Genomic DNA, 56,719 nt, shown 5'->3' on the forward strand with positions numbered 1-56,719 from the left:
CTGAACGGGGACGCCGAGGGGGCGGTGGAGGCGTTCCGGGAGGCGGTGGCCCTGCGCCGCTCCCTGGCGCTGGAGGGGGCGGGCGGATCCGGCACCCCCGCTCCGGAAGGGGCGGGCGGCTCCGTGACCCCCACCCTGGAGGGGGCGGGCGGATCCGACGCCTCCGCCCTGCTCTCCGCGCTCGGCGATCTGGCCCGCTCCCTGGCCCGTACCGGTGAACACACCGCGGCTGTGGCGGAGTTCGACGCGGCCGTCGCGGCGTTCGACGCGGCCGACCCGGCGACCGCCCGCCGGCTGACCGTGGAGCGGAACGCCTTCCTGCTGCGCTGCCCCGAGCCGGGCCCCGCGACCGGGCTGACCGAGCTGGTGCGGTGGCTGGACGAGGACTCGGAGGCCGCCGGGAGCCCGGACGCCGTGACCGTACGGGCCCGGCAGGCGCTGCGCGCGTACGGCGACATCACGGCGGTGCACCGGGTGTGGGAGGACCAGACGTTCCTGTCGGTGCCGGGCTGGCTGGCGCTGTCGCCGGAGACCCTGGACACCGTCAGCGCCTGGATGTTCGCCCCGAACTGGCCCAGCTCGCGCGACTTCTGGTCGCGTCACGCGGAGGTGCTCGGCGCCGAGGAGGCGGTGGCCGCGCTGGAGGAGCTGGCGATCCTCGACCCGGGCGACGCCCAGCGACACGCCCGGCTCCGGGACACCGTCCTCGTCCACGGGGTGACCGCCGCCTACGACGCGCTGATCCTCCAGGAGCAGGTGACGCACTGGCTGGAGTGCACGGACTGGAAGGAGTCGCGGGCCTGCCTGGAGGAGAACCCGCGGCTGTTGAACGTACGGCTGCCGGAGGGTTCTCCCCTGGCGCACGTCGCGCTGCTCGACATCGGCCGGGCCGACGGCCTGGACGCCGCGTACCGCCTCGTCGAGGACCGGGCGGCTCTCCAGGATTACGTGGACCGGGCGTTGGAGGCCGGGGATGGTGTCGCGCTGATGCACGGCGGGGGCATCGAGGGCCAGGTCTTCGGCGACCGGCTCTCCTCCCTCACCCACGCGCAGCTGGCCCTGGTCCTGGCGGGGGCGTCCGATGGTTTCGACCCGGGCGACCTCGCGGGGATCCGGCACGCGGCCCCGGAGGAGACCCGTGCCCGCCTCGTCCGGGAGACGGCGGCGCTGAGCCTGCGCCGCCCGGAGCGGGGCGAGACGTGGCGCCGGATCATCGAGGCGCTGGGCGGGGACGCCTGAGGACCGCCCGCTCGGCCGGGAAGCGCCGGAGGGGCCCGTCCCGCGCGAGCGCGCGGGACGGGCCCCTCCGGGCGGTGGGTCACGCCTTCGCGGGCTCGGCCTCGCGGGACTCCTCCGGCTCGTTCCGCGCCGTCGGGTCCTCCTCGGCCGCGCGCTTGGCGGCCTTCTTCTTCGCGCGGCGTTCCTTGCGGAGCTCGACCATCGCGTACAGCGTCGGCACGAGCAGCAGGGTCAGCAGCGTGGAACTGATCAGACCGCCGATCACCACGACGCCCAGCGGCTGCGAGATGAAGCCGCCCTCGCCGGTGACGCCGAGCGCCATCGGGAGCAGGGCGAAGATGGTCGCCAGGGCCGTCATCAGGATCGGGCGGAAGCGGTGGCGGCCGCCCTCGACGACGGCTTCGACGATGCCGAGGCCCTGGGCACGGTACTGGTTGATCAGGTCGATCAGCACGATCGCGTTGGTGACCACGATGCCGATGAGCATCAGCATGCCGATCATCGCCGGGACGCCCAGCGGGGTGCCGGTGACGAGCAGCAGGGCCAGGGCTCCGGTCGCCGCGAACGGGACGGAGACCAGCAGGATCAGCGGCTGGACGAGCGACCGGAAGGTGGCCACCAGCAGCATGAAGACGATCGCGATGGCGGCCAGCATGGCGAGGCCGAGCTGGGCGAACGCCTCGTTCTGGTCCTCGGTGACGCCGCCGATGGTGGCGGTGGCGCCCTCGGGCAGGTCCAGCGCGTCGATCTTCGCGGCGAGGTCGGTGCTGACCGCGCCCGTGTTGTCGCCGACCGGCTTGGCGGTGATCGTCGCCGAGCGCTGGCCGTCGATGCGGGTCATGGAGACCGGGCCGGGGACCACCTTCACGTCGGCGATGTCGCCGAGCTTGACCGGGCCGAGCGGCAGGGCCTTCAGCTCGGCCATGGTGGCGGCCGGCTTCGCGGAGCGGATGACGATGTCGCGCTCGGTGTCGTCCAGCGTCGCGGAGCCGGCGGGCGTCCCGCGTACGGCTCCGGCGACGATGCCGCCGAGGGCCGCGGAGTCGAACCCGGCGGCGGCCGCCTTGTCGTTGGCGGTGACCGAGATGCGCGGGACGCTCTGCGCCAGGTCGCTCTGGACGTCGGTGACGTCCTTGACGGTGGCGACCTCGGTGCGGACGGCCTCGGCCGCCTTCTTCAGGACGTCGGCGTCGGCTGCCTTGACCACGACGCTCAGGTCCTGGGAGCCGAAGCCGTCGCCCGCCGCGATGGTGGTGTCGCCGATGCCGTCGAGCTTGCCGAGGGCCTCGTCGATGCGGTCCTGGGCGTCCTCGTAGTCGGCGGCGTCCTTGAGGGTGACCTGGTAGGAAGCCTGATTGGAGCCCGTGCCGCCGCCGAAGGCGGCCATGAAGCCGGAGGAGCCGACGGTGACCTGGTAGTCCTTGACGCCCTTGTCCCGGCCGAGGACCTGCTCGACCTTGCGGGCGGCCTCGTCGGCGGCTTCCAGGCTGGTACCGGGGGCGAGTTCCTGCTTGACGGTCAGGACCTCCTGCTCGCCGGCGTCGAAAAAGTTCGTCTTCAGCAGCGGGACCATGCCGAAGGTGCCGAGCAGCACCGCGACGGCGATGAGGAGGCTGGTGACCCGGCGGCGGGTGGCGAAGCGGAGGATCGGGACGTAGATCCGCTGGAGCCGGCTGGCCGCCTCCTTCTCCTCGGCGATGCGGCGGGCCTCCGCCGCGTCCTCGGGGGTGCCCTTCGGCGGGCGCAGGAACCAGTACGACAGAACCGGCACCACGGTCAGCGAGACCACCAGCGAGGCGAGCAGCGCGGCGGTGACGGTCAGCGAGAACGAGCCGAACAGCTGGCCGACCATGCCGCCGACCAGGCCGATGGGCAGGAAGACGGCGACGGTGGTGAGGGTGGCGGAGGTGACCGCTCCGGCGACCTCCTTGACGGCGGTGACGATCGCCGCGTGGCGCTCCTCGCCGTAGCCGAGGTGGCGCTTGATGTTCTCCAGGACCACGATCGAGTCGTCGACGACCCGGCCGATGGCGATGGTGAGCGCGCCGAGCGTGAGCATGTTCAGCGACAGGTCGCGGGTCCAGAGCACGATCAGCGCGAGGACGACCGAGAGCGGGATGGAGACCGCGGTGACCAGCGTCGAGCGGATCGAGGCGAGGAAGACCAGGATCACGACGACCGCGAAGACCAGGCCGAGCGCGCCCTCCGTGGTCAGGCCGGAGATCGACTTGGAGACGGCGGGGCCCTGGTCGGAGACGACCGTCAGCTCGGCGCCGCTGCCGAGGTCCTTGCGGAGGTCGGGCAGCTTCTCCTTGACGGCGTCCGAGATGGCGACGGCGCTGCCGTCCTTGTCCATCGTGGCCATCACGGCGAGGCTGGGCTTGCCGTTGGTGCGGGTGACGGAGACCGCCGTGGACGGCTCCTGCCTGACCTCGGCGACGTCCCCGAGGCGTACGGGCTTCGCCGGGCCGTCGGCGCCGCCCGCCGGGTCCTTGGCGACGACCTGGAGGTCCTCGATCTGCCGCAGCGAGGTGAAGGCGCCGCCGACCTGGACGGTGCGGTTCTTGCCGGACTCGGAGAAGGAGCCGGCCGGCACGGTGGCGCCGCCGGCCTGCAGTGCCTGGGCGAGCGCGCCCGCGTTCAGGCCGGCCGCGGCGAGCTTCTTGTCGTCGGGGACGACGGAGACCTGGAGGTCCCGGACGCCGTCGACGGTGACCTGGCCGACGCCGTCGATGTCCTGGAGGGCCGGGACGACCGTGCGGTCGAGTTCGTCGGCCAGGACCTGCTGGTCCTTGTCGGAGGTGACGGCGAGGACCACGGTCGGGATGTCGTCCGTGGAGCCCGCGATCACCTGCGGGTCGACGTCGGCGGGCAGCTGGGCGCGGGCCCGGTTCACCGCCTGCTGGATGTCCGCGACGAGCTGCTTGGTGCCCTCGTCGCCGAAGTCGAAGGTGGCCATGATGAGGGCGTTGCCCTCACTGGCGGTGGAGGTGATGCCCTCGACGCCGTCGACGGCCTTGAGGGAGTTCTCCAGCGGCTCGACGACCTGCTTCTCGACCACGTCGGGAGACGCACCCTGATAGGGCGCCAGCACCGAGACCATCGGCAGTTCGATGGTGGGCAGCAACTGCTGCTTGAGCTGCGGGATCGCTATGACGCCGAAGACCAGGGCGACGATCGAGATCAGCCCGATCAGGGCCCTTTGCGCGAGGCTGAATCTGGACAGCCAGGACATGGGTGGGTCTCTCTTCTGTGGTGTACGCGGCAGCGGGCACCGAAGGAGAGGACGCCGGGGGGCCACCCCCTCCGGCCCAGTACTACGATCGCCGCTCCCGGAGGCCCGGACGTCGGCCGCCGGGCTGCTTTCTCGCACCGCGTGTACCGCAGCTGGAGTACACCGTCGTACTCCGCGGCCGGAACGGACCGTCGTGCTCCGCGGCCGGAACGGACCCTCGCACTCCTCGGCCGGGACGGACCGTCGTACTCCGCGGCCGCAGCGGGCCCTCGTACGCCGCGCTCGCCCGGTCAGTCGGCCCGGGGGCGCACCAGGCCCGACTCGTAGGCGACGACCACCAGCTGGGCCCGGTCCCGGGCACCCAGTTTCGCCATCGCGCGGTTCACATGGGTCTTGACGGTGAGCGGGCTGACCGCGAGCCGCTCGCCGATCCGGTCGTTGGAGAGGCCCCCCGCGACCAGGACCAGCACCTCGCGTTCGCGGCCGGTGAGCGCCGCCAGCCGTTCGGCGTACTCCGTGGCGCCCGGCCCCTCCCCCGCGTCGCCGCCGCCCTGGGCCAGGAACGTGGCGATGAGCCCCTTGGTCGCCGCCGGGGAGAGCAGCGCCTCGCCGGCCGCGGCGATCCGGATCGCGTTGAGCAGTTCCTCCGGCTCCGCGCCCTTGCCGAGGAAGCCGGACGCCCCGGCGCGCAACGACTGGACCACGTACTCGTCGACCTCGAACGTGGTGAGCATGACCACCCGCACCGCGGACAGCTCCGGGTCGGCGCTGATCATGCGGGTGGCGGCCAGCCCGTCGGTGCCCGGCATCCGGATGTCCATGAGCACCACGTCGGCGCGCTCGGCCCGGGCCAGTTCGACGGCCCGGGCCCCGTCGGCGGCCTCGCCGACCACCACCATGTCCGGCTCGGAGTCCACCAGCACCCGGAACGCGCTGCGCAGGAGGGCCTGGTCGTCGGCGAGCAGCACCCGGATCGGCGCCCCGCGGTCCTCGGTCACCTGCGCCGCCGCGGGCTTCGGCACCGCTGCCGGCCTCGGCGCCTCGGCCGGTATCGGCATGGGTGTCGGCTGGGTCATCGGCGGATCCCCGTCCCGCCCGCCGTTCCCGGCCGCTCCGGTTCTCCCGTGCGGGCTTCGACGGGAAGGATCGCATGGACGCGGAAACCGCCGCCGTACCGAGGCCCCGCGGTGAGGGCCCCGCCGAGGGCGGTGACGCGTTCGCGCATGCCGACCAGGCCGTGGCCGCCGCTCTCCGGCTCCTCGCCGTACACCCCGGCGCCCGCGCCCGCGTGCGCGTCGCCGCCGGGCGCCGCCCGGGGGCGCGGCGCGATGCCTCCGGTGCCGTCGCCGCCGACCGGCCCGGTCCCGGGGCGGCGCCCGGCGCTCCCCCGGCCGTTGTCGAGGACGGTGACCTCCACGGTGGCTCCCACCCGTACGACGCTCACCTCGGCCCTCACCGCGGCCCCGGCGTGCTTGCGGACATTGGTCAGGGCCTCCTGGATGACCCGGTACGCGGCGAGGTCGACGGCGGCGGGCAGCCGGTCACGGTCGGCGCAGGCCACCTCGACGGGGAGCCCCGCGTTGCGGAAGGTGTCGACCAGCTCGCCGAGGACGGCGAGGCCGGGTGCGGGTTCGGTGGGCGCCTCGGGGTCGCCCTGCTGGCGCAGGAGGCCCACGGTGACCCTCAGCTCGCTGAGCGCGGAGCGGCTGGCGTCGCGTACGTGGGCGAGCGCCTCCTTGGCCTGGTCGGGACGCTTGTCCATGACGTGGGCGGCGACCCCGGCCTGCACGTTGACCAGGGCGATGTGGTGGGCGACGACGTCGTGGAGGTCCCGGGCGATCCGCAGCCGCTCCTCGGCGACCCGGCGGCGGGCCTCCTCCTCCCGGGTGCGCTCGGCCCGCTCGGCGCGTTCCCGGATGGCGTCGACGAACGCGCGCCTGCTGCGTACGGCGTCCCCGGCGGCTCCGGCGAGCCCGGTCCAGGCGAAGACGGCGAAGTTCTCCTGGCTGTACCAGGGGGTCGAGCCGAAGAGCATCGCGGTGGCCGTGACCGCCACCGTGGTCAGCAGGCCGACCCGCCAGGTGGTGGGGCGGTCGGTGCGCGAGGCGACGGTGTAGAGGGCGATGACCGTGCCCATGACGACCGGGGCGGGCGGCTCCATCAGCACGTACTCGACGACCGAGAGCGCTCCGGTGACGGCGAGGACCTGCATCGGCCGCCGTCGCCGCAGGACCAGGGCGGCGGCGGAGAGGGTCATCAGGAGCACGCTGAACAACTCGGGGGTGCGCGCCCCGAAGGCGGGGGGCCCGTGACCGTCGCCCGGGGCGGTGAACGAACCGCAGATCATCGCCGCGAGGGTGCCGAACGCCAGCGCCGCGTCGAACGCGAGGGGGTGGCCCCGGAGCCAGCGGCGGGCGCGCGCGAAGCCGGACGAGAGGGTGGTCACGACGAGCTACGGTACGCGGCCGCCCCTGGGAGCCGTACGCCTTCCCGGGAAGCGGACGTGCACCGGTTCACGGGAGGCGTACGGACCGGAGGGAAGGCCCGGGGCGCCGCTGAGAGCGGGAGGAAGACCCGGGGCGCAGAGGGGAGCGGGAGGAAGACCCGGGGCTGGGCTTAGGCGAGAGCGGGAGGAAGCCGGGAGAGGGCTCCGGCAGAGGCCGGGCGGAAAGGCCGGAGAGGGCGCCTGGGAAGCCGGGAGCGGGGCCGTGAACGCGCCGCTGCCCCGCGTCCGGCGGACCGGGCGCGGGGCAGGGCTGGTGCTGCGGGGAGTGTCGGCGCGGCGGGCCGGGGCCCGTCGGCTCAGTTGGGGATGAGCCCGTCGTCGCTGAGCATGGCGCGCACCTCTTCGAGGGAGGCGTCGGGCGCCGGCAGGATCAGCTCGGACGGCTCCAGGGAGTCGTCCGGGAGCGGGCTGCCGAGCTCGCGCACCTTGTCCAGGAGCGCGTGGAGGGTGGTGCGGAAGCCGGGTCCGTCACCGCTCTCCATCTCCTTGAGCAGGACGTCGTCGAGCTCGTTCAGCTCGACGAAGTGGTCGTCGGCCAGCTCGACCTGGCCCTCCCCCATGATCCGTACGATCATGACGCTGCCCTCACTGCTTGTCGAACTTGTGCGGGGACGACTGCTGCGACTGCTGCGCACCGCCCTGGGCGCCGCCCTCGATGGCCTGCTGCGAGGACGAGGAGCCGCCGGCCAGCTCGGCCTTCATGCGCTGGAGCTCCAGCTCCACGTCGCTGCCGCCGGAGATCCGGTCCAGCTCGGCGGCGATGTCGTCCTTCGCCGTGCCGGTCGGGTCGTCCAGGGCTCCGGAGGCGAGCAGCTCGTCGATGGCGCCGGCCCGCGCCTGGAGCTGCTGCGTCTTGTCCTCGGCCCGCTGGATCGCGAGGCCGACGTCGCCCATCTCCTCGGAGATGCCGGAGAACGCCTCGCCGATCCGGGTCTGGGCCTGGGCCGCCGTGTAGGTGGCCTTGATGGTCTCCTTCTTCGTGCGGAAGGCGTCGACCTTGGCCTGGAGGCGCTGCGCCGCGAGGGTGAGCTTCTCCTCCTCGCCCTGGAGCGTGCTGTGCTGCGTCTCCAGGTCGGTGACCTGCTGCTGGAGCGCCGCGCGCCGCGACAGCGCCTCGCGGGCCAGGCCCTCGCGGCCCAGCGCCAGCGCCTTGCGGCCCTGGTCCTCCAGCTTGGACGACTGGCCCTGCAACTGGTTCAGCTGCAGCTCCAAGCGCTTGCGGGACGTCGCCACGTCGGCGACGCCGCGGCGCACCTTCTGCAGCAGCTCCAGCTGCTTCTGGTACGAGTAGTCGAGGGTCTCGCGCGGGTCCTCGGCCCGGTCAAGGGCCTTGTTCGCCTTCGCGCGGAAGATCATCCCCATACGCTTCATGACACCGCTCATGGGCTTCGCGCGCCCCCTTCTGACGGACTGAGCTCCAGCACTCCCGATAGACCCACAGTACGGGCCCTCCCTCTATTACCGCACTGTTCGGGGACGGATGTGCTCCTCCGCAAGGACGAGTACGCGGCGGTAACGCTCACGCCCAGGGTGTAGGTGAGGCCCCGGAACACCCGGTGGCCGGTTCCGGAACAGGGGGTTGACACCCGTATCTCCCGGTCGGGGCCGCTATCGGGCCCGGCCGGAGCGCTCTCCGTTGCCGGATCGTTTTCGCCCGGGTCCCCGGGCCCGCGCCCCGACCCCGTACCCTTGGGTTTTGTGTTCCGTAGCCGTGCCAATACCGAGAAGGCCCCCACCGACAAGGTGACGGCGGACCTCTCCAAGCAGCCCCGCGACCCGCAGGCTCCCAAGGGTCGCCCCACCCCCAAGCGCAGCGAGGCCCAGTCGCAGCGCCGCCGTGCCGCGCCGGCGGACCGCAAGGCGGCCATGAAGCGCCAGCGTGAAGCGCGCCGGGCCGACCTGGCCCGCCAGCGCGAGGCGCTCGCGTCGGGCGACGAGCGGTTCCTGCCGGTCCGCGACAAGGGCCCGGTGCGGCGCTTCGTCCGCGACTACGTGGACTCGCGCTTCTGCGTCGCGGAGTGGTTCCTGCCGCTCGCCGTGATCATCCTGGTCCTCAGCGTGATCCAGGTGCCGAACATGCAGGCCATCGTGATGATGCTCTGGCTCGGCGTGATCGTCCTGATCATCATCGACTCGATCGGTCTCGGGCTCCGCCTCAAGAAGCAGCTCCGCGAGCGCTTCCCGGACACGCCGAAGCGCGGCGCCGTGGCGTACGGCCTGATGCGCACGCTCCAGATGCGCCGACTGCGGCTGCCGAAGCCGCAGGTCAAGCGCGGAGAGCGGCCCTGAGCACGGACACCTCCGGCTTCACCGGGGCCTCCTCGGCGTGGCTGGCGGGTCTCGGCGGCGTACGCAACACGGTCCGCCAGGAACTGGTGGCCCGGCAGCTCGACGAGCAGATAGCCGGGCGCTTCCCCGTCGGGCAGCGGCTGCGCGTCCTGGACGTCGGCATGGGCCAGGGCACCCAGGCGCTGCGGCTCGCCCGGGCCGGTCACTCGGTGACCGGCCTGGAGTCGGACGCCTCGATGCTGGCGGCCGCCCGGGAGTCCCTGGCGACCGAGCCGGAGGGCATCCGCGAACGGGTCCGGCTCATCGAGGGCGACGGCCGCGAGACCGGGGTGCACTTCCTGCCCGGCAGCTTCGACGTGGTGCTCTGCCACGGTGTCCTGATGTACGTCGAGGAGCCCGACCCGATGCTGGCCGGGCTCGCCCGGATGCTGGCCCCCGGCGGGCTGCTCTCCCTCCTCGTGCGGAACGCGGACGCGCTCGCGATGCGTCCGGGGCTCGCCGGTGACTTCGGCGGGGCGCTGGCCGCCTTCGACACCGCCACGTACACCAACCGCCTGGGCCTGAGCGTGCGGGCGGACCGGCTCGACACCCTGCGGGGCACACTCGCCGGGATCGCCGCCCCCCTGCACGCCTGGTACGGGGTCCGCGTCTTCACGGACAACGTGGACAACGACGTGGAGCTGCCGGCCGACGAGATGGAGCGGGTGCTGGCCCTGGAGGACCGGGCCGGGCGCACCGATCCGTACCGGGGTGTGGCGGCGCTGCTCCACCTGTGCGGCGTGCGCGGCTGACGTACCGGCACCGGCCCGGCAGGCGTACGCGGCTGACGTACCGGGCGGGGCCGGTCCCGGTCCGGTCCGGCCCGTACCGTGCCGCATGCGGGTGGTCGGCGAGCCCGTTCGGCCCATCAGCGCGGGCACCCGGACGGGTCCGGCCACAGACTCCGGATATGGACGCCTCCCCCTCCCGCAGCCGGGCGCACAGGCTGCTGTTCCCCCTGTCCGCGGCCGTCTGCGCCATCGCCCTGGCGGGCGGCTGCTCGGCGACGGGACCGGCCGCGCCGGCGCCCGAGGCGAGCGTGTCGGGCACGGCGCAGGGCGCGGTGAAGCGCGCACCCGACGATCTGCAGACCGCCTACCAGGACGTCATCAACGACGTCCTGCCGTCGGTGGTGCAGATCGACGCCTCGGAGGGGCTCGGCTCCGGGGTCGTCTACGACGACCGGGGGCACATCGTCACCAACGCCCATGTGGTCGGCGACGAGAAGAAGTTCAAGGTCAGCGTCGCCACCGGGGAGGCGGTGCTGAGCGCCTCGCTGGTCTCCTCCTACCCAGAGCAGGACCTGGCGGTGATCAAGCTCGACGACGTGCCGGACGGGCTGAAGCCGGCGAAATTCGGCGACGCGGAGAAGGTCGAGGTCGGGCAGATCGTGCTGGCGATGGGCTCGCCGCTGGGCCTGTCCAGCAGCGTCACCCAGGGCATCGTCTCCGCCCTCGGCCGGACCGTGAGCGAGAGCAGGTCGGGCGGCGGCACCGGGGCGACCATCGCCAACATGGTGCAGACGTCGGCGGCGATCAACCCGGGCAACAGCGGCGGCGCGCTGGTCGACCTGGAGAGCCGGGTGATCGGCATCCCCACCCTCGCGGCGACCGACCCGCAGCTCGGCGACAGCGCGGCGCCGGGCATCGGCTTCGCGATCCCGGTGTCGATGGTGAAGACGGTCGCGGACCAGATCATCAAGAACGGCAAGGTCACCGACTCGGGGCGGGCCGCGCTCAACATCACCGGCCGGACCGTCGTGGACGACGACTACCGTCCCGCCGGGGTGGCGCTGGTCAGCGTCGAGCGGGGCGGGGCCGCGGCGGACGCGGGGCTGCGGCCCGGGGACACCATCACGAAGATCGGGAGCACCGAGGTCACCACGATCACCTCGCTCTCCGAGGCCCTCGCCAACGACAAGCCGGGCCGGAAGGTGACCGTGACGTACACACGCGACGGCGACAGCCGCACGGCGGAGGTCACGCTCGGAGAGATCTGAGCGCCGGGGCCTGACGCCCCTGGGCCGGTGAGAGAAGCGTCGGCCGGTGAGAGACGCGAAGGGCGGTACGGGTGACCCGTACCGCCCTTTCCGCCGGGCGTGCACCGCCCTCGTACCCCCGGCCCCGGCGCGTCCCGCTCCGCCGCGGCCCGGCGTCAGGCGCCGTCGGCCTGCAGGCTCATCGGGCCGTAGATCTTGGTCGTGTCCTCGAAGAGCGTCACCTGTGCGGCGCCGCCCTCCAGGAGCTCCTTCCAGTACTCACCGATCCAGGACTCCGCGTCGCCCTGGGTGGTGAACTCCTCCGGCTGCAGCGCCGGCTCCGTCTCCGTACCGTCGGACTTCTCGAACCGCCACGTCCACGCCATGTCAGCCTCCTGGGTCACGTTGCTGTGCGAAGCGTAGCCGGACGCGCACCTCGCGCGGGGACACGGGAGGATCAAGGTGTGGAACTGACACTGCTCGGCACCGGAGCCCCCGAGGGGCTGCCGCGCCCCTCCTGCCCCTGCGCGGTCTGCGCCTCGGCACGCGGCCCGTGGGCGCGGGCCGCGACCACGCTGCTGGCCGACGACGCGCTGCTGCTCGACCTCACCCCGGGGGCGGTGTTCGCCGCCGCGCGGGCGGGGCGCTCGCTGGGCGCCGTACGCCAGGTGCTGCTGACCCACCCGCACGACGGGCCCGCCGTCGAGCTGCCGGCCGCGCTGCCGCCGGCCGGGCGGGTGCCGGACGGCCAGGTGCTGACGCTGATCAGCGGCCACCGGGTGCGGGCGGTGGCGATGGACGCGCCGGGGACCGGGTACGAGGTGACGTCGCCGGAGGGCGAGCGGCTGCTGTACCTGCCGCCGGGGGCCGCCCCGGCCGGGCTGCCGGAACGGGTCGAGCGGCCGCTCGACATGGTCGTCTGCGATGTGGTCGGGCGGCCCGACGCGGTGGCCCGGCTGCGGGCGGCCGGGGCGGTCGGCCCGACGACCGAGGTGATCGCGGTCCACCTGGACCACGACGCCCCGCCGGGCCCGGCCCTGGAGCGGCGGCTCGCGGCGGCCGGGGCGCGGGCGGTGCCGGACGGGACGACGCTGGTGGTCGGCGAGTACCACGCGGTGCCGGACGTCCCGCGCCGGGTGCTGGTGACGGGCGGCGCGCGGTCGGGGAAGTCGGTGGAGGCGGAGCAGCGACTGGAGACGTTCCCGGAGGTGGTGTACGTGGCGACCGGCGGCCGCCGCGACGGGGACCCGGAGTGGGCGGCCCGGATCGGGCTGCACCGGGAGCGCCGGCCGGGCGCCTGGCGGACCGAGGAGACCTGCGAACTGGCGGAGCTGCTGCGGGCGGACGGGCCGCCCCTGCTGATCGACTGCCTGTCGCTGTGGCTGACCGACGCGATGGACCGGGTGGGGGCCTGGGAGGACGAGCGGTGGCACGACGGGGGCGGTGAGGCGGCGTTGCGGGAGCGGGTCGCGGAGCTGGTCGCGGCGGTGCGCGGGACCCGGCGGCCGGTGGTGCTGGTGACCAACGAGGTGGGCTCGGGGGTGGTCCCGGCGACCTCGGCGGGACGCCGGTTCCGGGACGAGCTGGGGCGGCTGAACGCGGCGGTGGCGGCCGAGTGCGAGCAGGTGCTGCTGGTGGTGGCGGGGCAGGTGCTGGTACTGCGGGGGTGAGACCCCGCGTCGGGGCCGTACGCCGTCGCGGGCGCGGGGGCGGGACCGTACGCGGGTTCGCGGGCTCGGACCGTACGGACGCGGGGCCGGGGCCGTACGCGAGTTCGCGGCTCGGGCCGTACGGACACGGGACCCGGGCCGTACGGACGCGGGGCCCGGGCCGTGTGCACCGGCACGCGGGCCCGGACCGTACGCCGTCGCGGGCGCGGGGCCGGGGGCCGGGGGCCGGGGACGGGCGTTCTCGGGCGGGACCGGGCCGCGGGGTGACCGGTACTGTTCCGGGCAGGGGCCCGCCGCCGGGTTCCCGTGCCCGGACCCGACGTGACGACCCGCGAGGCAGACCTCCGTGAACCTGGACGACTTCTCCGACCTGATCCAACGCCCCGACGGGGGTGTGCGGCGCGATGCCGAGGAGCGGCGCGAGCGGCTGACCGTGCCCCCGGGGGCACTCGGGCGGCTCGACGAGCTGGGCGAGTGGCTCAGCGCCGCGCAGCAGTCCGTGCCGGTCAGGGCCGTCGAGCAGCCGCGTCTGGTGCTCTTCGCCGGTGACCACGGGGTGGCGGAGTTGGGCGTCTCCGGCCGGCCGGCGGGCGGCGCGCACGCGCTGGTGCGGTCCGCCCTCGACGGGGCGAGCCCGGTCGCGGTGCTGGCCCGGCGGTTCTCGGTGCCGATGCGGATCGTGGACGTCTCCCTGGACTGCGATCCGGAGCTGCTGCCCGAGTCCGTGGTGCGCCACCGGGTGCGGCGGGGCTCGGGGCGCATCGACGTCGAGGACGCGATGAGCGCGGAGGAGGCCGAGCGGGCGGTCCGCCTGGGCATGGCGATCGCCGACGAGGAGGCGGACTCCGGCACCGATCTGGTGGTGCTCGGCGACCTCAGCGTCGGCGGGACGACGGCCGCGGCCACCCTGGTCGCCGCGCTCTGCGGGACGGACGCCTCCGTGGTGACCGGGCGGGGCGGCGCCGGGATCGACGACCTGGCGTGGATGCGCAAGTGCGCGGCGATCCGCGACGCGTTGCGCCGGGCCCGGCCGGTCCTCGGCGACCAGCTGGAGCTGCTGGCCACCTCCGGCGGGGCGGACCTGGCGGCGATGACGGGCTTCCTGCTGCAGAGCGCGGTGCGGCGGATGCCGGTGATCCTGGACGGCGTCGTCGCGGCGGCCTGCGCGCTGGTGGCGCAGCGGGCCGCGTTCCGGGCCCCGGACTGGTGGCTGGCCGGCCAGGCCAGCGGGGAGCCCGCGCAGTCGAAGGCGCTGGACCGGATGGCGCTGACCCCGCTGCTGGACCACGGGGTGACGGTGGGCGAGGGCAGCGGTGCGCTGCTGGCCCTGCCGCTGGTGCAGGCCGCGGCGGCGCTGGCGGCCGAACTCCCCGAGCGCGAGCCGGAGCGGACGGCGGACGACGAGGCCGCCGAGGAAATTGAGGCCGGGGACGGCGCGGACGGTACGGAGCCCGAGGCCGCGACCGCCGCCGCAGACGGGAGCTGAGCCCCGCCGGCCCGCGCGGACGAGACCGGCGTCACCCGGACGGCGCTCAACTCCGCGCGGCCCCGGCCCGTCTTCGGGGGCGAGCGTGGCCCGGCGCACCCGCACCGGCGCCGCGTACGGAGCGGTGACCCACCGCCCCGGGACCGAAGACCGACGACCGACCGGGGGCCGTTCCATGCCGTCCGAGACGAGCGCGTGAGCCGCCGTGCGGCCCTGCGCCGGGCAGCCGTACGCGAGTGGGGACCGCCGGCCGCGGCCGTGCGGACCGCCCTCGCCGAACGCGGGGCGCGCGCCCTCGCGCTGACCCTGACCGCGACGGCGCTGACCGCGCTCGTCCAGCTGGTGCAGAACCAGTCGTGGGGCTACGGGCCGGTGCGCGCTCTCGGGGCCGTACGGGCCGAGGACCCGTTCTGGTCGGCCCTCCTGCGGACGCCGCTGTCCCTGTTCGTGCCCGCCCTCGATCTGCCGGTGTGGGGTGCGCTGGCGCAGATCCTGCTGGTGTTCGGCGTCGCGGAGATCTGCCTGGGCCGGTGGCGGACGCTCGCGGTGGCGTACGCGGCGACGCTGGCGGGGACGCTGTACGCGCGGATCGGCGTCGCGCTCGGCCCCGAGGCGTTCCTCGGGCTGCCCGCCTCGGACGCGCGAGTGGTGGACACCGGCCCCTCGGCGGCGGTCGTCGCCCTGGCGGTGTACGTCTGCCATCAGCGGCGGGCCCGGTTCACCGGGGCGCTGGTGGTGGTCGCGATGGTGGTGGAGGTGCTGGTCAAGGACAACCTGGCGGGGCGCGAGCATCTGGCCGCCATCGCCGTGGTCCTGGCGGTGTGCGGCGTACGGGAGTGGCTCGGGCGGCGGACCCCCGCGCCGCCCCGGGCCGGGCGGCGGGCCCCCGCGATCCGGACCGGACGACGGCCGCCCGCACCCGGGGCCGGACGGCGGCGGTCAGCTCAGGGTCTCGGCGCGGGCGGCGGCGGTACCCGGTCCGGGGCGCCGCCGATGAGGTCCTGGAACTTCCGGCGCGGCCCGGCCCAGCGCACGTCGTGGTGGTAGGCCCGCAGCATCGCCCGGGAGCGGGCCCGGTGGCGGTGGCGGTAGAAGCGGCGTGCCCAGGGCGAGGCGGGGCGGGCCAGGCGGAGGGCGCCGACCAGCGCGACGAACGGGACGAGGGTGCCGAGCACCGCCATCCGCGTCTTGCCCTTGAACAGGGAGATCAGGACGAAGCCGAAGTTGACCGCGTACGTCGTGATGACGCCGAAGCGGCCCTGCTGCTCCTCGTCGCTGACGTCGTCCACGCCGAGCGGGGAGAAGCCCGCCAGGACCAGCAGGACGAGCGCGGCCGTCAGGACGACCACCTCGACGCTCTGCCGGCCCTCCTCGGTCCAGTACACGTCGTCGAGGTGCAGGATCAGGGCGAACTCGTCGAGGACCAGCCCCGCCCCGACCCCGAAGACCACCGCGAAGATCCCGGCGGCCACGCCCTGCCGCCCGCTCGCCACCGCGCCGAACCCGCCGGTCACCGACAGCACGACCCCGGGCACCACGTGGTGGATGTGCACACCGCCCGGCGTGATGTTGCGGAACGGGCCCTTCCCCGCGCGGATCATGCGGGTGATGGTGCGGGTGATCGCGAAGGTCAGGACGAAGGCGGCCAGCGCGAGGAGCAGCGGCAGCTTGCCGGGCTCCGTGATGTTCTCGTGCCACCAGTGACCCATGCCACCCACTCCCGATATGCCAGGTTCCGCCGCTTCAGTCGCGTTTCGGCCAATCTATCGGCAGGGCCCAGCGGCTAGCCTGCGCGCGGTGACCTCCCTGAACAGCCACGGCGTACGTTTCGCCTTCGGCACCCTGACCGTGCTGCCCGTCCGCGTGACCCGCTGGGACCGCGCGACCGCCCGCGCCGGGATGCTCTGCGCCCCGCTCGCCGGACTCGTCGTGGGGCTGCTCGCCGGGGGTGTCGGCGCGCTGTCGCTGCTGGCCGGGTCGGGGCCGCTGCTCGCGGCGGTCGCCTCCGTCGCGGTGCCCGCCGCCCTCACCCGGGGGCTGCACCTGGACGGTCTGGCGGACACGGCGGACGGCCTCGGCAGCGGGAAGCCGGCCGAGGACGCGCTGCGGATCATGAAGCAGTCCGACATTGGGCCGTTCGGCGTCGTCACGCTGCTCCTGGTCCTGCTGGCCCAGGTCGCGGTCCTTTTCGAGCTGTACGGGGAGGGCTGGGCGCACGGGGCGCTCGGCTCCGCCGTCGCGGCCGTCGCCGCCCGGCTCGCGCTGACCCTGGCGTCCCGTCAGGGCGTGCCGCCCGCCCGGCCGGAGGGGCTCGGGGCGACGGTGGCGGCCACGGTCCCGGCGCGGTGGGCGCTGCTCGCGGCGGGGGTGGCGGCGGTCCTGTGCGCGGGGGCGGGCGCGGCGTTCGGGCCGTACGGGGCGTTGCACCACGCGCTCGCGGTGCTCGGCGCGCTCGCGGCGGCCGAACTGCTGCTGCGGCACTGCGTCCGGCGGTTCGGCGGGGTCACGGGGGACGTCTTCGGGGGCGTCGAGGAGACCGCGGCGACGGCGGCCCTGGTGGTGCTGGCGCTCGGGGGCTGACGGGCCGCGCCGGGAGGGCGTCCCGGGGCCGTTCCGGACCGCGTCGGCGGCCCGAGGCGCCGTCGGGAGGGCCCGCCGCCGTCACGGAGCGGAAACCGCGCGCGTAGGCTCATTCCCGGCACATCGTCGGGGCGTCTACGATGCGCCGGGCACGGCCGGCCCACCCCTCGGCCGAAACCGAACTCAACGGAAGCGAGATTTCACCACCGTGACTGCTCTCACTCTCAGCACTGCCGGTGCGGCGACGCTGCGCGCCGACGCACTCGTCGTCGGCGTCGCCAAGGGCGCCGAGGGACCGGTCCTGGCACCGGGTTCCGAGGCCGTGGACAAGGCGTTCGACGGAAAGCTCGCCGCCGTCCTGGAGACCCTCGGCGCCACCGGTGCCGAGGGCGAACTGACCAAGCTGCCCGCCGCGTCCGGCCTCAAGGCCCCGGTCGTCGTCGCGGTCGGTCTCGGTGCGGTCCCGGACAAGGAGGACGCGTACGACGCCGAGGCGCTGCGCCGCGCCGCGGGCACCGCCGCCCGCGCCCTGTCCGGTGTCAAGAAGGCCGGCTTCGCGCTGCCCGCCGGCTCCGTCGAGGACGCCGCCGCGGTCGCCGAGGGCGCGCTCCTGGGCGCGTACGCCTTCACCGCCTACCAGGGCGGCGAGGACAAGCTGGCCCCCAAGAAGGCCAAGTCCAAGGACAACGGCCCGAAGCAGCCGCTCGGCGAGGTGGCCCTGCTCGGCGGCAAGGCCCGCGACAAGGCGTACAAGGCGGCCGTCGAGCGCGCGCTGGCGCTGGTTGAGGAGATCAACCGGGCCCGCGACCTGATCAACACCCCGCCGAACGACCTGTACCCCGAGTCCTTCGCCGCCGTGGCCACCGCCGCGGGCAAGGAGCACGGCATCAAGGTGCAGGTCCTCGACGAGAAGGCGCTCGTCAAGGGCGGCTACGGCGGCCTCCTCGGCGTCGGCCAGGGCTCCACGAACGGCCCGCGCCTGGTGAAGCTCGCCTACACGCACCCCAAGGCGGAGAAGACCCTGGCCCTCGTGGGCAAGGGCATCACCTACGACTCGGGCGGCATCTCGCTCAAGCCGGCCGGCCACAACGAGACGATGAAGTGCGACATGAGCGGTGCGGCCGCCGTGTTCGCCGCGGTCGTCTCCGCCGCCCGCCTGGGCCTGAAGGTCAACGTCACCGGCTGGCTGGCGCTGGCCGAGAACATGCCCTCCGGCAACGCCACCCGCCCCGGTGACGTGCTGCGCATGTACAGCGGCAAGACCGTCGAGGTGCTCAACACCGACGCCGAGGGCCGGCTCGTCCTGGCCGACGCGCTGACCCGCGCCTCGGAGGAGAAGCCGGACGCGATCGTCGACGTGGCGACCCTGACCGGCGCGATGGTGCTGGCGCTCGGCAACCGCACCTTCGGCATCATGGCCAACGACGACGCCTTCCGTACGTCGATCCATGAGATCGCCGACGAGGTCGGCGAGGCGTCCTGGCCGATGCCGCTCCCCGCGGACCTGCGCAAGGGCATGGACTCCCCCACCGCCGACATCGCCAACATGGGCGAGCGCATGGGCGGCGGCCTGGTGGCCGGCCTGTTCCTGAAGGAGTTCGTGGGCGAGGGCATCGCCTGGGCGCACCTGGACATCGCGGGCCCGGCCTTCCACGAGGGCGCTCCGTACGGCTACACGCCCAAGGGCGGCACCGGCTCCGCGGTCCGCACCCTGGTGCGCCTCGCCGAGCGCACCGCCGACGGCGACCTCGGCTGAGTCCGAGCAGCGAGCCGTCGCGTACGGCCCCGGGCATACGTCCGGGGCCGTACGTGTTGTCCGGGCGGGAGCGGTAAGGAGAGACAGGGTTTCGCTCTGGACGAACACCCGCCGGATCCACCCGTATCTACGCAGCAGTAACCCTCCGGAACGGACGATCATCCGTCCCGGACCCGGGCCCCGCGTCCCGCTCACCGTCGACAAGTGCGAAGATGGGTTCTCGGCAGGACAGGGCCCCCACCACAGGGCCGAAGACAAAAGCGGCCGCACACCAGCCGACCGGCCGGTCACACCCCAGCGACGGGGCCCGGCGTACGGCGCACATGCATGGAGGACGTGACGTGGCGAACGACGCCAGCACCGTTTTCGACCTAGTGATCCTCGGCGGTGGCAGTGGCGGTTACGCCGCGGCCCTGCGCGGAGCGCAGCTGGGCCTGGACGTCGCACTGATCGAGAAGGGCAAGGTCGGCGGCACCTGCCTGCACAACGGCTGCATCCCCACGAAGGCGCTGCTGCACGCGGGCGAGATCGCGGACCAGGCCCGCGAGTCGGCCCAGTTCGGCGTGAAGGCCACCTTCGAGGGCATCGACATGGAGGCCGTCAACAAGTACAAGGACGACGTGATCTCGGGCCTGTACAAGGGTCTCCAGGGTCTCATCGCCTCGCGCAAGGTCCACTACATCGAGGGTGAGGGCAAGCTCTCCTCGCCGACCTCGGTGGACGTGAACGGCCAGCGCGTCCAGGGCCGGCACGTGCTGCTGGCGACCGGCTCCGTGCCGAAGTCGCTGCCCGGCCTGGAGATCGACGGCGACCGGATCATCTCCTCGGACCACGCGCTGAAGATGAACCGCGTCCCGAAGTCCGCGATCGTGCTGGGCGGCGGCGTCATCGGCGTCGAGTTCGCCTCCGCGTGGAAGTCCTTCGGCACCGAGGTCACGATCGTCGAGGGCCTCAAGCACCTCGTCCCGGTCGAGGACGAGAACAGCTCCAAGCTTCTTGAGCGCGCGTTCCGCAAGCGCGGCATCAAGTTCAACCTCGGCACCTTCTTCGACAAGGCCGAGTACACCCAGGACGGCGTCCGCGTGACGCTCGCCGACGGCAAGACCTTCGAGGCGGAGGTGCTGCTGGTCGCGATCGGCCGCGGCCCGGTCTCGCAGGGCCTCGGGTACGAGGAGCAGGGCGTCGCGATGGACCGCGGCTACGTCCTGGTCGACGAGTACATGCAGACCAACGTCCCGACGATCTCCGCCGTGGGCGACCTCGTCCCGACCCTCCAGCTGGCCCACGTCGGCTTCGCCGAGGGCATCCTGGTCGCCGAGCGCCTCGCCGGCCTCAAGACCGTCCCGGTCGACTACGACGGCGTGCCCCGGGTGACGTACTGCCACCCCGAGGTCGCCTCCGTCGGCATCACCGAGGCGAAGGCCAAGGAGATCTACGGCGCGGACAAGGTCGTCGCCCTCAAGTACAACCTCGCGGGCAACGGCAAGAGCAAGATCCTCAAGACCGCGGGCGAGATCAAGCTCGTCCAGGTCAAGGACGGCGCCGTGGTCGGCGTCCACATGGTGGGCGACCGCATGGGCGAGCAGGTCGGCGAAGCCCAGCTGATCTACAACTGGGAGGCGCTGCCCGCCGAGGTCGCCCAGCTCATCCACGCGCACCCGACGCAGAACGAGGCGATGGGCGAGGCTCACCTGGCGCTGGCCGGGAAGCCCCTGCACGCCCACGACTGACCCCCGGTCCCGGGCGCGACGACCGACCACTTCCGCATTTTCGTAAGGAGCAACTGAAACCATGTCGGTTTCCGTAACCCTTCCGGCGCTCGGCGAGAGCGTCACCGAGGGCACTGTCACCCGTTGGCTGAAGGCCGAGGGCGAGCGCGTCGAGGCCGACGAGCCGCTGCTCGAGGTCTCGACCGACAAGGTCGACACCGAGATCCCGGCCCCCGCGTCCGGCGTTCTGACCTCCATCAAGGTCGCCGAGGACGAGACCGTCGAGGTCGGCGCCGAGCTGGCCGTCATCGACGACGGCACCGGCGGCGGCGAGGCCGCGGCCGCCGAGGAGGCCCCGGCCGCCGAGCCCGCCTCCACCCCGGCCGCGCAGGCCGAGGAGGCGCCCACCGCCCCGTCGACCGAGACCGAGGCTCCGGCCCAGGCCCCGACCGCCGAGGCGGCCTCCGGCGGTTCGTCCGCCGAGGGCACCGACGTCACCCTCCCCGCGCTCGGCGAGAGCGTCACCGAGGGCACCGTCACCCGCTGGCTCAAGGAGGTCGGCGAGGAGGTGGCCGAGGACGAGCCGCTGCTGGAGGTGTCCACGGACAAGGTCGACACCGAGATCCCCGCCCCGGTCGCCGGTGTGCTCCTGGAGATCGTGGTCGGCGAGGACGAGACCGCCGAGGTCGGCGCCAAGCTCGCCGTGATCGGCGCCCCGGGCGCGGCTCCGAAGCAGGAGGCCCCGGCGCAGGAGGCCCCCAAGCAGGAGGAGGCCCCGAAGCAGGAAGCCCCCGCCCAGGAGGCCCCGAAGCAGGAAGCCCCCGCCCAGGAGGCCCCGAAGCAGGAGGCCCCGAAGCAGGAGGCTCCCAAGCAGGAGGCCCCGAAGCAGGAAGCGCCCGCTCCGGCCGCCCCCGCTCCGGCCCAGCCCGCCGCCCCGGCGCCTGCTCCGGCTCAGCCCGCCGCTCCGGCTCCGGCCGCCCCGGCCGCGACCTCCGGTTCCGGTGACGACGGCGCGTACGTCACGCCGCTGGTCCGCAAACTCGCGTCCGAGAACAACGTGGACCTGGGCTCGGTCAAGGGCACCGGCGTCGGTGGCCGTATCCGCAAGCAGGACGTCGTCGCCGCCGCGGAGGCCGCCAAGGCCGCCGCCGCTGCCCCGGCCCCCGCCGCTCCGGCCGCCGCCAAGGCCGCGCCGAAGCTGGAGGCGTCCCCGCTGCGCGGTCAGACGGTCAAGATGACCCGCATGCGCAAGGTCATCGGCGACAACATGATGAAGGCCCTGCACTCGCAGGCCCAGCTGACCTCGGTCGTCGAGGTCGACATCACCAAGCTGATGAAGCTGCGCAACCAGGCGAAGGCCGCGTTCGCCGCCCGTGAGGGCGTCAAGCTGTCCCCGATGCCGTTCTTCGTGAAGGCGGCGGCCCAGGCGCTGAAGGCCCACCCGGTCATCAACGCCCGGATCAACGAGGACGAGGGCACCATCACGTACTTCGACTCGGAGAACATCGGCATCGCCGTGGACGCCGAGAAGGGTCTGATGACCCCGGTCATCAAGGGTGCGGGCGACCTGAACATCGCCGGCATCTCCAAGAAGACCGCGGAGCTCGCGGGCAAGGCGCGCGGTGGCGGCCTGACGCCGGACGACATGTCCGGCGCCACCTTCACCATCAGCAACACCGGTTCGCGCGGCGCCCTGTTCGACACCGTCATCGTCCCGCCGAACCAGGCCGCCATCCTGGGCATCGGCGCGACGGTCCGCCGCCCCGTGGTCATCGACCACCCGGACCTCGGCGAGACCATCGCGGTGCGCGACATGACCTACCTCTCGCTCTCCTACGACCACCGTCTGGTGGACGGCGCGGACGCCGCCCGTTACCTGACCTCGGTCAAGGCGATCCTGGAGGCGGGTGAGTTCGAGGTCGAGCTCGGCCTCTGAACACCCCGGCTGTAACCAGCCTCACCAGCGGCGCCCCCGCCCGGAACCCCTCCGGGCGGGGGCGCCGCCGTATTGTCTAACCACCACAGGAGGCCGACCCGCCGCCGTGATGATGTAGGCAGCACCGGTCTGCCCTGAAGGAGCCCTCCATGACCCCGCCCGTCGTCCACTCGCTGCGCGAACAGATCCGCGAGCACATCGTGGAGGGGATCGTCAGCGGGCGCTGGAAGCCGGGCGAGCGGATCGTGGAGCGCCGCATCGCCACCGAGCTGGAGGTCAGCCAGACGCCCGTGCGCGAGGCGCTGCGCGAGCTGGAGACGCTGCGGCTGATCGAGTCGGCCCCCAACAAGGGCGTCCGGGTCCGCAACCTCACCGCCGCCGACCTGGAGGAGAGCTACCCGGTCCGGGCGGGCCTGGAGCAGATCGCGGCCGAGCTGGCGGCCCCGGTGCTCGGCCGGGACTGCTCGGCACTGGAACCGCACGTGGCCGCGCTGTACGAGGCGGACCGGCTGGCCGACGGCGAGGCGCAGGTGCGGCACACGGTCGGCTTCCACCGGGAGCTCGTGCGGGCCGCCGGGAACGCGGTGCTGCTGCACACCTGGGAGGGGCTGGGCATCGAGGTGTTCACGGCCCTGTCGATCCGCTGGCTGGGCACGGTGCAGAAGTCGTACGCGGAGGAGCACCAGGCGCTCATCGACGCGTTCCGCGCCGGGGACCCGAGGATCGGCGCCCTGGTGAAGGCGCACGTGCTGGGCTGCGCCCCGGCCCCCGAGCACGCCGACCACATCGAACACGCCGAGGCCGCTCCCCCCGCCGAGTAGCCCTCGCCCCGCCCTCGGGCCCGCCAGTTCGGAGAAGCACGGCCCGCCCCTCGCGGAGGCGCACTGCCCGCCCGTCGCGGATAAGCACGGCCCCGCCCCCCTCGCGGAGACGCGCCGCCCGCCCTCTCGGAGGCGCGCACGGCCGCCCCGTCATCTGCCGCGAGGCCCGCTCTTCTGTGCAGGTCAGCGCCCCTTTTGCGCGCTATTTCGCGTCACTCCGTGCCCCCTTTCGAGGCACCCCATGCCACTTTTCTTCATATCGAGAAGTTTTGCCGTTCATCCTTTGATCGATCATCGATCAGCGCCTTACAGTTCACATCGCGGGCCCACCGGCCCCATCGCCCTGTCCTGCCAGCCAGGGCCTTCTCCACCCCCCTCCTCTCCGGAAGGCGGCGATCATGACCGACCCCGTAGGAAAGCTTCCGAGCGAGCTCGACCAGCTCCCGGACCGTGACCCCGAGGAGACCGCCGAGTGGGCGGCCTCCCTGGACGCCGTCACCAAGGCCGCCGGCCCGCACCGGGCCGCGTACCTGATGCGCCGGTCGCTGCAGCACGCCGAGGGCGCCGGTCTCGCGCTGCCCAAGCTGCTGGAGACCGACTACGTCAACACCATCCCGACCGCCGCCGAGCCCGCGTTCGACGGCGACCTGGAGATGGAGTCGCGGATCACCGCGTGGAACCGCTGGAACGCGGCCGCGATGGTCACCCGGGGCGCCCGGTACGGGGTAGGCGGCCACATCGCCACCTTCGCCTCGGCGGCCTGGCTCTACGAGACCGGCTTCAACCACTTCTTCCGCGGCAAGGAGGGGGACGGGTCCGGCGACCAGCTCTACATCCAGGGCCACGCCTCCCCCGGCATCTACGCCCGCGCCTTCCTCGACGGCCGGCTGAACGAGCGGCAGCTCGACAACTTCCGCCAGGAGGCGGGCGGCGACGGTCTGCCCTCCTACCCGCACCCGCGGCGGCTGCCCTGGCTGTGGGAGTTCCCCACGGTGTCGATGGGCCTCGGCCCGCTCTCGGCGATCTACCAGGCGCGCTTCAACCGCTATCTGGCCAACCGCACCATCAAGGACACGGCCGGCTCGCACGTCTGGGCCTTCCTCGGCGACGGCGAGATGGACGAGCCCGAGTCGACCGCGGCCCTCGCGCTGGCCTCCCGTGAGCAGCTCGACAACCTGACCTTCGTCATCAACTGCAACCTGCAGCGCCTCGACGGCCCGGTCCGCGCCAACTTCCGCGTGGTCCAAGAGCTGGAGGCGCAGTTCCGCGGGGCCGGCTGGAACGTCGTCAAGACGCTCTGGGGCAACGCCTGGGACGAGCTGTTCCAGCTGGACACCCAGGGTGCGCTGCTGCGCCGCCTGCGCGAGGTCCCGGACGCGCAGTTCCAGACGTACGCCACCCGCGACGTCGCCTACATCCGCGAGCACTTCTTCGGCGCCGAGCCCGCCCTCGTCGAGCTGGCGAAACTGCTCACCGACGCGAAGATCGCCGAGTGTTTCTACACCTCGCGCGGCGGCCACGAGGCCCGCAAGGTCTACGCGGCGTACAAGGCGGCCGTCGAGCACAAGGGCGCGCCGACCGTGATCCTGGCCCAGACGGTCAAGGGCTACACGCTCGGCAAGGGCTTCGAGTCCAAGAACGCCAACCACCAGATGAAGAAGCTGTCGGTCGACGAGTTCAAGGGCATGCGCGAGCTGCTCGGCCTCCCGATCCCCGACAGCGCCTTCCAGGACGGCCTGGTCCCCTACGGCCACCCGGGCGCCGACTCCGCCGAGGTCCGCTACCTCCAGGAGCGCCGCGCCGCGCTCGGCGGCCCCGCCCCGGCCCGCCGGCTGCACGCGTCGGCGCCGCTGCCACAGCCCGAGGAGCGCGCGTTCAAGGCCCTGTACAAGGGGTCCGGCAAGCAGGAGATGGCCACCACCATGGCGTTCGTCCGCCTGGTGAAGGACCTGATGCGGGACAAGGAGACCGGCAAGCGCTGGGTGCCGATCGTCCCGGACGAGGCCCGTACCTTCGGTATGGAGTCGCTGTTCCCGTCGGCCGGCATCTACTCGCCGCTGGGTCAGACGTACGACCCGGTCGACCGCGACCAGCTGATGTACTACAAGGAGGCCAAGGACGGCCAGATCCTCAACGAGGGGATCACCGAGGCCGGGGCCATGGCCGACTTCATCGCCGCCGCCACGTCGTATGCGACGCACGGCGAGACGATGATCCCGTTCTACATCTTCTACTCGATGTTCGGCTGGCAGCGGACCGGCGACCAGATGTGGCAGCTCGCCGACCAGCTCGGCAAGGGCTTCATCGTCGGCGCCACGGCGGGCCGCACGACCCTGACGGGCGAGGGCCTCCAGCACGCGGACGGCCACTCGCACCTGATCGCGGCCACCAACCCGGCCTCGCTCAACTACGACCCAGCGTTCGCGTACGAGGTCGCGGTGATCGTCAAGGACGGCCTGCGCCGGATGTACGGTCCTGACGCCGAGGACGTCTTCTACTACCTGACGGTCTACAACGAGCCGAAGCCGCAGCCCGCGATGCCCGAGGGCGTCGAGGAGGGCATCGTCAAGGGCCTGTACCGCTTCAAGGAGGGCACGCCCGCCACGGCGGACGCGCCGCGCCTCCAGCTGCTGGCCTCCGGCACGGCCATCCACTGGGCCCTGGAGGCCCAGGAGCTGCTGGCCGCCGACTGGGGGGTCACGGCCGACGTCTGGTCCGCCACCTCGTGGGGCGAGCTGCGCCGCGACGCGCTGGCGGCCGACGAGGCGCTGCTCCGCGGTGAGGTCCAGGTCCCGTACGTGACGCAGGCGCTCTCCGGCGCCCCGGGCCCGGTGCTCGCGGTCAGCGACTGGATGCGCCAGGTCCCGGACCAGATCAGCCAGTGGGTGGAGCAGGACTGGTCCTCGCTCGGCACGGACGGGTTCGGCCTCTCCGACACCCGTGACGCGGCCCGCCGCCACTTCGGCGTCGACGCCCCGTCGATCGTCGTGGCCTCGCTGGCCCAGCTCGCCAAGCGCGGCGAGGTCCCGGCCTCGGCGGTCAAGGAGGCCCGGGAGCGGTACGGCCTCTGAGCCCCACCCCCGCAGCACGAAGGGACCCCCGGTCACCGGGCGGACGCGTCCGACAGCGCGCCCGCACGGCGGCCGGGGGTCCCTCCGTTACCGGCGCCGTGACTCGCGACCGGTGCCGTGACCACGAACGCGTGCGCGCCGCCGTGCCCCCGGCCCGTGCGCGCCGCCGTGACAATGGGGGCATGCGCGCTGCCCGGCTGATCAAGATGGTGCTGCTCCTGCAGTCCCGCCCCGCGATGACCGCCGCCGAGCTGGCGGCGGAGCTGGAGGTGTCGGAGCGTACGGTCACCCGTGACGCGCAGGCCCTCTCCGACGCGGGCGTCCCGGTGTACGCGGAGCGCGGCCGGGCCGGCGGTTACCGGCTCGTCGGCGGCTACCGCACCCGGCTGACCGGCCTCGCCCGCGACGAGGCGGAGGCGCTGTTCCTCTCCGGACTGCCCGCCGCCCTGCGCGAGATGGGGCTGGAGGACGCCGCGTCGGCGGCCCGCCTCAAGGTGTCGGCGGCGCTCATGCCCTCCCTGCGCGACGCCTCGTCCTCCGCCGCCCGCCGCTTCCACCTGGACGCGCCCTCCTGGTACCACGAGCCGGAGACCCCCGACCTGCTGCCCCCGATCGCCGACGCGGTCTGGGACGACCGGCTCCTGCGGGTCCGCTACCGCCGGGGCGGGGGCCGCGACCACGCCGGTACGGAGGTGGCGCGGGAGCTCGCGCCGTACGGGCTCGTCCTCAAAGCGGGGATCTGGTACCTCTGCGCCCGGGCGGGCGAGGACTTCCGGGTCTACCGGATCGACCGCTTCACCGCCGTGGAGGCGGCCGACGGGCGCTTCGAGCGGGACGAGGACTTCGACCTGCCCGGCTTCTGGGCGGAGCGCGCCACCGCCTTCGCCCGGTCCCTGCTGCGTACGGAGGTGACCGTACGGGTGTCCGAGCGCGGGGCGCGGATGCTCGCGTACACCGGCGACCGCGCGGCGGCCGCTGCGGCCCTCGCGGAGGCGTCCGCACCGGACCGGGACGGGTGGCGGACCCTCACACTGCCCGTGGAGTCACCGGACGTCGCCTACAGCCAGCTCCTCGCGCTCGGCCCCGAGTTGGAGGTCCTGGCGCCCGACGCGCTGCGGGCCCGGTTCGCGGCGGCGGCCGAACGCCTGCGCGAGCTGTATCGCTGAAAGGCTTCAATTCGGCGGCTGCGCGTGCGGCGGCCCCCGGCAGGCTGGATGCTGTACCCGTGATGGACGAAACGGAATTCTGGGAGATCATCGACAGCACCCGCGAGGCCGCCGACGGCGACCCCGAGGACCATGCCGACCTGCTGGTCGAACGGCTGACCCGGCTCGATCCCGATTCCGTGCTGGACTTCGCCCGGCATTTCGAGGCCCGCTACAACCGCGCGTACGCCTGGGACCTCTGGGGCGCGGCGGCGGTGCTGCTGGGCGGGGCGAGCGACGACGCGTTCGACTGGTTCCGCTGCTGGCTGATCGGCCAGGGGCGGGAGGTCTTCGAGGGGGCGCTGCACGATCCGGACGGTCTGGCGGAGCTGCTGGAGGAGTTCGACGAGGAGTACGACGGGGACGGCGAGGAGCTGGGGTACGCGGCCGACGAGGCGTACGAGCAGCTCACGGGTGTGGTCGCGCCCGATCTGGGGCTTCCGCCGCAGCCCGCCGAGCCGCTGGGCACCCCGGTCGACTTCGAGGACGAGGACGCGCTCGCCACCCGCTTCCCCGAGCTTTGGGACCGCTTCGGGCCCGCCCGGTAGCAAGGCCCCGGGCGGGGCCTCCGTGAGCGGGCTCCGTGAGGGGACTCCGTACGAAGCCTCCGCGCGGGGCGCCCGTCAGGCCGGGTCGAGCGAGCGGCCCATGCAGACGTCGTCCACGTACCGGCCGTTCAGGAAGAACTCCCCGGGAAGGACCCCTTCGACGGCGAAGCCCTCGGAGGCGTACAGCGCGCGGGCGGGTTCGTTGTGGGCGAGGACCCGCAGGGTGATCCGGTTGGCGCCCCGGCGGCGGGCCTCGTCGCAGGCGGCGCGCACCAGGAGGCGCCCGACCCCGGCCCCGCGCGCCCAGCCGGCCACGGCGAGCCCGCGTATCTGGCGCACATGGGCGTTGGAGGCGAGCGGCGTGGGCGGGACGACCCGGACGTACCCGGCGACACGCGGAGCCCCGCCCTCCGCCTCGGCCGCCTCCGCCACGAGGAAGTCCTCCGGCGGGTGCCCCTCCTCGAAGAAGGGGCCGTACGGGGGCGTCGGCCGGGGCAGGACGGCGTGCAGGGTCGACCACGTGGACCGGTCGAGCTCGGCGAGCTCGGCCTCGTCGGCGGGCGCGGCGGGGCGGACGGCGATCAGCGGGAGTGCGGGCATGGCAGCACTGTGCCACGCGGCGTTCCCCGTGTTCGAGCCCTTATCCGGGGCAGAATGGGCCCATGCCGAGCTCCCGTATCGCCGTCAGCGGATCGTCCGGACTCATCGGAGCGGCGCTGGTGCGCTCGCTGCGCGCCGACGGGCACGAGGTGGCCCGCCTGGTGCGGCGGCCCGCCAGAACCGGTGACGAGGTCGAGTGGGACCCCAAGCGCGGTCAGGTGGACGCGGCCGGGCTCGTCGGCTGCGACGCCGTGGTCCACCTGGCCGGGGCCGGGGTGGGCGACCACCGCTGGACCGACGCCTACAAGCGGGAGATCCGCGACAGCCGGGTCCTGGGGACCGCCGCCGTCGCCGAGGCCGTCGCCTCGCTCGACGCCCCGCCCCGGGTGCTGCTCTCCGGATCCGCCATCGGCTTCTACGGCGACACGGGCAGCTCCCCGGTGGACGAGAGCGCGCCGCCCGGCGACGGCTTCCTCCCCTCGGTCTGCGAGGAGTGGGAGGCGGCCACCGCCGCCGCCGAGGAGGCGGGCGTACGGACCGTGCACGCCCGGACCGGTCTGGTCGTGGGCCGCGAGGGCGGGGCGTGGGGACGGCTCTTCCCGCTGTTCCGGGCGGGGCTCGGCGGGAAGCTGGGCAACGGTCGGCAGTACTGGAGCTTCATCGCGCTGCACGACCACGTCGCGGCGCTGCGCCACATCCTGGACACCGAGTCGCTGACCGGGCCGGTGAACCTGACCGGGCCGAAGCCGGTCACCAACGCCGAGGTGACCGCCGCGATGGGCCGGGTGCTGCACCGCCCGACGCTGCTGCCGGCCCCGGCGCCCGCGCTGCGGCTGGCGCTCGGGGAGTTCGCGGAGGACGTGCTGGGCAGCCAGCGGGTGATCCCGGCGAAGCTGCTGGACTCCGGGTTCTCGTTCGCCTTCCCCGGCATCGACGAGGCGATCCGCGCCGCGCTGGACCGATGAGTCCGGCCGGGTGCGGCCGCTCCGCGTGGCGGGCGGCTGTGCGACCCCGTGCCCCGGTGCTCCCCGCCGCGCATCTGACCCAGTATCAGCCATCCTCCTAGCCTCGATGCGAACTCCGGCTTTCCGGGGGCCTGTTGGGGGGAATAACCCTCCACCAGTCGCACCGACTCGGGGAGGGGCACGTGCGCAGCACGGCACACCACGCAGACGTGATCATCATCGGGGCCGGGATCGCCGGCCTGGCGGCGGCCCACCTGCTGATCAGGGCGGGGCTCGGCGTCAGTGTCCTGGAGGCCGAGCCCCGAGTGGGCGGCCGACTCGCCACCGACACGGTGGACGGGTTCCGGCTCGACCGCCTCGGCCCGTTGCTCAACGGCGCCTGGCCCGAACTGACCGCCCCCCAGTGGCTCGGCGCCCTGGAGCTGCGGGAGTTCGCGCCCGGGGTCCTGGTGCACGGGGAGGGCCGCCGCCACCTCACCGGCGACCCACGGAGCGCGAGGGGCGCACTCAAGGCAGCGCGCACCTTATCGAGCGCCCCCTGGCCCCATCGCGCCCCCCGCACGCCGGGCGTTTCCCGCATGTCCCGGGTCTCCCGGGCCGCCGGGGGCTCCCCGGCGGCCTGGGCGTCCCGCACCTCCTGGCCGACACCGAGCGCGTACGGGAGCGAGCCCGGCGCTCCGGCGCGCGGCGGCGGCCGGGGCGGCGCGGTGACCGGCGCGATCGACCGGGCCCGGCTGGGCGCGGCGCTGTCGCGGCTAGCGGCCACCGACGAGACCCGGCTGCTGGCCCGCCCGGAGCGGACGGCCGCCGAGGCGCTGCACGGGACCGGGCTGCCCGCCCGGACGGTGGACGGCGTTCTGCGCCCCCTGCTCACGGCGCTGCTCAGCGATCCCGGGCTCACCACGTCGAGCCGGTACGCCGATCTCGCGCTGCGGGACTACGCGCGCGGCGGGCTGTGCGTACCGGCCGGGGGCTCGTCCGCCCTGCCGGAGCTGCTGGCCGCCGCGCTGCCGCCGGGGACGGTGCGCACGGGCGTCCATGTGACGGCCGTCGGCATCACCTCCGTACGGACCAAGGAGCACGGCGAGCTGGGGTGCCGTTCGCTGCTGCTGGCCACCGGGGCGGAGGCGGCGGCCGAGCTGCTGCCGGGTCTGCGGGTGCCGGCGTTCCACCCGGTGACGGTTTTGCACCACACCGCGCCGGCCCCGCCGCCCACGGGCCGGTCGCTGGTGCTGGACGGCGACCGGTCGGGCCCGGTGGCCCACACCGCCGTGATGAGCGAGGTCGATCCTTCGAGGGCGCCGGCGGGCCGGACGCTGGTGACCTCGACGGTGCTCGGGGCGCCGCCGGCCGATCTGGACCGCTCGGTGCGGGCGCATCTGGCCACGCTGTACGGGGTGCCGACGGAGCGCTGGGAGCTGCTGGCGGCCCACCACGACCCGGAGGCGGTGCCCGCGATGGAGGCCCCGCACGATCCGCGCCGCCCGGTGCGGGTGCTGGCCGGGCTGTACGTGTGCGGCGACCACCGCGACACCAGCTCGGTGCGGGGGGCGCTGCACTCGGGCCGACGGGCCGCGGAGGCGATCCTCGCCGACCTGGCCGTCCCGGGCGCGCACGAGGGGAGCCCGGGGCTGCCGGAGGCGGCGTAGGCCGGGCTACGGGCCCGCCCGGGCGGGCCGGAGGCGGCGTAGACCGGGCTGCGTGGCCGTGGGCCCGGGGCCGCCCGCCGCGCGGGCCCGGGGCCGCCGGAGACGGCGTGGACCGAGCAACGGGGTCGTGCGGGCCGCCTGGGCCGCCCGGGCCGCCCGGTGGGGCATGGACCGGCTGCGGGCACGTGGCCCCGGGGCCGCCCGGCGGCTTCCAGGAGCCGCCGGGCGGCCCCGGGTCAGCCGAGGGCGGCGACGCGGTCGCGGTAGCCGCGCACGGCGACCGCGTCCCGGTACGGCTCCAGGCTGCGCTCGAAGGCGCGTACGTACTCCGTGGCCCGCACCGAGCGCATCTCCGCCGCCTGCTGGGCCGCCTCCGCGCCCAGCTGGCACGCCTGCTCCAGCTCGCCGAGGCCGAGCCGCGCCGAGGCCAGCACCACCCGGCAGAACAGCCTGCTCCGGGCGTACGCCGGGGCGCGGAGCTGGAGCGACCGCTCGGCGTGCTGGGCAGCGGCCCGGTACTGCTGGAGGTCGCGGTGGCAGTGGCCCAGCTCGTCCGCGAGCTGGGCCTCGTCGAAGGTGCGGGCCCAGGGCGGGGTGTCGTCGCCGGGGCGCGCGGTCTCCATGGCGTGCTCGGCCCGGCTCAGGGCGGCGGTGCAGGAACGGGCCTCGCCGAGCACCCCGTGCCCGCGCGCCTCGACCGCGTGCAGGAGCGCCTGGACGAGCGGCGGGGCGGACGAGCCGATGCCCTGCTGGGCCACCCGGGCGAGCTGGACGGCCTCCCTGCCGTGCCCGAGGTAGATCGCCTGGCGGCTCATCGTGAGCAGCACGTAGGCGCCGTAGCCCCGGTCGCCGGCGGCCTGGGCGAGCCGTAGCGCCTGGACGAAGTACCGCTGCGCGAGGCCGTGCGCGGCGATGTCGTACGAGGTCCAGCCGGCCAGCCGGGTCAGGTCGGCGACGGCGGCGAACAGCCGTCGCCCGGTGGTCTCGCCGTACGTGCCCCGGAGCATCGGCTCGGCCTCGTGCTCCAGGTAGCGCACGAGGGCCTGCCGGGCGTGGCCGCCGCCGTAGGCGTGGTCGAGGGTGCGGAAGAGCTCGCCGACCGAGCGGAGGGCCGCGACGTCCCCGGCGCCGACCCGCTGCCCGGCGCCCCGGTCCGTCTGGCGCTGGCGCGGGACCACGGGCAGCGCCCCGTTCCCGGGGTGCGCCCCGGCGGGCGGGTGCGTGCCGTTCGGGTGGGTGGCGGGCGGGCCGGACGGCGTCGGCCGCTGATGGCCCGCCGACGGGCGCGGCAGGGCCCGGACCTCGGTGCGCTGCGTGCCGTCCGGGCGGCCCGGCGCGGCGGCCGGCGCCTCTCCCCCGGCGGCCCGGCGGGCGGCGCCGCCGTCGCGGGCCACCCATTCGTCGGCCCGGCCGATGAGCCAGTCGCGGCTGGGGACGACGAGTCCGGCCGGGGTGAAGGCGATCTTGCGCAGCTCGGTGTGGGTGCCGGAGTCCTTGCGCCATAGCCCGCTGACGATGTCGACGGCCTCGGCGGGGGTGGCCGCGAACTCCAGTCCCGCGTAGACGGGCGCGCAGGCGTCCAGCCCGAGGTCCTGGGCGGTGAGCCGCCGCCCGAGCCGCCGGGTGAAGACCTCCGCGATCAGGGCGGGGGTGGTGCCGCGCGGCTGCTGGCCCCGGAGCCAGCGCGTCACGGAGGTCTTGTCGTACCGCAGGTCCAGGCCGTGTTCGAGGCCGAGCTGGTCGACGCGGCGGGCCAGGCCGGCGTGCGAGAACCCGGCTTCGGCGATGAGCGAGGCGAGCCGACGGTTGGGCGTGCGCTGCGGGGGTCGTTCCGACATCAGCTGTACGGTCTCCTGCCTTCGGGGCCGACCGGGCAGCCCTCATGGGAACGGCGCGAATGTAGCGGCCTCCGGAGCGGTCGCAGCCGCCCTTTGCTCCACGTTCATCCGATCGTGTGAGGATTCCGGGCAGAGCTGACGGAAACGCCCGAGACGTGGAAGGGGGCGGGGCGGCCTCTCCACCTGCCGGGGAGCCGTCCGGGTGACGGCCGTACAGTGGATACGGGCGCGATCAGTGCAGGGCGCCGTCATCCCGGGGACACCCCTCCGGGCACACGGAGCCCGCGTAGGGAGGCATCGGTGAGCGAGCTGCGGTTCGTCCGTCTGGGCTTCGGCGAACAGGCCGTCGAGTACACGGAGGCTTGGCAGAAGCAGCGTGAGGTGCACGCGGACCGGTTCGAGGACCGGATCCCGGACACCTGTCTGCTCCTGGAGCACCCGCCCGTCTACACCGCGGGGCGTCGCACCGCCGACAGCGAGCGTCCGCTGGACGGTACGCCGGTGATCGACGTCGACCGCGGCGGGAAGATCACCTGGCACGGCCCCGGCCAGCTCGTCGGCTATCCGATCCAGAAGCTGCCGCGTCCGGTCGACGTCGTCGCGCACGTGCGCCGGCTGGAGGACGCGCTGATCCTCACGGCCACCGAGTTCGGCGTGGAGACCACCCGGATCGAGGGCCGCAGCGGCGTCTGGGTGCTCGGCGACCCGGTCGAGCAGCGGCAGGCGCTGGGCGGGCTGTCGCTGGACTTCGACCCCCGGGTCGAGGACGAGGAGTTCGACGCGCGGCTGAACGGCCCGGAGTACGCCCCGTCCAACGCCGGCCAGCGCCGCGAGGACCGCAAGCTGGCCGCGATCGGCATCCGGGTCGCCAAGGGCGTCACGATGCACGGCTTCTCGCTGAACGTGAACCCGGACAACACCTGGTTCGACCGGATCGTGCCGTGCGGCATCCGGGACGCGGGAGTCACCTCGCTCTCCAACGAGCTCGGCCGGGAGATCACGATCGAGGAGGTGCTGCCGGTGGTCGAGAAGCACCTGCGGAACATCCTGGAGAACGCGGAACTCGCGCCGCGCGAGATCGTCCCGGCGGAAGCACCGCCCGCCGGGCAGCCGGTACGGGAGACGGCCGGGCGGCAGACGGCCGCGGCGCCCGCACCGGCGTAGCGGCACAAGCCGGGCGGTCCGTGCGGGCCGACGGTACGGGCAGCCGGGCCTACCCGGTCGCACGGACGGCTGTGCGTACCGGTCGTACGGGCAGCCGTGCGTACCGGCCAGTAGCTCCGGTCGGCGCCCGCCGACCGGGAATAGGCCCCGTCGGCCGCAGGTTGGCCAGACGTAGGACCGTCTGATGTAGGGGCGTACCCTGGTGTCCGCCGAAGAATCGAAAGCGAATACCGCGCGAGTACCTCGCGAATCCCACGCGAAGCCCGCGGATCCAACGCAGCAGAAAGCAAAGGGGAGTGCCGGAGTGTCCGCTGTCGCACCCGACGGGCGCAAGATGCTGCGCCTGGAGGTCCGAAACAGCCAGACCCCCATCGAGCGCAAGCCCGAGTGGATCAAAACGCGGGCGAAGATGGGCCCCGAGTACAAGCAGCTCCAGCAGCTGGTGAAGGGCGAGGGCCTGCACACGGTCTGCCAGGAGGCGGGCTGTCCCAACATCTTCGAGTGCTGGGAGGACCGCGAGGCCACCTTCCTCATCGGCGGCGACCAGTGCACCCGGCGCTGCGACTTCTGCCAGATCGACACGGGCAAGCCGCAGGCGCTCGACCGCGACGAGCCCCGCCGCGTCGGCGAGTCCGTCGTCACGATGGACCTGAACTACGCCACCATCACCGGCGTCGCCCGCGACGACCTGGAGGACGGCGGGGCCTGGCTGTACGCCGAAACGGTCCGCCAGATCCACACGCTCACCGCGGAGCGGGAGGCCGGCGCGACCAAGGTCGAGCTGCTGATCCCCGACTTCAACGCGGAGCCCGAGCAGCTCGCCGAGGTCTTCTCCTCGCGCCCCGAGGTGCTCGCGCACAACGTGGAGACCGTGCCGCGGATCTTCAAGCGCATCCGCCCCGGCTTCCGCTACGAGCGCTCCCTGGAGGTCATCACGCGGGCCCGCGAGGCCGGTCTGGTGACCAAGTCCAACCTGATCCTCGGCATGGGCGAGACCCGCGAGGAGGTGAGCGAGGCGCTCCAGGACCTGTACGACGCGGGGTGCGAGCTCATCACCATCACGCAGTACCTGCGCCCCTCCGTGCGGCACCACCCGGTCGAGCGCTGGGTGAAGCCGATGGAGTTCGTCGAGCTGAAGGACGAGGCCGACGCGATCGGCTACTCCGGCGTGATGTCGGGCCCGCTGGTGCGGTCCTCGTACCGCGCGGGACGTCTGTTCCAGCAGGCGATGGACGCGCGCGCCGGGGCCGGGAGCACCGCCGCCGGGGCCGTCCAGGCCGCGCCGGCCGTGTGAATCCGCTCACCGGCGGCCCTCGCGCGGCATCCGCGCTTCCGCGGCGGTCCGGACGCTTCCCGCAGGTCGGGAACGCGTACGGACCGCTTCGGCGTGCACGGCGGCGGAATCAAGGCTTCATTGGTGTTTGACCGCCCGGTCACGCACTGGTAACACCGAACAGTGACCCTGGGTACACGGACGGCCGCACCGCCGCGGCCGCCGCCGGTCACCGCTTCCCGCACTCATCCGCGTCCCACAGACGCATCCGTTCCGAGGGGGAACACCACGATGCAGGCCGCACCGGTCCGCGCCCACGCCCTTCCGTCCTTCACCACCGCCCTGCGCGCCGTCGAGTCGCTGCTGCTGAGCAGCGGCCAGCGCACGGCCCGCCGCAACGCCTGGACGGCCGTCCTGGAGGACCGCCGTCGCGCCAAGGACCGGGTGGAGGCCGAGTACGTCCTCGACGCGGTGGCCGACCACCGTTCCTAGGCCGCCCGCCCGCCACGTAAACTTCAGTACATGGCGAGGAAGGCAAAAACTGAAGGCGCGGACAGCGCCGAGAACGCGGGGCGTCTCAAGCAGATCGCTCTGACCTACAAGATGACCAGGCGGACCGACAGCAAGATCGGTCTTGTCATCGCGGGTGTCGGAATCGCCACCTTCGGTGTCCTCCTCGGCATCGGTTTCGCGATCGGGCACCCGGTCTATCTGGGCATCCTGGGCTTCGTGCTGGCCGTCCTCGCGATGGCGATCGTCTTCGGCCGCAGGGCCGAGCGGGCGGCGTTCGGACAGATGGAGGGGCAGCCGGGTGCGGCCGCCGCCGTGCTGGACCGGATCGGACGCGGCTGGACCACCACCCCGGCCGTGGCGATGAACCGCAGCCAGGACGTCGTCCACCGCGCGGTCGGCAAGGCCGGCATCGTCCTGGTGGCCGAGGGCAACCCGAACCGGGTGAAGGGCCTCCTGGCGTCCGAGAAGAAGAAGATGGCCCGCATCGTGGTGGACGTGCCGGTGCACGACATCATCGTCGGCAACGGTGAGGGCCAGGTGCCGCTGAAGAAGGTCCGCACCAAGATGCTGAAGCTCCCCCGCGTCCTGACCGGCCCGCAGGTGACCACCACCAACGACCGGCTGCGCGCGATGGGCGACCTGATGAGCAACATGCCGCTGCCGAAGGGCCCGATGCCCAAGGGCATGCGGATGCCGCGCGGCGGAAAGATGCGCTGACCGCGCCCGCGGGCGTGAGAGACGGGGCGGCCCGGGACCGATGATCGGTCCCGGGCCGCCCCGTTCGCCGTCTCTCCACCGCTCACCGCGCGGAGACCGCGTCCGGGCCGGGCCGCGCACGGAGAACGGGGATCGGTCCAGCCGGGCCGGGCCCAGCCGGACCGGACCGGGCCGTACGAGCGGGCCGTACGAGCGGGCCCCTCGTACGCCGAGTCCACAGCCGGACGTGGACGGACGGTCACACATGGACCCGAACGGTCACACCCGGGCCTGGACGGTCACGCCCGGACCCGGACGGTCACGCCCGGACCCGGACGGTCACATCCGGACCTGGACCGCGCGGGCGAGCCGGTCGTGCAGGCCGCGTCCGTCGCGGTCCCAGACGAGCGCGGGGATGGCGAGGACCAGCAGGACGGTCCGTACGGCGACCCGCCCGAAGCCGAGCCGTCCGCCGTCCTCGGCGACGACCCGGATCCGCAGGAGCCGCTTGCCGGGGGTGCAGCCGATGGTGCCGACGGTGAGCAGGCTCATGACGAGGAAGATGCCGAGCGCCCAGTTCCCCGCCGCCTGCTGGTCACCGCGTGCGAACAGTCCGTATGCGATCAGCATGCAGAGCGTCCAGTCGATGAAGAGCGCTCCGAAGCGGCGGCCGAGCGGCGCGATGGCCCCGGGCCCCTCCTCGGGCAGCCCCAGCCCCTTGCCCCGGTAGCCGAAGTCGGCGCCCATCTCCTCGGCGGCCGCGCGGGGCCCCGAGAGCCACGATCCGATTGCTTGCCTGTTGTCCACCCGTCCACGGTACTGCGCCCGTGTTTGCCCCCCGCCTGGTGGGGCATCGGAAACAGTCGCGGAGATGCCGCACGCGATCACCCCGGTTAACTTGGGCGAAACAAATGGGTCACGCTCGGGAAATCACGCCTGCCTAGGGTCGGGACCAGCGTGTGCCACCCGCACTGGCCGCACAACGAGCTACAACCCCGCCCCTCCCGGGTCGGGAGTAGGAGGAGTTGGATGTTCCAGAACGCCGACGAAGTGCAGAAGTACGTAGCGGACAACGACGTCAAGTTCATCGATGTCCGGTTCTGCGACCTTCCCGGGGTGATGCAGCACTTCACCATCCCGGCAGCGACGTTCGACCCGGCCGAGGAACTGGCCTTCGACGGTTCCTCGATCCGCGGCTTCCAGGCCATCCACGAGTCGGACATGGCGCTGCGCGCGGACCTGTCGACGGCTCGGGTGGACCCCTTCCGCCGCGACAAGACCGTCAACATCAACTTCTTCATCCACGACCCGATCACGGGCGAGCAGTACAGCCGTGACCCGCGCAACATCGCCAAGAAGGCCGAGGCGTACCTGGCCTCGACCGGCATCGCGGACACCGCGTACTTCGGCCCGGAGGCCGAGTTCTACGTCTTCGACAACGTCCGCTTCCAGACGTCGGCGAACGAGAGCTTCTACCACATTGACTCCGAGGCCGGCGCCTGGAACACCGGTGCGGTCGAGAACAACCGCGGCTACAAGGTCCGCTACAAGGGCGGCTACTTCCCGGCCCCGCCGGTGGACCACTTCGCCGACCTGCGTGCCGAGATCTCCCTGGAGCTGGACCGCAACGGCCTCCAGGTCGAGCGCCAGCACCACGAGGTCGGCACCGCCGGCCAGGCCGAGATCAACTACAAGTTCAACACGCTGCTCGCCGCGGCCGACGACCTGATGCTCTTCAAGTACATCGTGAAGAACGTCGCCTGGCGCAACGGCAAGACCGCGACCTTCATGCCGAAGCCGATCTTCGGCGACAACGGCTCGGGCATGCACGTGCACCAGTCGCTGTGGCAGGGCGGCTCGCCGCTCTTCTACGACGAGCAGGGCTACGCCGGCCTCTCGGACATGGCCCGCTACTACATCGGCGGCATCCTGAAGCACGCCCCGTCGCTGCTGGCCTTCACCAACCCGACGGTGAACTCCTACCACCGTCTGGTGCCCGGTTTCGAGGCCCCGGTCAACATGGTGTACTCGCAGCGGAATCGTTCCGCCGCGATGCGCATCCCGATCACCGGCTCGAACCCGAAGGCCAAGCGCGTCGAGTTCCGCGCCCCGGACCCGTCCTCGAACCCGTACCTCGCGTTCTCCGCGCTGCTGATGGCGGGCCTGGACGGCGTGAAGAACAAGATCGAGCCGGCAGAGCCGATCGACAAGGACCTCTACGAGCTGGCTCCCGAGGAGCACGCCAACGTCCAGCAGGTCCCGACCTCCCTCCCGGCCGTGCTCGACGCCCTGGAGGCGGACAACGAGTACCTCCAGGCGGGCGGCGTCTTCACGGCGGACCTGATCGAGACCTGGATCGACTACAAGCGCACGAACGAGATCGCCCCGATCCAGCTGCGCCCGCACCCGCACGAGTTTGAGCTTTACTTCGACCTCTAGAACACCCGCGGGCCGCTGGGCCCGCAAGCGCCGAGGGCCGCCGCCTCCTCCGGGAGACGGCGGCCCTCGGCCGTACGGCGGACTCCCGCGTCGGGCACGCGGTCGGCCCGTTGGCTCACTTGTCCGGGCGGCCCGAAGTCGGCCTCACCGCAGCGACGGACGGGCCCTCCCCGCCCAGTACTCGTCCGCCGTGATGCCCAGCAGGACCACGTCGTGGTACGTGCCGGCGAAGTACTCGTGCTGGCGGAGGCGGCCCTCCTCGACGAAGCCGAGTTTGCGGTAGAGGGCGAGGGAGGCGTCGTTGAAGGCGTAGACCTCGACCTCGCACTTGTGGCTGCGCTGTTCGGCGAACATGTAGGTGAGGACGAGTTCGGTGGCTTCGGCCGCGTAGCCCTGGCGGCGGTGTTCACGCGTGACCTCGATGCCCGTGCGGAAGCGGCCGGCGCGGGCGTCCGTCTCGCCGACCGACACCGCGCCGACGAAGGAGTGCTCGAAGCGGGTCTCGATGACCAGTTGGTACGAGGCCGGGTTCGGGGTGCGGCCCGCGCGTTCGGCCGCCCAGGCGCGGAAGCTCTCGTCCGAGCGCGGGGGTTCGACCACGTCGGCGTTGCGGGCGTCCACGGTGTGCAGGGCCAGGGCCCGGAAGCCCTCCCAGTCCTGGGGTTCGATGCCTCGCAGGCGTACGCGTTCGCCGGTCCACAGGTCGGTCATCTCGCTCCAGCCGGGTCAGGGAGGTGGTGGGGGGGCAGGTCAGGGTGGTGGTGACGGGCAGGTCGGGTCGGCGGGTCAGGCTACCCGGGCGGCGATCGTCCTCGCGCAGGCCAGCGCCTCCGTGCGGGTCGTGTCCACCACCAGGTCGTACGTCACCCCGCGGTGGACCGCCTCGGCCTGTGCCGCGGCCATGCCTCTGGGGCGGTCGCCGCGCGCGATCTCGCGGGCTTCGGCGGTCGCGCTGTCGCAGCGGACGCCCACCCACAGCACGTCCAGGCCGGCGAGCGCCTTCCGCCACGGTTCCTGGGAGGCCGGGCCGCCGAGGAACACGTCGTCGACGATGACCTTCGCGCCCGCCCGGGCCGTCGCGGCGACGCCCTCGCGCCAGGCGGCCTCCAGCCTGCGGAACTCCTCGCCGATCGCCACCCCGCCGTCCGGGGCGAACGCGATGCCCGCGTCCGTGGTGCGCAGGGACGCGGGCAGGGAGTCGACGAACGTGTCGATCGCGGCGGTGAGCCAGGGCTCGGGCAGCTCCGCCTGGAGGCACCGGACGATGCCGGACTTGCCGGAGCTGGAGCCGCCGTTCACCACGATCACCTGGGTCGTCACCCGGACACGGTAGAGGTTGGGCGCGCGGTGTTCGAGGTGTTTTCCCGGGCGTTGGGCGTGCGCGGCCTACGCGGGCCTGATCGTGGCGAGTTGGGCGAGCAGCAGGACCAGGCGGTACGCCGTCCCGTAGTCGGGGGCGGTGAACGCGACCGTGCGGGCGCCCCGGGCGCGGGTGACGCCCGGGACGAGGACCGCCAGGTCGATGGTGTGCGGGCTCGCCAGGTCGACCTCCACCTCCAGCGGACCGGTGAGGGTCAGGGGCGGGATCTCCGTGCGCCGGGTCACCGCGTCAGCCGCCGCCCGGCGCAGGCGGTCCCGGGCCTCCTCCGGGTGCAGGGTCACGGCGGCCGCCATGCCCAGGGCCTCCTTGACCGGAACGGTGACGGTCCCCGGGAGCAGGTCGGACGCCTCGGCGCAGGCCGCGTCGTCGCCGCTGAGCAGGACGACCGGTACGCCGTGGTGGCCGGCCATGGCCGCGTTGAGTCCGATCTCGCCCAGGGATCGGACGGTCGCCCGTACGGCTTCGCCCACTGCGCGGCCCGTCCCCCGTACGTCGTCGCCCGGTGCGCGGGTGGTCACCCGTACGTCGAGGATCTCGCCGTTCATGGTGTGCGCCAGCACGCCCGGGCCCTCGCCCGCGCGGACGTGGTAGCCGACGAACAGCGCGGCGTCGGTCTCCCCGTCGAGTCCGGCCAGCATGTTCAGGGCGCGCGGCTTGCCCCGTACCAGCCGGGCCCGGCGGTCGAGTCGTTCCGGCAGCAGGTTGCGGAAGGTGCCGTGCGCGTCGGCGACCAGCACCTCGGCGGTGGGCTCGGCGTCGAGGACGCCCGCGATCACCGCGTTCGCCTCGGCCGTCATCAACTCCCGTCCGCGTGGGTAGTCGTAGCGCTCGGGGTTCGTCTCGGAGGAGTGGACGATCCCCGAGATGCCTTCCATGTCGACCGAGATGAGTGCCTTCATGGGGCGGGGATTTTACCCCCGTCGTCCTCGGCGGTCAGGCGCCCGCGAGGCTCGCCCGTGCCGCGTTCATGAACGCCGTCTTGGCCTCCTCCAGGTGCTCGTTGACCTCGACGTCCCCGATGTCCCGCCAGACGGCGGCGTTCAACGCGTGGCCGTACGTCCTCACCGGCTCGCGCAGGGCCTCGTCGCACAGGAGCGTGACGTTGCCGGACGCGGTCCACAGCGCGGTCATGACGGGCCCCGTCTGCGTGATCCAGCCGTCCTCGTCGTCGCCCCAGGGGTCGGGGCGACGGTAAGCGGCGCGTTCGGCGGCCTGGGCGCAGGTGACGAACTCCTTGAGCACCTCGATCTGTTCGGCCCGGCGGCTCTCGGTCGTGGCCGCCGCCCGGCGGCGCTCCTCGACGCGTTCGACCGAGCGCTGGGTGGCGCGCTGGGCGAGCGCCGTCAGGCCGCCGCCCAGGGCGACCCCCGCGAGCGAAACGACCGACGTCCACAGATCGGCAGCCATGGTGGTGCCCCTTCGCCTGTCGCCTGGTCCGGTCAGGGCCATCCTGCCCTACGGCGGCCGGAGCGCGCCGCCGCCCCCGGACGCGTCAACTCGACGGTCCGGGGGCGGCGTTCGGTCGGGAGTCGGCCGGTGGCCGGTCGGTGAGCGGTGCGGTCAGCGGCCGTAGCGGATCAGGGCGCGGACCATGCGGCAGGTGGTGTCGGACGGCGGGTGGATGCCCATGCGCTCGGCGGTGACCCGTATCCGGTGGTTTCCGGCGCTGGAGGGCTGGTAGACCCCGCTGTCGAGCAGGGCGATGGCCAGGCGCATGGCCTTGAGGCGGCGGTTGTGCGAGACGTACCACTCGCGGGGGCGGCCCGCGGGCAGTCGCTTCTTCGGGAGCGGGGTGGGCAGGGGCGGGTGGAAGGGCATCGGGAGCTGTCGGTCGAGCGGCTCGGTCGCGACTGCGGCACCGGTCATCGGCATCCTCCTGGCAGCGTGGTGGAACCCTCACGAACTGCCTCCATTTTACTGCCTCCCACTGACAATCGCCCCTGTTCAGAGGCGGTTTCGGCAGTCCCTCGCGTAACCTTGGCCCCATGGAGATCTGGATCAATCCCGCCTGTTCCAAATGCCGCAGCGCGGTGACTCTGCTGGACGCCGAGGGGGCCGACTACACGGTCCGCCGCTATCTGGAGGACGTGCCGTCGCCGGAGGAGATCCGGAAGGTGCTGGACCGGCTCGGCCTGGAGCCGTGGGACATCACGCGGACGCAGGAGGCGGCGGCGAAGGAGCTGGGGCTGAGGGAGTGGCCCCGGGAGGCCGGTTCCCGGGAGCGGTGGATCGCCGCGCTGTCCGAGCACCCGAAGCTGATCCAGCGTCCGATCATCACCGCCGAGGACGGCACCGCCGTGGTGGCCCGCAGCGAGGAAGCGGTACGGGACGCGCTGGGGCGGTAGAGCGGCGGGCCCGGGTCCGTCACCCGGCGGACACCGCCCCCGGGTCCGCGACCCCGGCGGACACTGATCCCGGCCGTCACTCGGCGGACACTGGTCCCGGCCGTCACTCGGCGGACGCCGCCCCCGGCCCGCCACTCGGCGAAAGCCGCTGCCGGCCGTCACCCGGTGGACGCCGCTCCCGGCCCGTCCGCGGGTCTGCCCGCTTGCGCCGGACGGTGGTGTCCGGGTGCCCGGTGGCGGTGGTCGCGGCTGCGGTGCGGTCGTTCGTCTTGATCTGCGCCGCCGTCGGGGATACGAATCCCAGGACGACGGCGACTGGGTACGGGGTGTGCTTCTCCGATGGGTTCATGGGTCAATTCCGCCGAGGTCCTGGGCAGCGATCTGCCGTTGGAGCTCGCCGGCACCGGCAACCGCCGCGCCGTCCTGATGGCCGCCCTGCGGGACGCGGTGCGCAGCGGGCGGCTCGCCCCGGGGACCCGGCTGCCGCCCTACCGTTCGCTCGCCGCCGATCTGGGGCTGGCCCGCAACACCGTCGCCGACGCCTACGCGGAGCTGGTCGCGGAGGGGTGGCTCGCCGCCCGCCAGGGCTCGGGGACCCGGGTCGCCGAACGGGCCGCCCCGGTCACCCCGGCCGCCCCTGTACACCGGCCGCCCGCCCGCGAGGACGCCGCCCGCCCGGTCCACGACCTCGTCCAGGGACGGCCGGACCCCTCGGTGTTCCCGCGCACCGCCTGGCTGGGCTCGGCGCGCCGGGCGCTGGCCGCCGCCCCCGACGACGCGTTCGGGCCGGGCGATCCGCAGGGGCGGCCAGAGCTGCGGCGGGCCCTGGCCGGCTATCTGGCCCGGGTGCGCGGGGTGCGGGCAGGCCCGGAGCGCATCGTGCTGTGCTCGGGGGCCGCGCACGGGCTGCGGCTCCTCGCGCAGGTGGTGGGCGGCCCCTGGGCGGCGGAGGAGTACGGGCTGCCCTTCCACCGCGACCTCCTCGCCTCCCACGGCGTCGGCACCCGGCCGCTCGGCGTGGACGCGGACGGCGCCCGGGTCGACGGGCTGAACCACCGCGACCGGGCCGTCCTGCTCACGCCCGCCCACCAGTTCCCCACCGGCGGCCCGCTCCACGCGGCGCGGCGGTCGGCCGTCGTGGACTGGGCGCGGGCGACCGGCGGCCTCGTCGTGGAGGACGACTACGACGGGGAGTTCCGTTACGACCGGCAGCCCGTGGGGGCCGTCCAGGGGCTCGACCCCGAGCATGTGGTGCTGCTGGGGTCGGTGAGCAAGAGCCTCTCCCCCACGCTGCGGATCGGGTGGATGGTGCTGCCCCGGCGGCTGGTGGGGCCCGTCGTCGCGGCGAAGGGCGACCGTGAGCAGTTCTCCAGCGCCACCGAGCAGTTGACGCTCGCGGACTTCGTCGAGTCGGGGGCGTACGACCGGCAGGTACGGCGGATGCGGCAACGCCACCGCCGCCGCCGCGACCAGTTGGTGGCGGCCCTGGAGCGGCGGGCCCCGCACGTCCGGGTCACCGGGATCGCGGCGGGGCTGCACGCCGTGGTGGAGCTGCCGGCGGGGACCGAGCGTACGACGGTCCGGGCGGCGGGCCGGCTGGGGCTGGCGGTGGAGGGCCTGGGCGACTATCTGCACCCGGGCGCGGAGTCGGCGGCCCGCACCGGCGGCGTGGAGGCCCCTGCCCGTGACGGGCTCGTGGTGGGGTACGCGACGCCGCCCGAGGCCGGGTATCCGGAGGCGTTGGACGTGCTGTGCCGCGCGTTGTCGCAGGGGTGAGCCGCCCGGAACGTCTCCACGCCCCGCGCGCCGCTGCCCCGGTGGTGGCGGACGCCCTGCGCGGCCGGTGGCCGCCGGCCGGTCCGCCCGCCTCCACGGACGGGGTCGAAGCTCCGTCCGCCGTCCCGGACAGCTACGCCCGTGCCTGGGTCTCCGCCGCCACCAGCAGCTCCGTGAGGTGGCGGCCGAAGCGGGCGTCACAGGCGTGCGGCACCCCCGTCCGTACCGTCTCGGCCAGCGCGTCCACCGCGCCCCGGAACGCGGTCTCCGCGCCGTCCCAGCCGGGGGCCGACGCCGTGCCGTGCTCGCCCCGGAACTCGATCTCCACGCCGGCCGCGCCGCGCGGGGCGCTCAGCCCGAGGGTGACGGTGCTGGACGCGCCGGAGCTGTGGCGCAGGATCAGGTGGGTGGTGTCGGCCGGGCCCGGGGCGGCGGTCAGGTGCTCGACGTCGCCCAGGACCGGGATCAGCACGGAGAGCGCGTGCGGCCCCACGTCCCAGAGCCCGCCCTTCTCGCGCCGCCACGGGGAGTCGGCGTACTCGCTGGTGGAACCTTCGGCGTAGAGCGAGCCGAGCCACTGGGCGCGCGCCGTGAACCAGCCGCCCACCGCCGTCTGTTCGGCGATCCAGGCCGCGGTCTCCGGGGCGAACCGGAGGGTGCAGAACACGATCGAGGCCACCCCGGCCTCCGCCACCGCGTCGGCGACGGCGCGGGCGCCCTCGACCGTCGTGGCGACCGGCTTGTCCATCAGGATGTGGCGGCCCGCCCGCGCCGCCCGGACCGCGAGCGGAGCCTGGACGTCCGGCGGCAGGGCGAAGGCCACCGCGTCGCTCGCCTCCAGCAGCGCGTCGATGCCCTCCTCGCCGGTGTACGCCCGGGTGCCGTGGGCGGTGGCGAGGGCGTCGGCGGCCTCGGACCTGCGCCCCCACACCCCGCTCAGCTCGACGCCGGGGTGGGCGGCGAGCGCGGGGGCCTGGGTGTTGCGGGCCCAGGGTCCGGTGCCGAGGAGGCCGATACGCAGAGGGGCGGCGGTGGTGCCGGCGGCTGAATCCATGGGGCCAGTGTGCCCGGTGGTACGGGCGGGCGTGCGGAGGGGCCGGGGTGGACGGGCGGGGCGCGACGGCGGGGCGGGGCGTGTCAGCCGTCGGGCGCGGGAGCGCACTCGTGGTGCGGGGCGGGGCGTGTCAGTCGTCGGGCGCGGGAGCGCACTCGTGGTGCGGGGCGTGTCAGTCGTCGGCTCGGAGGCGTACTGAAGCTCCGGTGCGGGGGCGGTGCCGGCATCGCGGGGCGGGCTCGTGGTGCGGGCTCGTGGTGCGGGGCGGAGGTCATGCCCGTGGTGCCGCGCGGAGCCGCCGGCGCGAATACGGTGGCGCGGGGCACGCTCGCCCCGATACGTTTCCCGGGCCGGCCGCGGGACTCCGGCCGCGACTTCCGGGACCTGCCTATGAAGCAATGATTTCGCTGTTCGCGCCTCCATTCCCCGGCCGGCATCCCGTCTCCGCCTCCGTCCCCGTCACCGTCCCTGTTTCCGCGCCTGCGTCTGCGTCTGCGCCCAACGACGGTTATCACGGCGACCGTTCGTCACTGAGGGAAGCCATGAACACACCCGAGGCCGTCGCCGCAGCCGGCCCCCTCGCGCACCCCGCCGCGGGTGTCCCCGACCTCGTCGCCGCCGAGGACGTCCTCCTCTTCGTGAACGCGGCGATCACGGCGACCGGGCAGCGCGAGTTCCACTCGGACGCCGACGCGCAGCGGCTCTCCCTGGACTTCCTGCACACCTCCGTACGGGTCAACTACCGCCGCGTCTACGCCGCTTCACTGGCGCTGGACATCAACCACCACAACGCGGCGCTCATCGTGCGCGCCCTGCTGGAGACCGCGGGCGAGGCGAGCGACGAGGAGCGGCGCACCGAGGGGCGGCTGATCGCCGCCCGGCTGGCTCTGCTGCCGCCGCCCCGCGTCTACCGTCTCTTCGGTGAGCTGCGCCGCGCCAAGGTCAACAACCGGCGCACGCGGGCGATCATGCGTGACTGGCTGGCGGCGCGTCCGGACCTGGGCCATGACGCGGTGAAGTACCGGGCCGGGCTGAAGACCGCAGCCCGGCACATCCATCTGCGCTGCCGCCAGGAGGCCGAACCGCTGCCGGAGACCGGTGAGTTCCTGTTCCGTCCGGGACGGTCGCGCCGGTACGAGCACAGGTTGCTGGACGCGTGGCGGCGCGCCCACTACGAGCAGGGGGCCGTGACCGAGCTGCCGTTCAGCGTGGCGGAGGGGTTCGCCGCCAAGCACGGGATGAAGCGCGAGGTATTCCTGAAGCGGGCGGCGCCCCGGATGACCCGGCTGGAGCGGCTGCGCACCCAGGAGCAGCGCGTGGTGGGCGACCGGCGGCCGGACGTCGATCTGACCGCGATGCCGCTGACCAGGCTCGCGTCGTACGTACTGTCGCTCGGCTTCACGCAGCGCGCCGAGCGCCGGGCCGAGCTGACCGGTGCCCTGCGCGCGGCGGCCCGGCGGGCGGCGGGGGCGCACGCCGGGAGCTGGGGGCGGGTGCACGCGGTCCTGGACGACAGCTTCTCCTCGTCCGGATCGGGGCAGAAGCGCCGCCGTCCGCTCGCCGTGGCCCTGGCCTGCCACCACCTGCTGGAGGCACTGGCCGCGCCGGGCGCGTACCGGGGGCTGTGGACCTCGGGCGCGGGCGACGCCCTGCTCGTACGTCCGTGGGGGCCGACCCCGCTGGGTGCGCGGATCCTGGACGCCCTGGAGCCGGGCCCCGGCGGGGCGGCCCCGGACCGGCTGGTGATCGTCTCGGACGGGTGGGACAACGCTCCGGCGGGTCTGGCGGGCGAGGTGCTGCGGGTCTGGCGGCAGCGGCTGGATCCGGGCCGCCGGACGGCGGCCGTGCACGTCAACCCCGTATACGACGCGGACGGTTTCGATGTGCGGCGGCTGGCGGCGGGGGTGGCGACGGCCGGGATCCGGGACGCGGAGGATCTGCCCGCCCTGGTGGAGATCGCCCGGTTCGCGGAGGGGCGGGCGGGGCCCGAGGAGCTGTACGCGTATCTGGACCGGCGGGTGGCCCGGTTCACCGGAGAGGGAGGCACGGCGTGAACCGGCTGGAGCTGACCGGGCTCACCGTGCGGCCCGCGCAGATGTGGGGCGGCGTCCGGCTCGTCCCGCTGGTGCGCGCGTCGCCGGTGGAGGGGCTGCGGCTGCACCGCGAGGTGTACGAGGGGATGGGTGCGGGGATCGTCGAGCTGGGTCCCCGCGAGCGCTACCTGTCGTACATCCCGCACGGCCTGGTCGCGGAATGGTCGGGCGGGGGCGGGCCGGCGGCGGGCGCGGGCGGGCGGCGCTCCGCCGCGTACGGCACCCAGTTCGGCGGCGGCGAAGCGCCCCGCGCCATGCCGTTGCCCGCGCTGCCCCACCACCGGATGGCCAAGCGGCGGCCGGGCGACCGGCTGCGGTTCCTGCCGCTGCATCTGGCGCTGGAGGGCTACCTCGCGCTGCACTTCGGCGGGCCCTCCACGGCCTGGGAGGAGTGGTCGCGCGCGGCCCTGCGCGACGGGCTCTCGCCGCGCGCGGAGGACGCGTACCTGGGGCTGTCCGTGCGCGGGCTCGGGGACGCGCTGCGGGTCTTCGAGATCCACCCGGACCAGTGCGGGGTGATGGTGTACGTCTCCGACGCGCTCGCCGCCGCCTTCGTCGTCCCGCACCCGGACGACTACCGCCTGCTGCACGCGTCGCTGGTGGAGGACCTCTACGGGGAGCTGGTGCACCAGTACGCCCTGTACGGGGCCCCGGTGCCGGAGTCGCCGGTGCGGATCACGGGCGAGGAGCACATCGGCGGGCTCGGTGATCTGCGGGCGGCGGCGCTGGCGCGGCAGCGGGAGTGGGCACAGGCGCACGACACCCTGTTCGCGCGGGAGTTGCTGGACACCTCGTACACGTTCGACCGGGTGTACCGGATGAAGTCGTTCACCCTGTGGCGGTTCCTGCCGCCGTTCGTCCGGGACGGGGGCGGGCAGCACATCGGGGAGACGATCACCGACCACAAGGGGCGGGTGGCCTACCTCAAGACGTTCCGGCTCTCCGACGCGCAGATCCGCCGGGGCCATCTGCTGCGGACCCTGGCCGGTGCGGACTGGGAGCCGGACCGGGCGGCCGCCGCTCTCGGGGCGAGCCGGGCGGAGCTGATCCGCCGGATACGGGCGGCCGGGTTCGGGGCGCTGCTCAAGGGCGGCGTCTGAGGGCCCGGGGGGGGGCGGGACTGCGCCCGGGGCTCGGGGGATGCGGGTCCGGGGGCCGGGGGCTGCGGGGGCGCGGATGCGTGGGGCTGCGGGGCTGAGGGGGTGCGGTCGTACGGGGCTGGGGGGGCCGGGGTTGAAGGGGTGCGGGGCTCCCGTCGCCCCGAAGCCTCCGCGAAACCCCGGTAACACGGGGTTCACACTCGGGCAACGGACGGGAAATCGCGGCTTGCCAAGCTGCGCCGCAGAGACCGCTGCACCCGCGAAGGATGGCGACCGTGACGTTCAAGGCTGAGTACATCTGGATCGACGGCACCGAGCCGACCGCCAAGCTCCGCTCCAAGACGAAGATCATGGGCGGGACGCCGTCGGGCGACGTGGCCGACCTGCCGGTCTGGGGATTCGACGGCTCCAGCACCAGCCAGGCCGAGGGCCACGCCTCCGACCGGGTGCTCAAGCCCGTCTTCACCTGTCCGGACCCGATCCGCGGCGGCGACGACGTCCTCGTCCTGTGCGAGGTCTTCGACATCGACATGACGCCGCACGCGTCCAACACCCGGGCCGCGCTGCGTCCGGTCGCCGAGCGGTTCGCGGACCAGGCGCCGGTCTTCGGCATCGAGCAGGAGTACACCTTCTTCGACGGCCACCGGCCGCTCGGCTTCCCCGAGGGCGGCTTCCCGGCCGCGCAGGGCGGCTACTACTGCGGGGTCGGGGCGGACGAGATCTTCGGCCGCGACATCGTGGAGAAGCACCTCGACAACTGTCTGGCGGCGGGGCTCGGCATCTCCGGCATCAACGCCGAGGTCATGCCGGGGCAGTGGGAGTTCCAGGTGGGCCCGCTCTCCCCGCTGGAGGTCTCCGACCAGCTGTGGGTGGCCCGTTGGCTGCTCTACCGCACCGCCGAGGACTTCGGCGTCTCCGCGACGCTGGACCCGAAGCCGGTCAAGGGCGACTGGAACGGCGCGGGCGCGCACACCAACTTCTCCACCGGGGCGATGCGCGAGGGCTACGACGCGATCATCACCGCGTGCGAGTCGCTGGGCGACGGCTCCAAGCCGATGGACCACGTGAAGAACTACGGCGCGGGCATCGACGACCGCCTCACCGGCCTGCACGAGACCGCCCCGTGGAACGAGTACAGCTACGGCGTCTCCGACCGCGGCGCCTCGGTCCGCATCCCGTGGCAGGTCGAGCAGGACCGCAAGGGGTACATCGAGGACCGCCGCCCGAACGCCAACGTCGACCCGTACGTGGTCACGCGGCTGATCGTGGACACCTGCTGCACCGCGCTGGAGAAGGCCGGCCAGGTCTGATCCCCGCCGCCGACCGACGTCGAGGGCCCGCCGGTTCGCCGGCGGGCCCCTCGCGCGTCACCGGCGGGCGTACGCGGCGATCGCTCCGCGCCACCGGGCCTCCCGCCGCCGCTGTCGGGCTCGCCCGCCTCCAGCCGCCGCTGCCGCCGCCACTGCCGGGGGCTCTCGCCGGGCCGCTCGCCGCCGGGCGTGAGGAACGTAACGCCAAGGGTCCGTATCGACGGGTGAGAGGAGTCTGATGCGCGGCCGCGATGTCTGCTTCAATGGGAGGCATGGCCAGCCACCAGCACATCGCGTCGGGTCGCAGCGACCTCGAACCGTTCTGGCCTTCCCGTCAGCACCATGACTTCGACCGAGTGTGTTGCCGCGCGTGGAACGCGCAGGCCCACTAAAGCCGCTCACCCCGGCCTTCGGTCCGCGCGTACGACGTAAGTCCGTCCCTGACGACTCCTCGCGCGAAAGAGCTGACCCTCATGGCGAACACTCGTACCTTCTCCGCCGCGTCCGCCGCCACCGCGGCGTCCCCGGCGCCCGCTGCGGCCCGACCCTCCGCCCGCTCCCTCCCCTCCCATCCGAGCCGGCACCGGCTGCGCGCGGTCGACCGCGACGAGGTCGCGGCCCCGGCCGAGGTCGCCGGGTTCCTCCCGCCGGGGGCCACCTGGCTGCCGGCCCCGCCGCACACCCTGCCCGCCCTGCCCGGCCAGCCGCCGATGATCGGCTACCTGGTGCTGGTCCCGGCCGACCAGCAGCCCGCGCCCGCCGGGGCGGCCTCCGCCTCGCAGCACCTGGCGGCGTTCCCGCAGCAGTCCGCGCCCGGCGAGCCCGGCCGCGCCTCCGGCGACGGCGCTGCGGGCGGCCCGGTCCGGATCGACGCCACGCGGCGCACGGCCTCGGTCGACGGCGTCGAACTCGACCTCACGTACCTGGAGTTCGAGCTGCTGGCCCACCTGGTCGCGCACCCCCACCGGGTGCACACCCGCGACCAGCTGGTGACCACGGTGTGGGGGTACGGGCACGTGGGCGACGGGCGGACCGTGGACGTGCACGTCGCGCGGTTGCGCCGCAAGCTGGGCGCGGAGTACCGGCGTTCGATCCAGACGGTACGGCGGGTCGGGTACAAGTACACGCCCTGACCGGCCCGTTGTGCCGCCGGGCCACCGACGCGCTCGCCCGGGCCCGGCGGACCGGTGGCGTACGCGCCCGCACGTCCGGCGGCCCCGGAGCACGGTTCCTCATCGACCGTGCTCCGGGGCCGCCCCCGTGTGCTCGCGGCACAGGCCCTCGGGCCCGTACACCCTCAACCCCGTGGAGATTCAGGCCCGTACGGTGTCGCGGCCGGTCACCGGTCCGGCGGCCTCCTCCCGCTCCAGGCCCGGCAGCCGCGAAAGGCCGCGCGGTGTACGCCAGTTGCGCTCGCCGAGCAGCAGCATCACGGAGGGCAGGAGCACCATCCGTACGAGGGTGGCGTCCAGCAGCACCGCGACGGCCAGGCCCACGCCCATCTGCTGCATGTCCTGCATGGACAGGGTGCCGAACACCGCGAACACCGCCACCATGATGGCCGCCGCCCCGGTGACCGCCCCGGCCGTGCGGCGCAGGCCGGTCTCGATGGCGGACCGGTTGTCCAGCCCGCTGCCGCGCGCTTCGCGGATCCGGGAGACGACGAAGACGTGGTAGTCCATGGACAGGCCGAACAGGACGACCAGGACGAACAGCGGCATCCACGCCTCGATCGCGCCGATCCCCTCCGAGCCGATGAGGGATGCGCCCCAGCCGTGCTGGAAGACGGCGGTCATCACCCCGTAGGACGCGGCCACGGAGAGGAGGTTGAGGACGATGGAGGTGACGGCGATGACGTAGCTGCGGAAGCAGAACAGCATCAGCAGGAAGGTCACCGCCGTGATGAAGACGAAGACCGGGACGATGCCACGCCGGAGCTGGTCGTTGAAGTCGACCGATCCGGCGGTCTCGCCCGTGACGTGGGCCTTTGCCCCGGTGCCGTCGAACGCGGCGGGCAGCCGCTTGTCGCGCAGGTCGGTCAGGTCGGCGGCTCCGCGCGGCAGGGGGAGTTCGAACTCGGCGACGTTCTCGTCGCGGTGGACGGTGACGTCCTCGAACCCGCCGAGCGCCTCGCCGACCTCCGGGGCGGTGATGTCGGGTGCGGTGACCACGACGAGAGCGGGGGCGGGGCCGCCGGGGAAGCTCTCGGTGATACGGCTGTGGGCGATCGAGAGCTGCGCGTCGGAGCCGAACTGCTTCTCCAGGCCCAGGGATTCGGTCTTCATGCCGAGGGCGGGCGCCGCGAGGGCGAGCAGCAGGACGACGGCGGCGACGGCGAAGGTGCGGGGCCTGGCGAGGACCGGACCGAGCACCCGGCCGGTGATCCGCCCGCTCTCCGGACTCCCGTGCTCGGCCCGGCGGTTGAGCAGCGGGATGCGGCCGGCGTCGATGCGGTCGCCGAGCCAGGAGAGCAGGGCGGGCAGGACGGTGACCGAGCCCAGCATGGCGATGAACACGACGATGATCGTGGCGAGGGCGAAGCCCTTGAACAGCAGGAGTCCGGAGAGGAACATGCCGCCCATCGCGACCATCACGGTGAGGCCGGAGACGAGCACCGCCCGCCCGCTGGTGGCCGCCGCGATGCGCAGGGCGGTCTCGGCGTCGCGTCCGGCCGCGCGTTCGTCGCGTTCGCGGCGCAGGTAGAAGAGGCAGTAGTCGACGCCGACGGCGAAGCCCATCAGGAACATCACCGAGTACGTGGTCTGGAACAGGTGCAGTTGGTGGCTGGCGATCGACAGGAGGCCGAAGGCGGCCATGCACGCGGTGAGGGCGAGCCCGACCGGGAGCAGGGCGGCGACGATCGCGCCGAAGGCGACGAGGAGGATGCCGAGGGCCAGGGGGACGGCGGTGAACTCGGCCTTCCTGAAGTCCTCGGCCAGCAGGTCGCCGAGCCACTTGCCCGCGCTGGCCTCGCCGAACTGGTGGATCTCGACGTCCGGGTGGTCCGCGCCCACGGCGGCGACCGCGTCCAGGACGGGCTGGATCCGCTCGGAGGAGGTGGCGGCGTCGCCCTTCATCTCGAAGGCGATCAGCGCGTCCTCACCGTTCTCGGAGGGGACGGGCGGGGCGATGTTCCGCGTTTCGCCGGTCTTCCGTACGGCGGTGGCGAGGGCTTCGGCGGCCGGCTTCCAGTCGCCCGCTGCGGGGGCGGAGACCATGACGAGTTCGCCGGCGGGCTTGTCGAGTCCGGCGTCGAGGAGGATCTGCTCGGCGCGGGCGGATTCCCCGGCTCCGTTCTCCGCGTCGGTCATCTCAACCATGCCGGTGGCCCCGCCGATGCCCGTGGCCAGCACGACGAAGAGCAGCCAGCCCAGGATCGCGGTCTTGCGGTGGTGTGTGCTCCACACGCCGATGCGTGCGGCGAGGTTGCGCCTCATGTGGTCTCTCCCCCGGAGGTGAGCGTCAGGTGAGCGGATCGGGACGCTTCGAACCTAGGAACCGGGGGCGGTCCGCCCCAGCCGTCGAACCCCCCGGTCACGGCGGTGCAGGGGGTGGGCCGGGGGGTGGTGCCAGGTACACCCCCTTCGGGTGGCGGACCGGCTGACGCGGCGGGGCCGGACGGGGCGAGACTGGCCTCCGGATCGGGGATCGGCCCGGCTCCGGTGAGGGGAGAGGGATCGCGATGAAGGTGTTCTCGGGGCGGCTGCGGTCGTCGTCGACGGCGGCGGGGCGGGGGCTGTTCCTGTCCGTGGTGGGGCTCGCGGTGTCCACCGCCCTGTTCGTGCTCGCGGTGGTCTCGATCTCGTTCATCCTGCTGGGCATCGGGGTGTTCACCACCCCGGTGGTGCTGGAGGCGGTCCGCAAGCACGCCAACCAGCGGAGACTGTGGGCGGCGACCTGGTCGTCCGTGCGGATCCCGGTTCCGTACCGGCCGTTCCCGAAAGAACTGCGGCCGGGGGTCACCGGTCAGGTGGAGCGGACCACGCTGATGCTGAAGGATCCGGCGACCTGGCGGGATCTGCTGTGGCTGCTGGTGGACATGACGGCGGGATCGGTGCTGGCGGTGGTGGCCGCCGGGCTGATGCTCTATCCGGTGGAATCGGTGGTGCTGGCGGCGGGGCTGTGGCGGGTCTTCCAGGACGAGCCGTACTGGTACATGTTCGTTCCGGTGGACAGCCAGTTGACCGGGCTGGCGGCCCTGGCGCTGGGCATCGTGCTCTTCCACGTCGGGCTTCGGGCGACCGGGGCGGTGCTGCGGGCCCACTTCCTGCTCGCCCGCACCGTGCTGGCCCCCGCCCGGGACGAGGAGCTGGCCCGGCGCGTCGAGCGGCTGACGGAGACCCGGCACGAGGCCGTGGACACGGCGGCCTCCGAACTGCGGCGCATCGAGCGGGACCTGCACGACGGGGCGCAGGCGCGGCTGGTCGCGATGGGGATGAACCTGGGGACGATCGAGGCGTTGGTCGAGAAGGACCCGGCGCAGGCGAAGAAGATGCTGGCCATGGCCCGGGAGTCGTCGGCGGAGGCGCTGACCGAACTGCGCGATCTGGTGCGGGGCATCCATCCGCCGGTCCTCGCCGAGCGCGGTCTGGGCGACGCGGTGCGGGCGCTGGCGCTGCGGCTGCCCGTCGCCACCGAGGTCACGGTGGAGCTGGCGGGGCGGGCGGAGGCACCGGTGGAGTCGGCGGCGTACTTCGCGGTCAGCGAGGCCCTGACGAACGCGGTGAAGCACGCACAGGCGGAGCGGGTCTACGTGGACCTGCACCACACGGAGGGGATGCTGCGGATCTCCGTGACGGACGACGGGAAGGGCGGCGCGGTCGCCGGACCGGGTTCGGGCCTGAGCGGGATCGAACGGCGACTCGGTACATTCGACGGCGTCCTGGCCGTCAGCAGCCCCGCCGGCGGTCCCACCATGGTGACCATGGAGATCCCTTGCGCGTTGTCCTAGCCGAAGACCTCTTCCTGCTGCGCGACGGCCTGGTGCGCATGCTGGAGGCGTACGGTTTCGAGGTGGTCGCCGCCGTGGAGACCGGGCCCGAACTGACGAGGGCGCTCGCCGAGTTGGAGCCGGACGTCGCCGTCGTCGACGTCCGGCTCCCGCCGTCGCACACGGACGAGGGCCTCCAGTGCGCCCTGGCCGCCCGCCGGGCCCGGCCGGGGCTGCCGGTGCTGGTGCTCTCCCAGCACGTGGAGCAGTTGTACGCACGGGAGTTGCTGGCGGACGGCGACGGCGGTGTGGGCTATCTGCTGAAGGACCGGGTCTTCGACGCGGAGCAGTTCGTCGACGCCGTGCGCCGGGTGGCGGCGGGCGGCACGGCGATGGATCCGCAGGTCATCTCCCAGCTCCTGTCGCGCCGTTCACGGGACGAGCCGATGGGCGGGCTCACCCCGCGCGAGCGGGACGTGATGGAGCTGGTGGCGCAGGGGCGCTCGAACGCCGCCATCGCCGCGCAGTTGGTGATCACGGAGCGGGCGGTGGCCAAGCACACGTCGAACATCTTCGGGAAGCTGGACCTGCCGCCGTCCGACGACGACAACCGGCGGGTACTGGCGGTGCTGGCGTACCTGGACCGGGGCTGACCCGCCCGCAGCACGGGGCCGGGGCCCTCCGGCCTCGCCACGGGGCCGGGGCTTCCCCCTCCGCCGCACGGGGCCGGGGCCTCCCCCGTACACGGCCGGGGCCTCCGGCTCCGCCACGAGGCCGGGAGCCTCCGCCGTACGGGTCCGGGGTCTGGCCCTCCCGCTCCGCCGGCTCGCGCGTCCCCTCAGCCCGTGAACCACCCCGCCGCGTCCAGCCGGAACGCACCGCCCGGGTCCATCGTGCGCAGGTCCTCCTCCAGGGCGGCCAGCCGGTCCGCGCCGAGCGTCCGGGCCCACTCCGCCCGGAGCCGGTCGAAGCCCTCGGCCGAGCGGATCAGCAGGTCGACGCCGTGCGGGGTGAGGCGGATCAGGGTGCGCCGGCCGTCGGCGGGGTCCGGGGCACGCTCGACGTAGCCGAGCCCTTCCAGCTTCTCGACCGTCTTCCCCGCCGCCTGCTTGGAGACGCCGAGCCGTCGCCCGATCTCCCCGATGGCCGCGCCGTCACGCCCCACGGCCTGGAGGGCGAAGCCGTACGCGGGGCGGGTCTCGGGGTGCCCGTGCTCGGCCAGATCCCGGTGCAGGGCGTCGATGATCGAACGGAACCCCGCGAAGAGCAGCAGGGGCAGCTCGAAGCCGTTGCGCACATCGACAACCTGGTTTACCTTTTTTTCGTCAACCATGTTGTCGACTCTAACCGCCCCGAACAGGGAGGCCCCGTCATGCCCTTTCCCGATCTCACCCCCGAGACCGCCCCGCCCGGCTCGCGTCGCGCCATGGAGGCGGTCACGGAGCGGCTGGGCTACCGGCCCGCGGCCATCGCCCGCCTCGCCGCCTCACCCCACGCCCTGGACGGCTTCCTGAAGATCAGCGCG

49 protein-coding genes (2 of these 49 cut by a window edge) are annotated in these 56,719 nt (G+C 73.7%); 31 read left to right on the forward strand and 18 right to left on the reverse strand.

The genetic code is table 11. The features are described 5' to 3' along the window. A protein-coding gene (locus IF19_RS0109875) for a hypothetical protein (protein WP_078580688.1) crosses the window boundary here: on the forward strand, positions 1–1,239 show its 3' portion. 1,137 nt of this gene lie to the left of the window's left edge; the window shows 1,239 of its 2,376 coding nt (coding positions 1,138–2,376); the start codon falls outside the window, past its left edge; its stop codon occupies positions 1,237–1,239. Positions 1,240–1,318: 79 nt separating this feature from the next. Here IF19_RS0109875 and IF19_RS0109880 read toward each other — a convergent pair whose 3' ends face one another. The 5 genes from IF19_RS0109880 to IF19_RS0109900 all read right to left on the reverse strand — a co-directional run bounded on the left by IF19_RS0109880 (position 1,319) and on the right by IF19_RS0109900 (position 8,351). After that, positions 1,319–4,474 (reverse strand): efflux RND transporter permease subunit, encoded by a 3,156-nt coding sequence (locus tag IF19_RS0109880; RefSeq protein WP_030118052.1) that lies wholly within the window; start codon positions 4,472–4,474, stop codon positions 1,319–1,321. Positions 4,475–4,764: 290 nt separating this feature from the next. Next, on the reverse strand, positions 4,765–5,550 hold the full coding sequence (locus IF19_RS0109885; protein ID WP_223872508.1) for a response regulator: 786 nt from the start codon (positions 5,548–5,550) through the stop codon (positions 4,765–4,767). Next, positions 5,547–6,920 (reverse strand): sensor histidine kinase, encoded by a 1,374-nt coding sequence (locus tag IF19_RS0109890; protein ID WP_030277317.1) that lies wholly within the window; start codon positions 6,918–6,920, stop codon positions 5,547–5,549. Before IF19_RS0109890 ends, IF19_RS0109885 begins: the two co-directional genes overlap by 4 nt. A 356-nt stretch (positions 6,921–7,276) precedes the next feature. Continuing rightward, complete coding sequence (gene pspAA / locus IF19_RS0109895; protein WP_030118049.1) at positions 7,277–7,555, reverse strand: PspA-associated protein PspAA; 279 nt, start codon at positions 7,553–7,555, stop codon at positions 7,277–7,279. A 10-nt stretch (positions 7,556–7,565) separates the two neighbouring features. Beyond that, complete coding sequence (locus IF19_RS0109900; protein WP_030118048.1) at positions 7,566–8,351, reverse strand: PspA/IM30 family protein; 786 nt, start codon at positions 8,349–8,351, stop codon at positions 7,566–7,568. Between the two features lie 327 nt (positions 8,352–8,678). On the opposite strand from IF19_RS0109900, the gene IF19_RS0109905 reads away from it, so the two are divergent. The 3 genes from IF19_RS0109905 to IF19_RS0109915 all read left to right on the forward strand — a co-directional run bounded on the left by IF19_RS0109905 (position 8,679) and on the right by IF19_RS0109915 (position 11,307). After that, positions 8,679–9,269 carry a DUF3043 domain-containing protein gene (locus tag IF19_RS0109905; protein ID WP_030277319.1) on the forward strand — a complete coding sequence of 197 codons (591 nt, stop codon included), beginning with the start codon at positions 8,679–8,681 and terminating at the stop codon, positions 9,267–9,269. 86 nt (positions 9,270–9,355) lie between these two features. Next, on the forward strand, positions 9,356–10,060 hold the full coding sequence (locus tag IF19_RS0109910) for a methyltransferase domain-containing protein (RefSeq protein ID WP_030121606.1): 705 nt from the start codon (positions 9,356–9,358) through the stop codon (positions 10,058–10,060). Positions 10,061–10,218: 158 nt separating this feature from the next. Continuing rightward, the gene (locus IF19_RS0109915) at positions 10,219–11,307 is read left to right on the forward strand and encodes a S1C family serine protease (protein WP_030118045.1); all 1,089 of its coding nucleotides are present in this window, start codon (positions 10,219–10,221) and stop codon (positions 11,305–11,307) included. A gap of 155 nt (positions 11,308–11,462) precedes the next feature. Here the strand turns inward: IF19_RS0109915 and IF19_RS0109920 are convergent, their stop codons facing one another. Next, positions 11,463–11,672, reverse strand: a complete 210-nt coding sequence (locus IF19_RS0109920; protein ID WP_010057779.1) for a hypothetical protein — start codon at positions 11,670–11,672, stop codon at positions 11,463–11,465. Positions 11,673–11,750: 78 nt separating this feature from the next. Here IF19_RS0109920 and IF19_RS0109925 point away from each other — a divergent pair, with 78 nt between their 5' ends. The 3 genes from IF19_RS0109925 (at position 11,751) to IF19_RS1000000137955 (ending at position 15,489) form a co-directional block, all read left to right on the forward strand. Next, positions 11,751–12,956, forward strand: a complete 1,206-nt coding sequence (locus tag IF19_RS0109925) for a bifunctional adenosylcobinamide kinase/adenosylcobinamide-phosphate guanylyltransferase (protein ID WP_030277320.1) — start codon at positions 11,751–11,753, stop codon at positions 12,954–12,956. A gap of 346 nt (positions 12,957–13,302) precedes the next feature. Then, positions 13,303–14,442 (forward strand): nicotinate-nucleotide--dimethylbenzimidazole phosphoribosyltransferase, encoded by a 1,140-nt coding sequence (cobT, locus tag IF19_RS0109930; protein ID WP_030277322.1) that lies wholly within the window; start codon positions 13,303–13,305, stop codon positions 14,440–14,442. Between the two features lie 195 nt (positions 14,443–14,637). Beyond that, positions 14,638–15,489, forward strand: a complete 852-nt coding sequence (locus tag IF19_RS1000000137955; protein WP_050501495.1) for a hypothetical protein — start codon at positions 14,638–14,640, stop codon at positions 15,487–15,489. Here IF19_RS1000000137955 and IF19_RS0109940 read toward each other — a convergent pair. After that, entirely contained in the window at positions 15,387–16,151 is a 765-nt protein-coding gene (locus IF19_RS0109940; RefSeq protein ID WP_030118039.1) for a hypothetical protein, read from the reverse strand. The genes IF19_RS1000000137955 and IF19_RS0109940 overlap by 103 nt on opposite strands. An 88-nt stretch (positions 16,152–16,239) precedes the next feature. Between IF19_RS0109940 and IF19_RS0109945 the strand changes: the two genes are divergently transcribed. The 8 genes from IF19_RS0109945 (at position 16,240) to IF19_RS0109980 (ending at position 28,068) form a co-directional block, all read left to right on the forward strand. After that, complete coding sequence (locus tag IF19_RS0109945) at positions 16,240–17,022, forward strand: adenosylcobinamide-GDP ribazoletransferase (protein ID WP_030118038.1); 783 nt, start codon at positions 16,240–16,242, stop codon at positions 17,020–17,022. 208 nt (positions 17,023–17,230) lie between these two features. After that, positions 17,231–18,778, forward strand: a complete 1,548-nt coding sequence (locus tag IF19_RS0109950) for a leucyl aminopeptidase (protein ID WP_030118037.1) — start codon at positions 17,231–17,233, stop codon at positions 18,776–18,778. 341 nt (positions 18,779–19,119) lie between these two features. Further along, on the forward strand, positions 19,120–20,508 hold the full coding sequence (gene lpdA, locus IF19_RS0109955) for a dihydrolipoyl dehydrogenase (RefSeq protein ID WP_030118036.1): 1,389 nt from the start codon (positions 19,120–19,122) through the stop codon (positions 20,506–20,508). Between the two features lie 61 nt (positions 20,509–20,569). Beyond that, positions 20,570–22,423 (forward strand): 2-oxoglutarate dehydrogenase, E2 component, dihydrolipoamide succinyltransferase, encoded by a 1,854-nt coding sequence (gene sucB / locus IF19_RS0109960; protein WP_030277324.1) that lies wholly within the window; start codon positions 20,570–20,572, stop codon positions 22,421–22,423. A 149-nt stretch (positions 22,424–22,572) separates the two neighbouring features. Further along, entirely contained in the window at positions 22,573–23,244 is a 672-nt protein-coding gene (locus tag IF19_RS0109965; RefSeq protein WP_050493779.1) for a GntR family transcriptional regulator, read from the forward strand. 398 nt (positions 23,245–23,642) lie between these two features. Then, positions 23,643–26,315 (forward strand): pyruvate dehydrogenase (acetyl-transferring), homodimeric type, encoded by a 2,673-nt coding sequence (aceE, locus tag IF19_RS0109970; RefSeq protein WP_030118031.1) that lies wholly within the window; start codon positions 23,643–23,645, stop codon positions 26,313–26,315. A gap of 182 nt (positions 26,316–26,497) precedes the next feature. Beyond that, positions 26,498–27,481: a helix-turn-helix transcriptional regulator gene (locus tag IF19_RS0109975; protein ID WP_030118030.1), complete on the forward strand. Its 984-nt coding sequence runs from the start codon at positions 26,498–26,500 to the stop codon at positions 27,479–27,481. 62 nt (positions 27,482–27,543) lie between these two features. Continuing rightward, positions 27,544–28,068 (forward strand): DUF4240 domain-containing protein, encoded by a 525-nt coding sequence (locus IF19_RS0109980; protein ID WP_030118029.1) that lies wholly within the window; start codon positions 27,544–27,546, stop codon positions 28,066–28,068. 75 nt (positions 28,069–28,143) lie between these two features. On the opposite strand, the gene IF19_RS0109985 is transcribed toward IF19_RS0109980, so the two are convergent. After that, positions 28,144–28,668: a GNAT family N-acetyltransferase gene (locus IF19_RS0109985; protein ID WP_030118028.1), complete on the reverse strand. Its 525-nt coding sequence runs from the start codon at positions 28,666–28,668 to the stop codon at positions 28,144–28,146. 62 nt (positions 28,669–28,730) lie between these two features. Between IF19_RS0109985 and IF19_RS0109990 the strand changes: the two genes are divergently transcribed. Further along, a complete protein-coding gene (locus IF19_RS0109990; protein ID WP_030118027.1) occupies positions 28,731–29,633 on the forward strand; it encodes a TIGR01777 family oxidoreductase in 903 nt (300 codons plus the stop codon). Positions 29,634–29,815: 182 nt separating this feature from the next. Further along, the gene (locus IF19_RS0109995; RefSeq protein WP_030118026.1) at positions 29,816–31,282 is read left to right on the forward strand and encodes an FAD-dependent oxidoreductase; all 1,467 of its coding nucleotides are present in this window, start codon (positions 29,816–29,818) and stop codon (positions 31,280–31,282) included. 236 nt (positions 31,283–31,518) lie between these two features. Here IF19_RS0109995 and IF19_RS0110000 read toward each other — a convergent pair whose 3' ends face one another. Then, positions 31,519–33,120 carry an NsdA family TPR-like regulatory protein gene (locus IF19_RS0110000; RefSeq protein ID WP_030118025.1) on the reverse strand — a complete coding sequence of 534 codons (1,602 nt, stop codon included), beginning with the start codon at positions 33,118–33,120 and terminating at the stop codon, positions 31,519–31,521. Between the two features lie 300 nt (positions 33,121–33,420). Here IF19_RS0110000 and lipB point away from each other — a divergent pair, with 300 nt between their 5' ends. From lipB to IF19_RS0110020, 4 genes are all read left to right on the forward strand, one after another. Then, entirely contained in the window at positions 33,421–34,284 is an 864-nt protein-coding gene (gene lipB, locus IF19_RS0110005) for a lipoyl(octanoyl) transferase LipB (RefSeq protein WP_030118024.1), read from the forward strand. 304 nt (positions 34,285–34,588) lie between these two features. After that, positions 34,589–35,578 carry a lipoyl synthase gene (gene lipA, locus IF19_RS0110010; protein WP_030118023.1) on the forward strand — a complete coding sequence of 330 codons (990 nt, stop codon included), beginning with the start codon at positions 34,589–34,591 and terminating at the stop codon, positions 35,576–35,578. Positions 35,579–35,848: 270 nt separating this feature from the next. Beyond that, positions 35,849–36,049 carry an SCO2195 family GlnR-regulated protein gene (locus IF19_RS0110015; RefSeq protein WP_030118022.1) on the forward strand — a complete coding sequence of 67 codons (201 nt, stop codon included), beginning with the start codon at positions 35,849–35,851 and terminating at the stop codon, positions 36,047–36,049. 30 nt (positions 36,050–36,079) lie between these two features. Then, entirely contained in the window at positions 36,080–36,787 is a 708-nt protein-coding gene (locus IF19_RS0110020) for a DUF4191 domain-containing protein (protein ID WP_030118021.1), read from the forward strand. Between the two features lie 318 nt (positions 36,788–37,105). Here IF19_RS0110020 and IF19_RS0110025 read toward each other — a convergent pair whose 3' ends face one another. Next, complete coding sequence (locus tag IF19_RS0110025) at positions 37,106–37,513, reverse strand: RDD family protein (protein WP_030118020.1); 408 nt, start codon at positions 37,511–37,513, stop codon at positions 37,106–37,108. A gap of 282 nt (positions 37,514–37,795) precedes the next feature. Here IF19_RS0110025 and glnA point away from each other — a divergent pair, with 282 nt between their 5' ends. Continuing rightward, positions 37,796–39,205, forward strand: coding sequence for a type I glutamate--ammonia ligase (gene glnA / locus IF19_RS0110030; RefSeq protein WP_030118019.1), 1,410 nt, complete (start codon positions 37,796–37,798; stop codon positions 39,203–39,205). A 144-nt stretch (positions 39,206–39,349) separates the two neighbouring features. On the opposite strand, the gene IF19_RS0110035 is transcribed toward glnA, so the two are convergent. The 5 genes from IF19_RS0110035 to IF19_RS0110055 all read right to left on the reverse strand — a co-directional run bounded on the left by IF19_RS0110035 (position 39,350) and on the right by IF19_RS0110055 (position 42,452). Beyond that, on the reverse strand, positions 39,350–39,916 hold the full coding sequence (locus IF19_RS0110035; RefSeq protein ID WP_030118018.1) for a GNAT family N-acetyltransferase: 567 nt from the start codon (positions 39,914–39,916) through the stop codon (positions 39,350–39,352). A gap of 75 nt (positions 39,917–39,991) precedes the next feature. Further along, on the reverse strand, positions 39,992–40,525 hold the full coding sequence (gene cpt, locus IF19_RS0110040; protein WP_030118017.1) for a chloramphenicol phosphotransferase CPT: 534 nt from the start codon (positions 40,523–40,525) through the stop codon (positions 39,992–39,994). Between the two features lie 66 nt (positions 40,526–40,591). Then, positions 40,592–41,485 carry a M55 family metallopeptidase gene (locus IF19_RS0110045; RefSeq protein WP_030118016.1) on the reverse strand — a complete coding sequence of 298 codons (894 nt, stop codon included), beginning with the start codon at positions 41,483–41,485 and terminating at the stop codon, positions 40,592–40,594. 34 nt (positions 41,486–41,519) lie between these two features. Beyond that, positions 41,520–41,993: a hypothetical protein gene (locus IF19_RS0110050; protein WP_030118015.1), complete on the reverse strand. Its 474-nt coding sequence runs from the start codon at positions 41,991–41,993 to the stop codon at positions 41,520–41,522. A 153-nt stretch (positions 41,994–42,146) separates the two neighbouring features. After that, positions 42,147–42,452: a hypothetical protein gene (locus IF19_RS0110055; protein ID WP_030118014.1), complete on the reverse strand. Its 306-nt coding sequence runs from the start codon at positions 42,450–42,452 to the stop codon at positions 42,147–42,149. A 119-nt stretch (positions 42,453–42,571) separates the two neighbouring features. Here IF19_RS0110055 and IF19_RS0110060 point away from each other — a divergent pair, with 119 nt between their 5' ends. Continuing rightward, entirely contained in the window at positions 42,572–42,931 is a 360-nt protein-coding gene (locus IF19_RS0110060) for an ArsC/Spx/MgsR family protein (protein ID WP_030118013.1), read from the forward strand. A 339-nt stretch (positions 42,932–43,270) separates the two neighbouring features. After that, positions 43,271–44,707 carry a MocR-like pyridoxine biosynthesis transcription factor PdxR gene (pdxR, locus tag IF19_RS0110065; RefSeq protein ID WP_030277326.1) on the forward strand — a complete coding sequence of 479 codons (1,437 nt, stop codon included), beginning with the start codon at positions 43,271–43,273 and terminating at the stop codon, positions 44,705–44,707. A 133-nt stretch (positions 44,708–44,840) separates the two neighbouring features. Here pdxR and IF19_RS0110070 read toward each other — a convergent pair whose 3' ends face one another. Beyond that, positions 44,841–45,761: a Gfo/Idh/MocA family protein gene (locus IF19_RS0110070; protein ID WP_030118010.1), complete on the reverse strand. Its 921-nt coding sequence runs from the start codon at positions 45,759–45,761 to the stop codon at positions 44,841–44,843. Positions 45,762–46,303: 542 nt separating this feature from the next. Here IF19_RS0110070 and IF19_RS0110075 point away from each other — a divergent pair. The 4 genes from IF19_RS0110075 (at position 46,304) to IF19_RS0110090 (ending at position 51,397) form a co-directional block, all read left to right on the forward strand. Continuing rightward, a complete protein-coding gene (locus IF19_RS0110075; protein ID WP_030118009.1) occupies positions 46,304–47,815 on the forward strand; it encodes a hypothetical protein in 1,512 nt (503 codons plus the stop codon). Continuing rightward, complete coding sequence (locus IF19_RS0110080; RefSeq protein ID WP_030277329.1) at positions 47,812–48,954, forward strand: ARPP-2 domain-containing protein; 1,143 nt, start codon at positions 47,812–47,814, stop codon at positions 48,952–48,954. The genes IF19_RS0110075 and IF19_RS0110080 overlap by 4 nt, the downstream gene beginning before the upstream one ends. Before the next feature lie 275 nt (positions 48,955–49,229). Further along, on the forward strand, positions 49,230–50,264 hold the full coding sequence (glnII, locus tag IF19_RS0110085; RefSeq protein ID WP_030118007.1) for a glutamine synthetase: 1,035 nt from the start codon (positions 49,230–49,232) through the stop codon (positions 50,262–50,264). 473 nt (positions 50,265–50,737) lie between these two features. Further along, positions 50,738–51,397, forward strand: a complete 660-nt coding sequence (locus IF19_RS0110090; protein ID WP_030118006.1) for a winged helix-turn-helix domain-containing protein — start codon at positions 50,738–50,740, stop codon at positions 51,395–51,397. 180 nt (positions 51,398–51,577) lie between these two features. Here the strand turns inward: IF19_RS0110090 and IF19_RS0110095 are convergent, their stop codons facing one another. After that, the gene (locus tag IF19_RS0110095; RefSeq protein ID WP_030276415.1) at positions 51,578–53,701 is read right to left on the reverse strand and encodes an MMPL family transporter; all 2,124 of its coding nucleotides are present in this window, start codon (positions 53,699–53,701) and stop codon (positions 51,578–51,580) included. Positions 53,702–53,946: 245 nt separating this feature from the next. Here IF19_RS0110095 and IF19_RS0110100 point away from each other — a divergent pair, with 245 nt between their 5' ends. Both IF19_RS0110100 and IF19_RS0110105 read left to right on the forward strand, forming a co-directional pair. Next, positions 53,947–55,215, forward strand: a complete 1,269-nt coding sequence (locus tag IF19_RS0110100; RefSeq protein ID WP_030276417.1) for a sensor histidine kinase — start codon at positions 53,947–53,949, stop codon at positions 55,213–55,215. Then, the gene (locus IF19_RS0110105) at positions 55,200–55,847 is read left to right on the forward strand and encodes a LuxR C-terminal-related transcriptional regulator (protein ID WP_030118002.1); all 648 of its coding nucleotides are present in this window, start codon (positions 55,200–55,202) and stop codon (positions 55,845–55,847) included. The genes IF19_RS0110100 and IF19_RS0110105 overlap by 16 nt, the downstream gene beginning before the upstream one ends. Before the next feature lie 185 nt (positions 55,848–56,032). Here the strand turns inward: IF19_RS0110105 and IF19_RS0110110 are convergent, their stop codons facing one another. Beyond that, positions 56,033–56,527 carry a MarR family winged helix-turn-helix transcriptional regulator gene (locus IF19_RS0110110; protein WP_030118001.1) on the reverse strand — a complete coding sequence of 165 codons (495 nt, stop codon included), beginning with the start codon at positions 56,525–56,527 and terminating at the stop codon, positions 56,033–56,035. A 39-nt stretch (positions 56,528–56,566) separates the two neighbouring features. Here IF19_RS0110110 and IF19_RS0110115 point away from each other — a divergent pair, with 39 nt between their 5' ends. Continuing rightward, positions 56,567–56,719, forward strand: the beginning of a protein-coding gene (locus tag IF19_RS0110115; RefSeq protein ID WP_030118000.1) for a carboxymuconolactone decarboxylase family protein. Its footprint extends 390 nt past the window's final position; 153 of the gene's 543 nt are visible here — the first part of the coding sequence; its start codon is at positions 56,567–56,569; the stop codon falls past the right edge of the window.

Source organism: Streptomyces californicus, from assembly GCF_000717645.1.
Classification (GTDB): Bacteria; Actinomycetota; Actinomycetes; order Streptomycetales; family Streptomycetaceae; genus Streptomyces; species Streptomyces californicus.

What these genes read in the sequence shown, in the direction of transcription:
- IF19_RS0109880 (WP_030118052.1), bottom strand. Translation starts at nt 4,474, where the DNA reads ATGTCCTGGCTGTCCAGATTCAGCCTCGCGCAAAGGGCCCTGATCGGG.
- IF19_RS0109885 (WP_223872508.1), bottom strand. Translation starts at nt 5,550, where the DNA reads ATGACCCAGCCGACACCCATGCCGATACCGGCCGAGGCGCCGAGGCCG.
- pspAA (WP_030118049.1), bottom strand. Translation starts at nt 7,555, where the DNA reads ATGATCGTACGGATCATGGGGGAGGGCCAGGTCGAGCTGGCCGACGAC.
- IF19_RS0109900 (WP_030118048.1), bottom strand. Translation starts at nt 8,351, where the DNA reads ATGAAGCGTATGGGGATGATCTTCCGCGCGAAGGCGAACAAGGCCCTT.
- IF19_RS0109915 (WP_030118045.1), top strand. Translation starts at nt 10,219, where the DNA reads ATGGACGCCTCCCCCTCCCGCAGCCGGGCGCACAGGCTGCTGTTCCCC.
- IF19_RS0109920 (WP_010057779.1), bottom strand. Translation starts at nt 11,672, where the DNA reads ATGGCGTGGACGTGGCGGTTCGAGAAGTCCGACGGTACGGAGACGGAG.
- IF19_RS0109940 (WP_030118039.1), bottom strand. Translation starts at nt 16,151, where the DNA reads ATGGGTCACTGGTGGCACGAGAACATCACGGAGCCCGGCAAGCTGCCG.
- sucB (WP_030277324.1), top strand. Translation starts at nt 20,570, where the DNA reads ATGTCGGTTTCCGTAACCCTTCCGGCGCTCGGCGAGAGCGTCACCGAG.
- IF19_RS0109965 (WP_050493779.1), top strand. Translation starts at nt 22,573, where the DNA reads ATGACCCCGCCCGTCGTCCACTCGCTGCGCGAACAGATCCGCGAGCAC.
- aceE (WP_030118031.1), top strand. Translation starts at nt 23,643, where the DNA reads ATGACCGACCCCGTAGGAAAGCTTCCGAGCGAGCTCGACCAGCTCCCG.
- IF19_RS0109975 (WP_030118030.1), top strand. Translation starts at nt 26,498, where the DNA reads ATGCGCGCTGCCCGGCTGATCAAGATGGTGCTGCTCCTGCAGTCCCGC.
- IF19_RS0109980 (WP_030118029.1), top strand. Translation starts at nt 27,544, where the DNA reads ATGGACGAAACGGAATTCTGGGAGATCATCGACAGCACCCGCGAGGCC.
- IF19_RS0109985 (WP_030118028.1), bottom strand. Translation starts at nt 28,668, where the DNA reads ATGCCCGCACTCCCGCTGATCGCCGTCCGCCCCGCCGCGCCCGCCGAC.
- IF19_RS0109990 (WP_030118027.1), top strand. Translation starts at nt 28,731, where the DNA reads ATGCCGAGCTCCCGTATCGCCGTCAGCGGATCGTCCGGACTCATCGGA.
- IF19_RS0110000 (WP_030118025.1), bottom strand. Translation starts at nt 33,120, where the DNA reads ATGTCGGAACGACCCCCGCAGCGCACGCCCAACCGTCGGCTCGCCTCG.
- IF19_RS0110015 (WP_030118022.1), top strand. Translation starts at nt 35,849, where the DNA reads ATGCAGGCCGCACCGGTCCGCGCCCACGCCCTTCCGTCCTTCACCACC.
- IF19_RS0110020 (WP_030118021.1), top strand. Translation starts at nt 36,080, where the DNA reads ATGGCGAGGAAGGCAAAAACTGAAGGCGCGGACAGCGCCGAGAACGCG.
- IF19_RS0110025 (WP_030118020.1), bottom strand. Translation starts at nt 37,513, where the DNA reads ATGGGCGCCGACTTCGGCTACCGGGGCAAGGGGCTGGGGCTGCCCGAG.
- glnA (WP_030118019.1), top strand. Translation starts at nt 37,796, where the DNA reads ATGTTCCAGAACGCCGACGAAGTGCAGAAGTACGTAGCGGACAACGAC.
- IF19_RS0110035 (WP_030118018.1), bottom strand. Translation starts at nt 39,916, where the DNA reads ATGACCGACCTGTGGACCGGCGAACGCGTACGCCTGCGAGGCATCGAA.
- IF19_RS0110045 (WP_030118016.1), bottom strand. Translation starts at nt 41,485, where the DNA reads ATGAAGGCACTCATCTCGGTCGACATGGAAGGCATCTCGGGGATCGTC.
- IF19_RS0110050 (WP_030118015.1), bottom strand. Translation starts at nt 41,993, where the DNA reads ATGGCTGCCGATCTGTGGACGTCGGTCGTTTCGCTCGCGGGGGTCGCC.
- IF19_RS0110055 (WP_030118014.1), bottom strand. Translation starts at nt 42,452, where the DNA reads ATGACCGGTGCCGCAGTCGCGACCGAGCCGCTCGACCGACAGCTCCCG.
- IF19_RS0110060 (WP_030118013.1), top strand. Translation starts at nt 42,572, where the DNA reads ATGGAGATCTGGATCAATCCCGCCTGTTCCAAATGCCGCAGCGCGGTG.
- pdxR (WP_030277326.1), top strand. Translation starts at nt 43,271, where the DNA reads ATGGGTTCATGGGTCAATTCCGCCGAGGTCCTGGGCAGCGATCTGCCG.
- IF19_RS0110070 (WP_030118010.1), bottom strand. Translation starts at nt 45,761, where the DNA reads ATGGATTCAGCCGCCGGCACCACCGCCGCCCCTCTGCGTATCGGCCTC.
- IF19_RS0110075 (WP_030118009.1), top strand. Translation starts at nt 46,304, where the DNA reads ATGAACACACCCGAGGCCGTCGCCGCAGCCGGCCCCCTCGCGCACCCC.
- IF19_RS0110090 (WP_030118006.1), top strand. Translation starts at nt 50,738, where the DNA reads ATGGCGAACACTCGTACCTTCTCCGCCGCGTCCGCCGCCACCGCGGCG.
- IF19_RS0110095 (WP_030276415.1), bottom strand. Translation starts at nt 53,701, where the DNA reads ATGAGGCGCAACCTCGCCGCACGCATCGGCGTGTGGAGCACACACCAC.
- IF19_RS0110100 (WP_030276417.1), top strand. Translation starts at nt 53,947, where the DNA reads ATGAAGGTGTTCTCGGGGCGGCTGCGGTCGTCGTCGACGGCGGCGGGG.
- IF19_RS0110110 (WP_030118001.1), bottom strand. Translation starts at nt 56,527, where the DNA reads ATGGTTGACGAAAAAAAGGTAAACCAGGTTGTCGATGTGCGCAACGGC.